The 55,563-nt window shown below is 69.2% G+C and carries 51 protein-coding genes (1 of these 51 running past the window's edge); 17 read left to right on the forward strand and 34 right to left on the reverse strand.

The window, feature by feature from the left end:
• Positions 1–48: 48 nt before the first annotated feature.
• From QHF85_RS02530 to QHF85_RS02570, 9 genes are all read right to left on the reverse strand, one after another.
• The gene (locus QHF85_RS02530) at positions 49–876 is read right to left on the reverse strand and encodes a hypothetical protein (RefSeq protein WP_281325403.1); all 828 of its coding nucleotides are present in this window, start codon (positions 874–876) and stop codon (positions 49–51) included.
• Positions 873–1,325: a hypothetical protein gene (locus QHF85_RS02535; protein ID WP_281325404.1), complete on the reverse strand. Its 453-nt coding sequence runs from the start codon at positions 1,323–1,325 to the stop codon at positions 873–875. The genes QHF85_RS02530 and QHF85_RS02535 overlap by 4 nt, the downstream gene beginning before the upstream one ends.
• A 39-nt stretch (positions 1,326–1,364) precedes the next feature.
• Positions 1,365–2,048, reverse strand: a complete 684-nt coding sequence (locus QHF85_RS02540; RefSeq protein WP_281325405.1) for a TetR/AcrR family transcriptional regulator — start codon at positions 2,046–2,048, stop codon at positions 1,365–1,367.
• Positions 2,045–2,452, reverse strand: a complete 408-nt coding sequence (locus QHF85_RS02545) for a DCC1-like thiol-disulfide oxidoreductase family protein (RefSeq protein ID WP_281325406.1) — start codon at positions 2,450–2,452, stop codon at positions 2,045–2,047. Before QHF85_RS02545 ends, QHF85_RS02540 begins: the two co-directional genes overlap by 4 nt.
• A 38-nt stretch (positions 2,453–2,490) precedes the next feature.
• Positions 2,491–2,916, reverse strand: coding sequence for a hypothetical protein (locus QHF85_RS02550; protein ID WP_281325407.1), 426 nt, complete (start codon positions 2,914–2,916; stop codon positions 2,491–2,493).
• 218 nt (positions 2,917–3,134) lie between these two features.
• On the reverse strand, positions 3,135–3,638 hold the full coding sequence (locus tag QHF85_RS02555; protein WP_281325408.1) for a peptidylprolyl isomerase: 504 nt from the start codon (positions 3,636–3,638) through the stop codon (positions 3,135–3,137).
• Between the two features lie 39 nt (positions 3,639–3,677).
• Positions 3,678–4,559, reverse strand: a complete 882-nt coding sequence (locus tag QHF85_RS02560; protein ID WP_281325409.1) for a hypothetical protein — start codon at positions 4,557–4,559, stop codon at positions 3,678–3,680.
• On the reverse strand, positions 4,559–6,523 hold the full coding sequence (locus tag QHF85_RS02565) for a cytochrome C peroxidase (protein ID WP_281325410.1): 1,965 nt from the start codon (positions 6,521–6,523) through the stop codon (positions 4,559–4,561). Before QHF85_RS02565 ends, QHF85_RS02560 begins: the two co-directional genes overlap by 1 nt.
• Positions 6,524–7,069: 546 nt before the next feature.
• Positions 7,070–7,729: a hypothetical protein gene (locus tag QHF85_RS02570; RefSeq protein WP_281325411.1), complete on the reverse strand. Its 660-nt coding sequence runs from the start codon at positions 7,727–7,729 to the stop codon at positions 7,070–7,072.
• 65 nt (positions 7,730–7,794) lie between these two features.
• Here QHF85_RS02570 and QHF85_RS02575 point away from each other — a divergent pair, with 65 nt between their 5' ends.
• Positions 7,795–8,949, forward strand: a complete 1,155-nt coding sequence (locus QHF85_RS02575) for a fatty acid desaturase (RefSeq protein WP_281325412.1) — start codon at positions 7,795–7,797, stop codon at positions 8,947–8,949.
• Positions 8,950–8,987: 38 nt separating this feature from the next.
• Positions 8,988–9,365, forward strand: a complete 378-nt coding sequence (locus QHF85_RS02580) for a hypothetical protein (RefSeq protein ID WP_281325413.1) — start codon at positions 8,988–8,990, stop codon at positions 9,363–9,365.
• A 9-nt stretch (positions 9,366–9,374) separates the two neighbouring features.
• Here the strand turns inward: QHF85_RS02580 and QHF85_RS02585 are convergent, their stop codons facing one another.
• The 4 genes from QHF85_RS02585 to QHF85_RS02600 form a co-directional block, all read right to left on the reverse strand.
• A complete protein-coding gene (locus tag QHF85_RS02585; RefSeq protein WP_281325414.1) occupies positions 9,375–10,082 on the reverse strand; it encodes an enoyl-CoA hydratase/isomerase family protein in 708 nt (235 codons plus the stop codon).
• Positions 10,079–10,807 (reverse strand): hypothetical protein, encoded by a 729-nt coding sequence (locus QHF85_RS02590; protein ID WP_281325415.1) that lies wholly within the window; start codon positions 10,805–10,807, stop codon positions 10,079–10,081. The genes QHF85_RS02585 and QHF85_RS02590 overlap by 4 nt, the downstream gene beginning before the upstream one ends.
• A gap of 211 nt (positions 10,808–11,018) precedes the next feature.
• A complete protein-coding gene (locus QHF85_RS02595) occupies positions 11,019–12,275 on the reverse strand; it encodes an NAD(P)/FAD-dependent oxidoreductase (protein ID WP_281325416.1) in 1,257 nt (418 codons plus the stop codon).
• Positions 12,276–12,317: 42 nt separating this feature from the next.
• Positions 12,318–12,878 carry a 3'-5' exonuclease gene (locus QHF85_RS02600; RefSeq protein WP_281325417.1) on the reverse strand — a complete coding sequence of 187 codons (561 nt, stop codon included), beginning with the start codon at positions 12,876–12,878 and terminating at the stop codon, positions 12,318–12,320.
• 249 nt (positions 12,879–13,127) lie between these two features.
• On the opposite strand from QHF85_RS02600, the gene QHF85_RS02605 reads away from it, so the two are divergent.
• The 3 genes from QHF85_RS02605 (at position 13,128) to QHF85_RS02615 (ending at position 16,370) form a co-directional block, all read left to right on the forward strand.
• Positions 13,128–14,393 carry a hypothetical protein gene (locus QHF85_RS02605; RefSeq protein WP_281325418.1) on the forward strand — a complete coding sequence of 422 codons (1,266 nt, stop codon included), beginning with the start codon at positions 13,128–13,130 and terminating at the stop codon, positions 14,391–14,393.
• A 176-nt stretch (positions 14,394–14,569) separates the two neighbouring features.
• A complete protein-coding gene (locus QHF85_RS02610; protein ID WP_281325419.1) occupies positions 14,570–15,850 on the forward strand; it encodes a hypothetical protein in 1,281 nt (426 codons plus the stop codon).
• 28 nt (positions 15,851–15,878) lie between these two features.
• Positions 15,879–16,370: an LEA type 2 family protein gene (locus QHF85_RS02615; protein WP_281325420.1), complete on the forward strand. Its 492-nt coding sequence runs from the start codon at positions 15,879–15,881 to the stop codon at positions 16,368–16,370.
• Between the two features lie 7 nt (positions 16,371–16,377).
• On the opposite strand, the gene QHF85_RS02620 is transcribed toward QHF85_RS02615, so the two are convergent.
• The 4 genes from QHF85_RS02620 to QHF85_RS02635 form a co-directional block, all read right to left on the reverse strand.
• Positions 16,378–16,767: a type II toxin-antitoxin system VapC family toxin gene (locus QHF85_RS02620; RefSeq protein ID WP_281325421.1), complete on the reverse strand. Its 390-nt coding sequence runs from the start codon at positions 16,765–16,767 to the stop codon at positions 16,378–16,380.
• Complete coding sequence (locus QHF85_RS02625; RefSeq protein ID WP_281325422.1) at positions 16,764–17,033, reverse strand: hypothetical protein; 270 nt, start codon at positions 17,031–17,033, stop codon at positions 16,764–16,766. The genes QHF85_RS02620 and QHF85_RS02625 overlap by 4 nt, the downstream gene beginning before the upstream one ends.
• 102 nt (positions 17,034–17,135) lie before the next feature.
• Entirely contained in the window at positions 17,136–19,067 is a 1,932-nt protein-coding gene (locus QHF85_RS02630; protein WP_281325423.1) for a hypothetical protein, read from the reverse strand.
• A gap of 102 nt (positions 19,068–19,169) precedes the next feature.
• Positions 19,170–20,372, reverse strand: a complete 1,203-nt coding sequence (locus tag QHF85_RS02635; RefSeq protein ID WP_281325424.1) for a hypothetical protein — start codon at positions 20,370–20,372, stop codon at positions 19,170–19,172.
• A gap of 272 nt (positions 20,373–20,644) precedes the next feature.
• Here QHF85_RS02635 and QHF85_RS02640 point away from each other — a divergent pair, with 272 nt between their 5' ends.
• Together QHF85_RS02640 and QHF85_RS02645 are read left to right on the forward strand one after the other, a co-directional pair.
• Positions 20,645–21,145 carry a hypothetical protein gene (locus tag QHF85_RS02640; RefSeq protein WP_281325425.1) on the forward strand — a complete coding sequence of 167 codons (501 nt, stop codon included), beginning with the start codon at positions 20,645–20,647 and terminating at the stop codon, positions 21,143–21,145.
• 23 nt (positions 21,146–21,168) lie between these two features.
• A complete protein-coding gene (locus QHF85_RS02645; protein WP_281325426.1) occupies positions 21,169–21,894 on the forward strand; it encodes a hypothetical protein in 726 nt (241 codons plus the stop codon).
• 189 nt (positions 21,895–22,083) lie between these two features.
• Here the strand turns inward: QHF85_RS02645 and QHF85_RS02650 are convergent, their stop codons facing one another.
• Positions 22,084–23,103 (reverse strand): hypothetical protein, encoded by a 1,020-nt coding sequence (locus QHF85_RS02650; protein ID WP_281325427.1) that lies wholly within the window; start codon positions 23,101–23,103, stop codon positions 22,084–22,086.
• A 699-nt stretch (positions 23,104–23,802) separates the two neighbouring features.
• Here QHF85_RS02650 and QHF85_RS02655 point away from each other — a divergent pair.
• Positions 23,803–24,300, forward strand: coding sequence for a hypothetical protein (locus QHF85_RS02655; RefSeq protein WP_281325428.1), 498 nt, complete (start codon positions 23,803–23,805; stop codon positions 24,298–24,300).
• A 122-nt stretch (positions 24,301–24,422) separates the two neighbouring features.
• Here QHF85_RS02655 and hrpA read toward each other — a convergent pair whose 3' ends face one another.
• Complete coding sequence (gene hrpA, locus QHF85_RS02660; protein ID WP_281325429.1) at positions 24,423–28,124, reverse strand: ATP-dependent RNA helicase HrpA; 3,702 nt, start codon at positions 28,122–28,124, stop codon at positions 24,423–24,425.
• Between the two features lie 54 nt (positions 28,125–28,178).
• Entirely contained in the window at positions 28,179–28,715 is a 537-nt protein-coding gene (locus QHF85_RS02665) for a hypothetical protein (RefSeq protein ID WP_281325430.1), read from the reverse strand.
• 125 nt (positions 28,716–28,840) lie between these two features.
• Between QHF85_RS02665 and QHF85_RS02670 the strand changes: the two genes are divergently transcribed.
• From QHF85_RS02670 to QHF85_RS02685, 4 genes are all read left to right on the forward strand, one after another.
• Positions 28,841–29,593 (forward strand): M15 family metallopeptidase, encoded by a 753-nt coding sequence (locus tag QHF85_RS02670; RefSeq protein WP_281325431.1) that lies wholly within the window; start codon positions 28,841–28,843, stop codon positions 29,591–29,593.
• Between the two features lie 80 nt (positions 29,594–29,673).
• On the forward strand, positions 29,674–30,606 hold the full coding sequence (gene rnz, locus QHF85_RS02675; protein WP_281325432.1) for a ribonuclease Z: 933 nt from the start codon (positions 29,674–29,676) through the stop codon (positions 30,604–30,606).
• A 92-nt stretch (positions 30,607–30,698) separates the two neighbouring features.
• Positions 30,699–31,796 carry a DUF4215 domain-containing protein gene (locus QHF85_RS02680; protein WP_281325433.1) on the forward strand — a complete coding sequence of 366 codons (1,098 nt, stop codon included), beginning with the start codon at positions 30,699–30,701 and terminating at the stop codon, positions 31,794–31,796.
• Positions 31,797–31,884: 88 nt separating this feature from the next.
• Complete coding sequence (locus tag QHF85_RS02685; protein WP_281325434.1) at positions 31,885–32,973, forward strand: DUF4215 domain-containing protein; 1,089 nt, start codon at positions 31,885–31,887, stop codon at positions 32,971–32,973.
• Positions 32,974–33,048: 75 nt separating this feature from the next.
• Here the strand turns inward: QHF85_RS02685 and QHF85_RS02690 are convergent, their stop codons facing one another.
• From QHF85_RS02690 to QHF85_RS02730, 9 genes are all read right to left on the reverse strand, one after another.
• On the reverse strand, positions 33,049–33,288 hold the full coding sequence (locus QHF85_RS02690) for a hypothetical protein (protein WP_281325435.1): 240 nt from the start codon (positions 33,286–33,288) through the stop codon (positions 33,049–33,051).
• Positions 33,285–33,929 (reverse strand): hypothetical protein, encoded by a 645-nt coding sequence (locus QHF85_RS02695; RefSeq protein ID WP_281325436.1) that lies wholly within the window; start codon positions 33,927–33,929, stop codon positions 33,285–33,287. The genes QHF85_RS02690 and QHF85_RS02695 overlap by 4 nt, the downstream gene beginning before the upstream one ends.
• Positions 33,930–34,040: 111 nt before the next feature.
• Entirely contained in the window at positions 34,041–35,375 is a 1,335-nt protein-coding gene (locus QHF85_RS02700) for a protein kinase (RefSeq protein WP_281325533.1), read from the reverse strand.
• A gap of 42 nt (positions 35,376–35,417) precedes the next feature.
• Complete coding sequence (locus QHF85_RS02705) at positions 35,418–35,693, reverse strand: hypothetical protein (RefSeq protein ID WP_281325437.1); 276 nt, start codon at positions 35,691–35,693, stop codon at positions 35,418–35,420.
• Between the two features lie 101 nt (positions 35,694–35,794).
• On the reverse strand, positions 35,795–36,658 hold the full coding sequence (locus QHF85_RS02710) for a hypothetical protein (protein ID WP_281325438.1): 864 nt from the start codon (positions 36,656–36,658) through the stop codon (positions 35,795–35,797).
• A 141-nt stretch (positions 36,659–36,799) separates the two neighbouring features.
• The gene (gene dps, locus QHF85_RS02715) at positions 36,800–37,276 is read right to left on the reverse strand and encodes a DNA starvation/stationary phase protection protein Dps (protein WP_281325439.1); all 477 of its coding nucleotides are present in this window, start codon (positions 37,274–37,276) and stop codon (positions 36,800–36,802) included.
• Between the two features lie 104 nt (positions 37,277–37,380).
• Entirely contained in the window at positions 37,381–37,923 is a 543-nt protein-coding gene (locus tag QHF85_RS02720; RefSeq protein WP_281325440.1) for a carboxymuconolactone decarboxylase family protein, read from the reverse strand.
• Positions 37,924–37,927: 4 nt separating this feature from the next.
• A complete protein-coding gene (locus QHF85_RS02725; RefSeq protein ID WP_281325441.1) occupies positions 37,928–38,467 on the reverse strand; it encodes a peroxiredoxin in 540 nt (179 codons plus the stop codon).
• 132 nt (positions 38,468–38,599) lie between these two features.
• Positions 38,600–39,007: a transcriptional repressor gene (locus QHF85_RS02730; RefSeq protein WP_281325442.1), complete on the reverse strand. Its 408-nt coding sequence runs from the start codon at positions 39,005–39,007 to the stop codon at positions 38,600–38,602.
• A gap of 276 nt (positions 39,008–39,283) precedes the next feature.
• On the opposite strand from QHF85_RS02730, the gene QHF85_RS02735 reads away from it, so the two are divergent.
• Positions 39,284–39,982, forward strand: coding sequence for a hypothetical protein (locus QHF85_RS02735; RefSeq protein WP_281325443.1), 699 nt, complete (start codon positions 39,284–39,286; stop codon positions 39,980–39,982).
• 46 nt (positions 39,983–40,028) lie between these two features.
• Here the strand turns inward: QHF85_RS02735 and QHF85_RS02740 are convergent, their stop codons facing one another.
• Positions 40,029–44,996, reverse strand: coding sequence for an AAA family ATPase (locus tag QHF85_RS02740; protein WP_281325444.1), 4,968 nt, complete (start codon positions 44,994–44,996; stop codon positions 40,029–40,031).
• Positions 44,997–45,118: 122 nt separating this feature from the next.
• Between QHF85_RS02740 and QHF85_RS02745 the strand changes: the two genes are divergently transcribed.
• Positions 45,119–45,544, forward strand: a complete 426-nt coding sequence (locus QHF85_RS02745; RefSeq protein WP_281325445.1) for a hypothetical protein — start codon at positions 45,119–45,121, stop codon at positions 45,542–45,544.
• A gap of 180 nt (positions 45,545–45,724) precedes the next feature.
• Positions 45,725–46,156, forward strand: a complete 432-nt coding sequence (locus QHF85_RS02750) for a thioesterase family protein (RefSeq protein WP_281325446.1) — start codon at positions 45,725–45,727, stop codon at positions 46,154–46,156.
• Here QHF85_RS02750 and QHF85_RS02755 read toward each other — a convergent pair.
• The gene (locus QHF85_RS02755) at positions 46,146–47,417 is read right to left on the reverse strand and encodes a PAS domain S-box protein (protein ID WP_281325447.1); all 1,272 of its coding nucleotides are present in this window, start codon (positions 47,415–47,417) and stop codon (positions 46,146–46,148) included. The two genes, QHF85_RS02750 and QHF85_RS02755, sit on opposite strands and share 11 nt — an antisense overlap.
• A complete protein-coding gene (locus tag QHF85_RS02760; RefSeq protein WP_281325448.1) occupies positions 47,414–48,940 on the reverse strand; it encodes a hypothetical protein in 1,527 nt (508 codons plus the stop codon). The genes QHF85_RS02755 and QHF85_RS02760 overlap by 4 nt, the downstream gene beginning before the upstream one ends.
• An 86-nt stretch (positions 48,941–49,026) precedes the next feature.
• Between QHF85_RS02760 and QHF85_RS02765 the strand changes: the two genes are divergently transcribed.
• Both QHF85_RS02765 and QHF85_RS02770 read left to right on the forward strand, forming a co-directional pair.
• Complete coding sequence (locus QHF85_RS02765; protein WP_281325449.1) at positions 49,027–51,870, forward strand: VIT domain-containing protein; 2,844 nt, start codon at positions 49,027–49,029, stop codon at positions 51,868–51,870.
• A 71-nt stretch (positions 51,871–51,941) separates the two neighbouring features.
• Positions 51,942–53,462, forward strand: a complete 1,521-nt coding sequence (locus QHF85_RS02770) for a GMC family oxidoreductase N-terminal domain-containing protein (protein WP_281325450.1) — start codon at positions 51,942–51,944, stop codon at positions 53,460–53,462.
• 125 nt (positions 53,463–53,587) lie between these two features.
• On the opposite strand, the gene QHF85_RS02775 is transcribed toward QHF85_RS02770, so the two are convergent.
• The gene (locus QHF85_RS02775; RefSeq protein ID WP_281325451.1) at positions 53,588–54,625 is read right to left on the reverse strand and encodes a hypothetical protein; all 1,038 of its coding nucleotides are present in this window, start codon (positions 54,623–54,625) and stop codon (positions 53,588–53,590) included.
• 17 nt (positions 54,626–54,642) lie between these two features.
• A protein-coding gene (locus tag QHF85_RS02780) for a hypothetical protein (RefSeq protein WP_281325452.1) crosses the window boundary here: on the reverse strand, positions 54,643–55,563 show its 3' portion. The gene runs 408 nt beyond the window's last position; 921 of the gene's 1,329 nt are visible here — the last part of the coding sequence; its start codon lies off the right edge, out of view; it ends in the stop codon at positions 54,643–54,645.

The following is a 55,563-nucleotide window of genomic DNA, read 5'->3' on the forward strand; positions in this document are numbered from 1 at the left end:
CGACGCGCGCGGCGCTGGCTATCGGGTGTTTCCCTGATTTGCGTGTCGTCACTCCTTCTCGCACTGAAGGAGCACGAGCATCGGCATGTCCACGTCGGACGGCTCCGTCGCCGACGCGAGCTCGTACGTGCCTTTCTTGGCATATCCGTCCCCGCAGCACCCGCCCGCGAGCCCGATGCCGTGCGAGGGGGTATCGACCGTCGACGAAAACGCATGACCATGGGAGCGGGGCTCGGGGCTCGTGAACGGGTCGCCGCCGAAGGGGCTGTCCGCGGCGGCGTCCTGCGGCAATCCCACGAGGATCCTGCCCGCCGTACCTTCGGCGGGTTTCCAGCCCGATGGGCATTTCTCTCGATCGAAGAACATGAGCATACGCGGCGGCAGGGGCGTCGGGCGCGGGACGGGCTCCGCGTCTTTTTTGCAAGCGAGGAGCTGGACGTAGGGGATCTCGTCGGGCGCCGGCTCCGACGTCGTGGCGAACGAGACGACCCCGGCCTGCCCCACGCCGGAATTGCCGCCGCCGGGCGCGCCCACGTACGAGACCGCGGGGATCTCGACGCTCGCCGCGAGCGCATGCGAATGCTTGCGTTCTTCCTGGCTCGCAAGTGGCGAGCCGACGGTCTCTCCGCTCGGCAAGGTTTCACTCGCGGCGACGATCGTGCGCCCCGCGGCGAGATCGTAGGGCTTCCACCCCTCGGGGCAGGCGAGCTTCTTGAAAAAGGAGACCGCGCCGGTGGGAAGCGCGTCGCCGCGGAGCGATTGCGGATCCGGGCCCGGGTCCGTGGCGATGGGAACGCCGGAGCCGCTGCCCGACGTATCGAGGCAACCCGCGAGAGAAACGACGAGCAGACTGGCAAGCATAACGCGTGTTTTCATGGCTTCACGCACCCCGCGATCTGCAGGAAGGGCAGCCCCGAGGAGACCTTCGTGGTGGTGCCCGCGAGGGGATACGTCCCGGCCGCGGCGCCGTTCTGGTTATTGCCGTTCGCCCCGGCGATGTTTTTCGCGACGAGCGTGACCTCGCCGGCATAGGCGTGCTCGTGCATTCGCTCTTCGCGATCGGTGAACGGCGTGCCGACCTCGAGGCCCACGTACTCCGGTTGAATCGCGCCGACGACGACGCGCCCTGCGACGTCGTACACGGTCACCCACCCTGGCGGACACGCGCCCCCGCCGACGAACGCGACCATGCCCGAGGGCGCGCCGTCGTCGGGCGGCGTCTCGCCGGACGCCCGCCGCGCCTTCACGAAACCAAACCCCAGCACGACCGCTGCGATCACCGTCGCCGCGGCCCATCTCCGTCGAAACGACCTTCGTTGCATCATGCGCCGACCGTGGCAAGGCGCCCGGCGCGCGTCAATCCGTCACTTCTTTGCCGCGAACAGCCCCGCATTCTCGAAGAGCGCCGTGATCTCGGCGCGCATCGGACCGAGCATCGGAGACGCGAGCAGCGGCGCGAGCTTGCAGATGAGGTCGAGCGAGCCGTCCACGAGCACGCGGGTCTTCACCTGATCCTCGGAGGCATCGTTCACGAAGTAAAGGAGCAAGCCGAGGTGCAGCGCCCAGAGCGCCTGCCCGAGGAGCGGCCGCGCGTCCTCGGGGATCGCGTCGTCCTTCCCGATCGCGTCGACGAAAATGCCGATGGCCTTTCGCCGCACGTCCGACGTCTCCGCGCTGAAGACCGAGGTCGGCTCGTCGGCGCCGAGCGTGCTCCGCAGAATGGCCCGGAGCAGCTTGCGATCGTCCTTCAGCATGTCGATCTTCGCGTGCATCACGGCGCCGAGCCTCGATCGCAGATCGGGCAGGGTTTCGAGGGCGCCGCGCGACGCCTCCGCGTGCGCATCCTGCTGCCGCGCGTAATACGCGAGCACGATGGCTTCCTTCGAGGGAAACCAGTAATACGCCGCGCCGAGCGAGAGGCCGGCGGCGGCGGCGATGTCGCGCATCGTCGTCCCGTCGAACCCTTTCTCACGGAAGAGCTGGAGCGCGATCGAGAGGATGTGCTCGCGGCTCGCCTCGCCGCTCGGGCGACGCTTTCGGGTGGTCATCGGTAATGGCCTCCGGCGTACCGTACCCGGCAGCTCCCGCCGGGGCAATCGTCCGGCGCGACCCACGCGGCGATTGTGCGGCGCTTGCTGGAGAGCGCGTGAAAGAACCGCTCCGCGAGCGGAGCGAACGTCGGGCCGGAGAAGCGGTACGACCAGGGCCGCCATTCCACGAGCGCCCACAGGCAGAGCAGAAATGCGGCCGCGCCCGCCCAGACATCGCCCTCGTCGCTCACCACGACGAGCTCCTCGCCGAGCCACGGCACCCCGGCATAACGACGTTTTGCCTCGTCGCTGCCGCAGGCGAGGAGCTCGAGCTCGACGTACGCCTCCTGCGTGAGGAGCCAGTCGCGGCAGCGCACGCAGAGCACGCAAGTTTCGTCGAAAAGGACCGTGAGCCGCTTCATGGGACAAACCTCCTCCTCGCCTTTCATGGGCGGTGAATTCACTCGGCGCCCGCGCGCACCATCTTGAGCTGGGGGACGACCGGCGGCGGCAGCACGGCCATCTGGGCGCGGCGGCGCATGCGGTGGAAGAGGTAGACGTTGAAGAAATGGATCACGCCGAGCGACAGGAGCAAGAGCCCGAGCTTGGCGGCGAGGATCTCGATGGCCTCGATCATGTCCGTCGCGCGGTCCGCCTTCATGATGAGGCACGCATAGCCGAAATTGAGCAGGTAGAAGCCGACGACGAGCAGCCGATTCACCGCCTCGGCCATTCCGGCGTTGTCCTTGAAGACGTCCGCGAGGAACACCGCCCCGCTGCGGAACAAGGTCCGCGCGAGCCCCACCGTGAGCCCCACGCTGGTCAGCGCATACGCCGCATACACGGGAACCAGATACGAAGTCGCATTCATCATCGCGTCCTGCATGGCGATCCTCCCTACGTATCGGCCCGCCAGAGCCCTCCAGCGCGACCGAACTTGAACATGTTCAGATGATGGATGCAGACACATCGTCGGTCAAGATCAAATCTGAACATGTTCAAACAACATCGTAACACATCGAAACCATGAGGTTTCGCGTGGAGACCCCGATGGACGATGTGGGGAGTTGTGCGAGAGAAGCGCCGAACGGGAGGGGCGGTGGCTCAACGGGCGCGGGCGGACTGGATGACGACGGGGGCGAGCGGCGCGTCTTTCGAGAACGGGCCTTGCGCGCCCGTCTTTTGCGCGACGATGCGGTCGATGACGTCCATGCCGGAGGTCACCTCGCCAAACACGGTATACCCCCAGCCAGCGCTGGTCTTTGCCGTATGGTCGAGGAACGCGTTGTCCGCGACGTTCACGAAGAACTGCGCCGTCGCCGAGTGCGGCTCGCTCGTGCGCGCCATGGCGACGGTGCCGCGTGTGTTCTTCCGGCCGTTGTCGGCCTCGTTCGTGACGGGCGCGAGCGTGGGCTTCTTCTCGTACGTCGCGTCGTATCCCCCGCCCTGCGCCATGAAGCCCGGAATGACGCGGTGGAAGATGGTCCCGTCGTAGTGGCCTCCTTCGACATAACGAAGGAAATTGGCGACGGTCTGCGGCGCGGCCTGGGCGTCGAGGGTGATCTCGAAGGAGCCGTGGTTCGTCTCGAAGTGGATGACGTTGGACATGACGCGGACCCTATCACGGCCCGCGCAGCGGCCGAAAGCCTACAAAGGCAAGATGTTCACGGCGCGTGTGGCCAGGACGATCGTGGGCTCGTCCTCGCCCGCGGCGAAGCTCGTCTCGATGCGCAGCTCGACGTCGGCGACCGGCAGCGGCCGCGGGACGACGCGGTTCCACGAGCGGATGCTCCCCTCCTCGATACGCGCGCGCAAGCTGCCAGAGGTGCCGGGGCCGAGCGGGAGCTCGAGGTGCTCCATCAAATACGTCCAGTATCGAAATCCGCCGGTGGCGCTGGAGCTCATGGCCGTGGGGATGACGACGTGGAGGGTTTCGCTCTGCGCAGGCGAGCAGCTCGCGCAATGGGTGCGATAGGCATACGCGAGGCCCCCCGCGAGCGGTTGGACGGCGGTCTGATATCGCCGGAGCGCGAGGCCTTTGCAGGTTTTTCCGTCGAGCCACACCTCCACGACCGTGTATCGCGGGCCCTCCGGGCGCGACACTTCGAGCAAATATGTATCGACGCCCCGCGGCTCGCCCGTGTCGGGCCCGCACGCCATGGCGATCGGGGACGCGTCGTCGGACTGGAGATAGCGGAGCCACTGGTTCGCTTGGTGGTTGTCCGGGTGATAGAGGTTCCGGATCCGCACGACCGCGGCATTGCCTTTCTCGTTGGTCAAGTGCGGCCGGGGCAAACCACTCCAGTCGACCGCGGGACGCGAGCGCTCGACGTCGGGCAACGGGCTCGGTTCGCCGCTCGTGTCGTAATGTTCGTCCGCCCAGGCGACGTCAGGCTCGGCTTCGATACGCGGGATGTCGGCGAGGCGGATGTCGTGGAATCGAGGAGGTTCCTCGGCCTGCGCCGGGGTCGCAGCCATGCCGAGCGAAAACGCGAGGGCGAGCGCCGAAAAAACGGGAATGCGTTTCATCACAGTTCCTCCAGGTAGGCCTCGAGCGCGGAAAGCTCCTCGTTCGAGAGGGAGCCGGTGTGGCCCATGGTGCCGTCCACGCCGCGCAGGAGGTCGCCGAGCGTGGCATAACGACCGTCGTGAAAATAGGGCGCCGTTCCGCCGACGAACTGGAGAGAGGGCGTATCGAACGGAATGCGGAACGGCGAGCGCGCGACGTCGTACGCCGATCGGTCGGTGCCGCCCCCCGGATGGCACGCCGCGCAGCCCTGCTGCGGATCGTCGAAGAGCTCGCGCCCGCGTGCGACGAGCGCGCGCCGGGCCTCGTCGGGCTCGGCGCGCACGGGCGCGGGCATGACCTTCAAATAAGCAAGGAGCGCGTCGAGATCCGCGGAGTCGGCGCCGCTGAAGACACCGCGCCCCGCGAGGCGCTTCATCGTACGGCCGACGTGGTGCCGGAGCGTGGTCGTCTCGCCCCGCCAGCCGAACGGCGCGCCTTCGTTCATGCGGCCCGCGAGCATGATCGTCTGGTGCCGCCCCTCGGGGGTCTGCCAGGTGATGCCGTCCTCGCGCCCGTCGATATGGCAACTCGCGCAGGCACGGCCGTCGCCCGAGATGCGCGGATCGTTTGTCGCGTGAAACAGGAGCCGTCCGCGCGCTTCGAATGCGCTGAGGTTTGGAGGAAGCTCTTTCGAGACGACGATTTCCGCGGCGGGCGTCGTCGAGGCGCCCTCGCGCAGGTCGAGCACGCTCACGGCGGCGGCGAACTGGGACCAGACGACGGCGCGCTCGCGCCCCGGCTCGGCCGCGACGCCCATGGGTCCGGCCGGGACACGGAATCGGCGACGCTCGAACCGCATGGGGTCGCGCGCGCGTGCATCGAGCTCGAGGACGGCGTCGACGCCGAGGCAACCGAGGAGGAGGCGATCGCCGGCGAGCGCCGCCGCGCGCGGCAGGGTGCAGGCTTTTTCAGGGCCGCCGACGTCGTCGAGGCCACCGACGACCGAGAGGTGACGACCGAGCAGGGATTCGGTCGTGGTATCGACGACGGCGACGAGCGGCGCGGCGGCGAGGAAACGAGAGCCATAGGTCTCGGTGGAGATGCTGCCCGCGTCCTGGTCGACGCTCACCAGCGGAGCGAGCAATCGCGTCACGCGCTCGGGGTTCGTCCCGACGAGCGCGGCCAGGACGAACCCCTGGCCGGTGCGGCGGGAAGAAGAGATCTCCCCGTTGTGGCGACGGAGATCGACGGACCTCCGGGTGTGGAGCGGATCTTCGAGGTCGACGACCGAAATCTCATCGCCGACGGCGTGGGAGACGAAGGCGCGGCGGCCCGAGGGCTCGACGAGGACGGCGCGGGGCTCGCGCGGCAGGGGCACGGCGTAGCGGGGTTCGAGCGTGTCACCGGCGAATGCGGTGAGCGCGTGGCCCCAGCCGCTCGTCACGAAGAGGGTGGATTCGTTTGGCGAGACGAACAAGCCTACGGGCTCGCTCGGCGTCCGGGCTTCGCAGAGGGGCGCGAGCTTCCGTTCGGGCGCGGAGGCGGGCTCGAGGACGGCGACACGATTGGAATCGCGGAGCGCGACGACGACCCTGCCATCCACGAGGACGACGAGCTGCGAAGGCGCGCCGGCGAGGGGCGTCGTCGCGAGGAGGGCCCGGCCGTCGATGTCGATCGTGTGAATGGCGTGGCGATCGGCGTCGGCGACGTAGGCGATCGTTCGATCGGCGTGCCGGGCCAGGGCAAGGGTGCTGCTTTGACGAACGATCGATTCGGGCCGAGCGGTGGCCTCGGAATGGCGCCGCGCGCAGGCGTTCGACGTCACCCGCGGTGCGTCGTTCCGCGCGGGAGACGCGAGCGAAGCCCCGGGGGCTTGCACGTCTCGTGGAGGCCTCGGCGCCGCGGCGCGCGGTGCGCTCGTGCAAGCGCCGGCGAGCGCAACCACGAGGGGGGCGGACCATGCGAGGCGGGAGCGGAGCGACATGGCGGAGGCCCTGTACGCCCGCTCCCGCCCCCCATATTCCTGACCTACCTGCAGAAGCGAGCACGACAGTCACGGTCACACCGCGTGGCACACGCGCCATAGCCATGTCCCCGCGTGCAACGACGGGTACAATTGGTGTTGCAGGACGCGAATCCTCCGCGGCAGCGGGCAGCGGCCACCACCGTGGCGCTCTCCTCCAGCGGCTGGCTCGCCGTCGATTCGCTCGGTGCGCTCACCGGCGCGGGCGCGGCCTGGGCGGAGACGGCGCTCCCCAGAAGAAGCCCGAGTCCCACGATTGCCTGAACGATCAGATTCTTCTTCATATCCCCCTCCAAACGCGACCCTCGGGGCCCCCGGATCTCAGGAAACCCATCCATTCACCCGGACGCCCCTTGGTCGCTTCCAACGAAGACATGGAGGCATCTTCCCCCGAATGCCAGATGGCGCGATGAATCGAACGAAAATGCGCGGGCCCACGAAGGAAATCCTGTAGGTCCCCCCCGACGCCCGCATTCCGGCCGCGGGCGCGCCGTTCGTCCCGTGATCTCAGGCCTTCCGTGGGTACCGGATGAACACGAGGTGGTTATGCCCGTCGGTGCCGCGTGAGCTCGGGATCTTCACCTGTTTGCCGCCGAGCAGGTCCTCGAAATCGGCGGCGGTGACCGTCACCGAATGCTCGTGCCCCGCGAGGCCCTGGATGTCGTAGGTCCGCGGCGCCTTTGCCTTGACGTCGGCGTCCGGGATGACGAGCTCGTGCTCGTCCTTGCCGGCGACCTCGATCTCGCAAGCATTCACGCGCTCGGGCGGGTCCACGGCCGGCGCGCATTCGAGGAACAACCGATGAATGTGCCCGCCCTCGCGGCTCGACGCGAGGCGCACGATTTGCCCCGCGCCGAGCTTCTTGAAATCGGCGGCGGTGATCGTGATCGTGTGCCGGTGGCCGGACGTCCCCGTGAGGTCGTACGTCTTGTCCACGGCCGCGAGCACGTCGGCGGCGACGATCGTGAAGACGTGCCCGTGATTTCGCCCGATCCTCGCGACGAGCCGCTCGCAAACGGGCGCTTTCTCGGCTGCTTTGTCGGGCGCCTTCCCGGACGGCGGGGTCTCCCAGTTGCCGTGCCCGTCACAAGCGGACGACGCGCGCGAAAAAGAAAGTGGGGCCACCGCGAACGCCATGCCGGCCTTCAGCAAGCCTCTTCGCTTCATCGCCGCGCGAGCTTACGGTGCTTTCCGTCCGAGGGGAAGGGTGCTAGAGCGAGCCGCCCGACCCCATGGAAAAGCCTCTTCCTTTCGACCTCTCCAAGATCGACCTCGAAGCATTCCACGCGGACATCAAGGCCCTACGACGCGAGATCGACGACGCGCTCGGAGAGGACGATCTCAAGCACCTCTACAAGCTCGAACGCTGGGGGCGCGCTTGCACCGCGCTCGGCTTGCTCGGCGCGGGACTCGCGCCGAACCCCGCGAGCGCATTGCTGCTCGGCATCGGTCGATCGACGCGGTGGATCCTCATGCATCACATTGGTCATCGCGGTTACGACAAGGTGCCGGGCGTGCCCGCTCGGTACACGAGCAAGGTCTTCGCGCGCGGAAAGCGACGATTCCTTGACTGGTGCGATTGGATTCTGCCGGAAGCGTGGATTTACGAGCACAACGTCCTGCACCACTCCTACACGGGTGAGCTCGACGATCGGGACCTCATCGAGCGCAACACCGAGGAGCTGCGCGAACACCCCATGCCGGTTCGTTACGCGCTCATGGGCATCCTCGCGCTCACGTGGCGGGCTTCGTATTATGCGCCGAGCACGCTGGAGGTCTATCGCGCGCGCCACGCCGAGCGGGACGGCGTGCCTCCTTCGAAGGAAGGCGAGACGCGCGAGCTTTGGCTCAAGTGTTACCTGCCCTATGCGGCGATCCATTTCGGGCTCCTGCCGCTCTGTTATCTCCCGCTCGGCCCTTGGGGCGTCTTCAGCGCGTTCTGCAACTCGCTGATGGCCGACGCGGTCTCGAACCTGCACACGTTCTGCGTCGTCGGTCCGAACCACACGGGCGATGACCTCTATCGCTTCGACGACCGCCCGGCCTCGCGCGCGGAGTTTTTCGTGCGGCAGGTGATTGGCTCGACGAATTACAAGACGGGCGGCGACCTCGTCGATTCCGCGCACCTCTGGCTCAATTACCAGATCGAGCACCACCTCTTCCCGGACATCCCGATGCTGAAGTACCAGCAGGTGCAGCCGAAGGTGAAGGCGCTCTGCGAGAAATACGGGATCCCCTACGTGCAGGAGAGCGTCTTTTCGCGGGTGAAGAAGATGGTCGACATCGCGGTCGGAAAGACGTCGATGCGGCGCGGGGTGCAGCGCGCCGAGCCCGACAAGGCCGTCCGGCGAGCGTCCGTCCCCGCCGCGGCGATGCCCGCGATGTGATGCACCCAAAGCCGCCAGGGCTTCCGTGTCCATGCGGCATGCGACGTCCCCTGCTCCTCGCCTCGTTCTCGCTCGTCCTCGCCGTGGGTTGCGGCGCCTCCCAGCCCGCGGAGCCCGCCGCCCCGACGCAAACCGGGCAAACCTTCGCCGACGCCGTGAAGCTCATGTGCGAGGTCGATCAGCGCGCCGGGCTCAGCGCGGAGGAAGATCCCCTCGCGATCGGGCAACAGCGGACGACGTGGCTCAACGATCACATCGAGAACCCCGACGGAATCGAGTTCCGTACGCTCGTCAGCGTGAAGGGCCCGGAGGAGCAGGCGCAGATGATCCGCGCGAAAGCGAAGGAGCTCGGAATGGAGAAGTGCCCGCTCGCCGATTCGATCGAGGCGACGTCTGCCGGGGGGCTCTCGCCTTGAAATGCGCGGTCAGCGCTTGAGGACGGCCAGGATCTTCGATTGCACGACGGCGGGATCCCAGAAGGCGAGCAGCTCGTCGATCGCGCGGGCGTGTTCCGCCTCGGGATAGAGGCCATCCGGGGTGCCGCGCAGGTCCCGCTTGGTCTGCGCATAAACCGCCGCAGGAAGCTTCGCGAGCTCCGCGTGACGAGCGAGGCCGACCTCGTACGGGTCGTCGGCCACCTCGTCGACGAGGCCGAGGCGCTGGGCCTTTTCGGGATCGAAGAGGCCCGCGCCGAGGAGAACTTCGTCGATGTGCTGGGGCGGCAGGCGTCGCCGCAGGATCGAGAGGATGCGCGGCGGGAATCGGAGGCCGAGCGCGGTCTCGTTGAGGCCGATTTTCGCCGTGGGTTTGCGGATCGCAATGCGCACGTCGCAACAAGCGGCGAGCACCGAGCCGCCCGCGATCGCGTGGCCGTTCACGACGGCGATCGTCGGCCCCGGGTACAGATAGAGGGTCGTCATGCATTGCTCGAGCAGCCGCAGGAAGGCGACCATGCCGCCGGCGTCGAGCGAGAGGACCTCTTTCAAATCGAGCCCCGCGGAGAACGCGTCGCCCTCGCCCGTGACGAGGACGGGCGCGCCCGCGGCCTTGTCGAGCCCTTCGAGGACGTGGCGCATCATGGCGCTCGACAGCGCGTTTTTCCCCGGTCCTGAAAGCTTGATGATCTCGGTCATCGTGTCTTCCTTTGCGAGGGCCGCGTCGCGCTCGCCTTGACGGCCTTCGCGCGCGGCGCTTTCTTCGTACCTTCTTGTTTCTTCGCCGCGGCCGGCTTCGCGCCGCGCTCCGCGTTCTTCGGGAGCGCCGCGCGCGTGGGCTCCGCGCCGTGGTCCCGCGGCGGAGGCCGCGTGGCCTTCGGCAACGGCTTCGGCAATGGCAACGGCTTCGGCGCGAGCTTTGCGACGAGATCCTTGTAGTAATCGAGCACGATCCGCGTTTTCTCGCCCGGTTCGCAGAACCGCCCGCGCGCGGGATCGCCATAACCCTGGTAGCCCGAGAGCCAGCGTTCGGCCTTCGCGCTGCCGGTCTTCGCCTTGCAAAATTCCATGTTGGCCCCGATGATCGCGCCCATGCGCCGCAGGTTCGTCACGCCGTCGAGCAGCGAGTCCTTCGCGCGCTGGCAGGCCTCGCTCGGCGCGTTCACCGGATCGGCGTCGTCGCGACAAGCGCCCGCATACCGGGCGCGCACCTGCCCGAGGCCGTAATCCTCCCCGTCGGCCGAGACGAGCGAGGGGCGCCACTGCGTCTCGAAATGCACGATCGCCACGGCGACGAGCGGGTCGAAGCCACGCGCCGCCGCGACCTCGGCGAGGACGCGGGCATAACGATTCGCCTCGTCCTTCGGCATCCCCGGCCTCGAAAGGAGCATGCCTGCGACGAGGACGGCGATGGGTCGAATCAAGGCTCTTCCTTCCGCTGTGACAGGGTCCGAGGTGAGTGGCACGAGCGCCGCGGAAGGGCCAAGAATGTTGCGACGAGCCCCCGCCCGCCCCTCTGATCTCGTGGATCCTCGCAACATGCGACCTCGCCAACGGCACCTTTTCTTCAGCCTCACGGCGCAATACGTGAGCCCGCAGTGGACGGTGGCGGTGATCGAGCCGCCAAAGTGATCGTCAGGCCACGGGGCCGAGCCGAGGGACGGGATCGGGTGCCGGCAATGCGAGCGGCGCGTCGATCCCGATTCCATGCGCGATCCCGCACATGCTGCGCACCATCAGGCGGCGGAGGAACGGCAAGGCCGTCGCGATGGGAAAACCGAGGTCGCGCAGCCAGCCGAGCGGCGCGAGGTCGCTCTGGAAGAACGGGGTGAGCCAGCGCGTGACGAACTGGTAATAATCGAGGTGGGAGCGGCGGGCGCGCGAATACGCGTCGAGCGCGATGGGCAAGGATTCGTGCGCCGCGAGCGCCTCCGCGAGGACCATCGCGTCCCAGAGCGCGAGGTTCGCCCCCTGGCCGAGCTGCGGGCTCATCGCATGCGCCGCGTCCCCGAGATAGACGACGCGGCCGTCGTTCCACGGATACATCGAGACGTCGTGATACCGCGCGAAGAGGACCTCGTCGGCGGAGTCGATCTGATCGAGCACCGGCGCAGCCGACGGCGCGAGCGCGCGCACCTCGCTTTTCCACGCGTCGAGCCCAGCTTCGCGCCAGGCATCGAGGCTCGCGGCCGGGAGGCTATAAAAAAGGCTTATCTTGTCCGTGGCCGGCCCTTCTCCGGGCCCGAAGCCCGTCGGCAAGAGGCCCACCATGCGCTCGGTCCCGCGCACGACCTGCGCGAGCTCGCCCCGGAACGCGCCGCCCGGGTCCTCCCCGACAAACCACAACGCGCCCCACGGATAGGGGCGAATGTGCTTGCGGATCGAGGTGTCGTCGCGGAGCTGCGAGCGCGCGCCGTCGGCGACGATGCACGCTGCGTGCGGCCCGAGGCGCTCGCCCTCGGGCGTGAGGAAATACAACCCGCGCCCCATGCCGGCATTCTCCAGGTTCTCGACGGTCACGCCGAGGCGCAGGTCGACGTTCGCCGCGCGAACGGCGCGAACGAGGTGCTCGAAGAGCACGCCGCGGTGGAGGCCATACCCGACGTGATCGCCGGGGATGTCGCCATAATGGAGGTCGAAGAGCTGTTTTCCGCCCGCCGTGCGGCAGATCATGCGGGTGATGGGCGTGCAGCGGGCGAGCACGGCTTCACGCAGGCCGAGCGCGCCGAGGACGGCTTGCCCCGTGGGCTGGAGCATGACGCCCGCGCCGACGGGGCCCGGATTCGCCACGCGCTCGTAGACCGTGACCCGGTGCCCCGCCCGCGAGAGAAAAAGGGCTGCGGCGCTCCCCGCGGTGCCGCAGCCGATGATGCCGACGTCGATGGGTTTCATGCCGCGCGCAGCGCCAAAGAGGACGCCATGCCGCGGCGCGCGTCAAGCGCCTTCTCTCGCGCGGTCGAGCACGTGCGGCAGGATCCGCGCGATGTTTCGCGCGTCGTCGATGCCGCGGTGGTGCGTGCCCTGAAACGAGAGGCCGAGCCTGCGGAGCGCCTGTCCGACGCCGATCTCGCGGCCTTCGTTGTGCCTCCGCGCGAAGGCGGCCTTGAGGTTCCAGTGGTCCTTGCCGAGCGGGAGGCGAATGCCGTGGCGACGCGCGTCGCGCTCGAGCTGATTGCGATCGTAGTTGCCCCACGAGCAGAAGAGCGCGGCGTCGCGACCGAGAAAATCGCGAAGTTTTCCCATGGCCGCGGGGAACCGTGGCGCGGCGTCGACGTCGGCCTGCGTGATGGTCGTGAGCTTGGTGCAGAATGGCGTGAGGCGCGGATGACGAATCGGGCGCACGAACGTTTGCATCTCGCGCACGGTCTTCAGCGTCGCTGCCTCGACGAGCACGGCGCCGATCTCGATGATCTCGGTCTCCTCGCGCGGGATCGATCCGTCCTCGGAGCACGTCGCTTCGAGGTCGACGACGAGGTAATGGCTGGGGGAAGTCATGGCTGTCTCCTGTTCTCTTTTTTGCGCAGTTTGACGGAGACCCCTGCCGAAGCGCCCGGACACGATCCCGGACATCGGCTACCCTGACCGCGAGGGGCCGGCCCAATCCACCCCGGCGCCCCGGGTCCCAGGCATGATGAAACGCGACCTCGCTGCCGCTCTCCTCGCCCTCTGGGGCGTGACCCTTGCGTGCCTCGCGGCGCTCGACGCCGCGGATTACGAGGCTTTCTGGGTCAGCATTCAGTGGCGATGATCGATTCCTTGATCTACAACCTGCTCGAATGCAGGCCCTTCGGGCCGGTTGCGCTCGTCGCCTTCTCCGTCTCGACGGCCGCCGCGCTCGCGCTCGTCGTCGCTGCGCTGTTCACGCCGCGGAGCGGAGCCACGAAGGCCACGCGCGCGATCGGGGCCCTCGTCGCCGTGACGTTCGCGCTGGGCGTGTTCGCCGCTTCGCGTGTCATCGCGAATGCACGCGTCGAGATGCTCCAGCCCATGCCCGTCGACGCGTTTTACAAGGTGACCTGGGCGTGGGGACGGGTCATCATGGAGTCGCGCCGGACGTGGCAAAGCCTCGCCCTCGCAGTCGTGCTCGTCGCCACGCTCTCGGGTACCGCCCTGGCCCTCCTCGCGCGACGCGCGGGCGCGCGGCGGCCTCTCGTGATCACCGCGGCCCTCGCCTGCCTGCTCGGCGCGCTGACGGGCGCAGGCATTCTCTACCGCTTCGAGACGGACGCTATCTGGGTGGGTGACTGCGGCCACCACGCGTATTCGGTCGAGGAGAAGTCCCAGTGCGTCCAAACCATGCTGCAGTACGGAGTGCACGCGTCATCGCGCGTCCGCGTGGGAATCGTCGCTCTCTCCGTGCTGGCCAGCGGTCTGGTGTTCGTGCTTTCGAGACGACGTGCGGAGGAGCCTGCTCAGGATCGGGAAGCTCCGGCCGCGCTCGGCGCCGCGGTCTTCGCGTTCGGGCTCGCGGCGTGGTTCGGAGCGCGCGGCATGGCGTACGACGCGCGCCATACGCTGCCGCTGCCGGAGGCCCCTGAGAGCCATTGTGGTCTGAGCATCTACCCTCCGGCCTCCTCGCGTCCCCCCGCAGGCCCCTGTGAACCCGGCCCCGACGCGCTGGAGGTGATCCTCAATGAAGAGGGGCTCCACCTCGGCTGGGAGCGCCTCGACGTCCGGCAGCTCGGGACGCGCCTGCAAGTGAAGCTCGAGAACCAGAACCTCAAGGATCCGGTCGTCGTGGTCGTGGCTCCTGCGGCCACGCCCATGGCGACGATGTTGCCGATCCTCTCGGCCGTGAAAAACGACTCCCGGAGGAGCATCGCGATTCTCCGCGGAAAACCCGAGCGAAGCGTCTCCACCGCGACGCTCGGCGAGCTCCGCCTGCACCAGCGCTGCTGCATGAACCGGCTCCGCATCGCCCCGGACGGCGCGCCTCTTTCGAACCACGCGACCTGGGGCGACGTGGCGCGCGCGTCGAGCGAGGGTGTTTCTTTCCGCCTGGATCCGTGATTTTGAAATGAGGACGAGCGCCGGCCCAATCCACCCCGGCGCCCCGGGTCCATCCTGCCCATGAAACGCGACCTCGCTCCCGCTCTCCTCGCCCTCTGGGGCGTGGCCCTCGCGTGCCTCGCCGTGCTCGACGCCGCCGATTACGAGGCGCTCTGGGCCTCCTTCGGGTGGCGTTGATGCACCTCTCGCCCTGGGATCTGGAGTTCCTCTTCGAGGCAGGGCCCTTCGGCCCGGTCGCGCTCGTGGCGCTGTGTGCCTCGGTGCTCGCCTCGCTCGCGCTCGCCGTCGCGGCGCTCTTCGCGCGGCGGAGCGGCGCCACGAAAACCACGAGGGTGCTCATGGCCCTCACCTTCGGGACGTTCGCGCTCGGCGCCATTGCTGTGGCGTGCGTCCTCGCGCATGCGCACGCCGCGATCCTCGATCCCACGCGGTCGCACGAAAAGGTGGGATTGGCCTGGGGACGCGCTTTCGGGGAGATCCACGCGGCGTGGCTCGTCCTCGGCCTCGCGCTCGTCCCTATGGCCGGGTTCTCGGGCGGGGCGTTCGCCCTGCTCGCGCGGCGCGCCGGCACGCGGCGGCCCTTCGTGGTCGCGGCGGCCCTCGTCTGCGCGCTCGGCGTCGCGACGGGCGCGGGCATCTATTCCCATTTCCACACGACGAACGTGCCCCTCGGGCTCTTCTGCGGCGCGATCGAGGATCGCAACCAATGCATCCTCGATTTGCAGCAGGAGGGACGAGGCGTGTCGTCGATCGCCCGCGTGGTGATCCTGGTGCTGGCGACGCTGGGCAGCGGGCTCCTCGTTGCCGTCTCGAAGCGCAACGCAAAGGAGCCGGCCGCGCGGGACCCGGAAGGGACGCTGTGGCTCGGCGCCGCGCTCTTCGCATTCGGGCTCGCTGGATGGATCGGCGCGCGCGGAATGGCCCACGACGCGCGCCATCCGCTGCCGCTTCCCTCGGGTCACGAGGGATATTGCTTCCAATGGTCCGGCCCTCCGGCCACGTCGCTTCCCCTCGCCGGCGCGTGTGACGGGAGCGATGGAGCCCCCGAGGTGGCGATCGATGCAGGGGGAATCCGGATCGACGGCGTGCACGTGGCGGATATCGCGGAGCTCCTTCGGCTCCTGGAGAACAAGCGCGAGCTGTACCGGATCGTTCAGCAAAAGGAGCTCGTGGATCCGCTCGTCGTGATCGCAGCCCCCGCGGATTTGCCGATGTCGTCCGTCTTGCCCATCCTCGCGGCAGTGCAAAACAAGTACCGCGGGACCGTGGCGATCCTCGGTGCGCACCCCGAGCGAAGCGTCTCCACGGCGACAATCGGCGAGGTGACGCTCGAGCGTCGCTGCTGCTGGAGCAAGCTGCGGATGGCCCCGAACGGCGCGCCTCTCTCGAACCACGCGACCTGGGGCGACGTGGCGCGAGCGGCGAGCGAGGGTGCTTTTTTCCGCCTGGATCCGTGAACCTGATCTATCCTCGTCCCGGCCAGCGATGACGAAGCTCCTCCCTCCCCTGCTCCTCGTCACGGCCCTCGCCCTCGGCGCCGCGGGTTGCGCCGCGGAGAAACCCACGTTGCGGCTGCATCACGCCGAGCTGCGCTCCGCGTCGCTGCGGGGAGTCGGGCTCGACGTGTACCTGACCGTCGACAACCCGAACTCGTTCGACATCGAGATCCGCAATGTGCGGGTGACGGTGACGTTCGCGGAAAAGTACGCGCTTCCGACGATCGATTACAGCCCGAACCAGTGGCTCGCCGCGGGCCAATCGACGGTCGTGCGCGTGCCGGTGGCGATCCCGTTCACGCTGGTGCCCGGCGTGATCGACGAGGCGCGGAGGACGCCGACGTTGCGGTACACGGTGAAAGGGAGCGCGGACGTGACGGCCGTGCGAGCGCTCGGGGTGGAGAAGGACAATTATCCGATCGACGAGGCGGGGGCGCTCGGGCGGGAGGATTTGCTGGCGGCGGCGGGGATTTCGCTTTGATGCGGTGTCACCAGAGCGAGCGTACAGCTTGGAATGAACGGATCCGCTGATCCGACGTCAAGACCGTCATATCCAGCAGAATCGCTGTCGTGACCACGATCCGGTCCGCAGGGTCGGCATGATCGAGCCCGACCCTAGCCGAACGCGCAGCGATAGCGGAGTCCACAGGAACCTCACGCAGCCGATATCGATCGACAACCCGCGGAAACCATGCCTCCGGCGGCAGCGGCAGCTCGAGGCGCCGCTTCGCCACTTTGATGGCGATCTCCAGCGCCGATATCGCGGAGACATGCAGTTCGCCCCGGCATGCCACGAGGGCGTCGCGCACGTCGCGCGAGAATCGCTCCGGCTCGACGGCCAGCCAGAGCAGCGCGCACGTGTCGAGCAGCAGCTTCACGCGCTCTCCTCGGGCCAGTCCTCTGGAGAAAGCGGCGCCGCAGCGTCCTCGTGGAACACGACGCGGCTAAGCAGAGGGTCCGGAGCGAAGAGGCGAGCAAACTCGTCGTGGACGGACGTCTCCTTTGCAGAGGTGGTGGTCTCGAGCGCGTAGACGTGGATGACGACCTCGGCCGGCCCCTCCGGGAAGTCCTCCGGCAAATCTACCGTGACGCGATGATCTCCAGACACCTGGACGCGTTGTCGATGGGCTCGCATGGGGACCATGGGGTGGATCGTACCACCTTTGTTCCCCGTGGCGAGATGGAACGAGCGAGCGGCTCGCGGAAAGGTTCGTCGCGGGCGCGACCTATCTCGTGTGCCGCGTGGTCACCGCATCCGAAACGCATCCGCCAGCGTGCGCGCGTCGAGCCGCCCCTCGGCCTCGATGTACGCGAGCTGCTTGCGGAGCGGATCCAGCGACGGATCCGGGTTCCCACGCGTCGCCTCGACGAGCGCCGCCACGACCTCGAAGCCCGCGGGCCGCTGCGCGTAGAGGCCGAGCACGTTGCGCGCGTGGTAATCGATCATCGCCGCCTCCCACGTCGCATCGAGCCCCGCCGCGCGCGCCTCCTTGCGTAATGCGGCGAGCGTCTCGCCGGCCTCGCGTTGCCCTTCCCATAAGCGAAAGGCAACACCGCGAAACACGCGATAAGCCCGGACGAACCGCAGCACGGAAGGAGACGCGTTCGGCGGGGGTTCGAGGTCGAAATTCGTGGCCCAGGGCCGGAGGTGGTCGTGCGCGTGGAAGACCTCGTGCATCACGTCGACCTGGTCGCGTGGCGAGAGCGTCGCCGTCGCCTCGATGGCGCGAGCGCGTGTGTCGGGAAAAAGCACGAGCGCTCCGAGCGCATTCACCCGCCCCCAGCTCTCCCGCGGCGCGCGCAGCGTGAGGTCGAGGACCACGTCGCCCCCGCCCTTCAAAAAAAGGAGCACCCAGCTCCGCCCCGCATACTCGACCTCGATGCGCTTGGCGATCCGCGCGCCGTCCTCGCTCGACCACCGTATCGCGGCGAGCGCTTTTTCGCCCGCCTCCCGGGCCTGTTTGCTCGTGGCCACGGCGGAGTGCGCGAGGCGCCGCTCGCCCGCGAGCGTGAAATCGGTGCCCGCGACCTCGCCGAGCGCGGTGAGGCAAGCCAGGCTCATGAGTCGATCCGCCTCGTCGGCCTGGCGGCTGTTCGCGAGGTCCTGCGCCACGCGGAGCAGCAATGCCTCGCGTTCGAGGCGCTGCGGTCGGGGCGTGGGAAACGGTTCGAGCGCGACGCCCTGCTCGACGTCGATCGTCGGCGGGCTGAGCGATGCCATGCGGAGGAAATAGGCGCAATTGCGCGCGCCCTCGGCGGCGAAGCTCGGATCTTCGAGGACGTCGCCCACCTCGCCCGGTTGTTTCACGGCGCGCACGGCATACAGCGGGAGGCTGCCCGGGTAGACGTCCGCATTCGGCGGAAACCCAGCGGCGAGCGAGGAGCGCGAGGGTGCGGCATTCGAGGGCTCGGCGGAATCAGCGGGCGCCGCCTCTTTGCCTGCGTCCCCGCCCCCGCCGGAAGCGGCGGCGGCGATCGGCGGGGCGAGGCCGTGCACGCGGGCATAAACCTCGACGAGCTCGTCGGGCGCGAGGCGGCTGCCGCCCTTGGCCGCGGGCGTACCGGCCATGAGGTCGTGCTCCTCTTTGCCACGAATCGCAATGGGCGCGAGGTGCGTGACGCCGTCGGCCATGGGCTTTCCATAAAAACGCAAGGCGACCTCGGCGGGTCTGCCCGCGTCGAACACGGACGCGACGACGAGCTGCGCGACCTGCTCGCAAGACCCACCGCCGTCGAGGAGCGCATCGGCCATGCGGCCGCCGGGTTGCCCGTAGTACTTGATGTCCTCGAAGACCCAGGGCACGGCGAGCGAAACAGGTTCGCCCTCGCGGAGAGCCTCGCGCAGCCGGGCGAGGCGATCTTCGTACCGGGTGAGGGCCTCGGCCACGTCGAGCTCCTCGCCGGCCTCCTCGGCGTCGATGCGATTCGCTTCGAGGAGGAACCGGCCGAGCGCGAGGCGGCCGTTTCTGCGGTCGATCCGCGCGGCCTCGACGAGCTTCCGGCGGGCCTCGCGGGTGCGCTCGCTGCGCGCGAGGGCCTCGGCGGCGGAGGCGAGGGGCGAGGTCGCAGGCGATGCGATCGTCCGAGGCACCTCCCGCGCGCGCGGCGCGCCGAAATGGAGGAAAAGGCCGTGCCCGAGGACCGAGAGGATCACGGTGCAAAGGGCGCGGCGGGACATCCGACGGAGAGAGTAGCCGGACAGGGGCGGGAAGTTCCCGGGGATCTCGCGATCCCCTGCCCCGCGAGCGTCGCTCCTCCCCCCGTCGCTCGCGTGAGCCGCTCACTTCGCGGGAGCAGACGTCGATGGCGCGGGGGCGGCCGCGTGGGGGTCGCAAATGCCGCGAATCGGGGGCCCCGCCACGGAGGGGCGGGTTCCAAAGGCCACCCATCCGGACCTCTTGTCGGCTGGGGGGAAGCGGGTGTGCCGTACGGCGTCGACGAGACACGATCGAAGCGTGCCATCGAGAGCGTCGTCGCTGTCGATGCATGCGTCCTCCACGTTCCCGTCGGGGCGAATCAGAGCAATGACGTCGAGCGTCCCGCCGGTCCCTACGGAAAGCTTCGCCCCGCACGAGGCCGCTGCGCGCTCGAACGCCTTCATGACACCTGCCTGCTTCTCGTCGCTGTAGGCCCCTCGGGGCTGGATCGCCGTGCTCTCGTACACACCCCGTCGGCAGCGCTCGGGCGCTTCGGTCGGCACGGGCCAGTGAGGCCTCGTCAACGCGGTCGGGCCCGCCGCTGCCACCGGAAGCGGCGTCGCGAGGACGACGCTGCCTTTTGCCTCGCGGAGCGTGTCGAGCGTCTCCAGAACGCGCGCGAGCGGCGCCGCGCCTTCGGCCGCGACGATCCACACGGCCACCTGCTCGAGAGCGGCGGTCATGAGCCGGGGCGGGAACTTCTCGAGATGCTGAAACCCCACGGTACCGTTCGCGCCGAGGTAGACCCTACGGTCCGTGACGACCAGGACCATCGTACTCGCGCGGAAGACGAGACGTGGGACGGGCGTGAGCGCAACGAGATCGAGGTAGTTCCCGCCGTCCGTGACGAGAGGACGCACGAGTCGGGTGCCCCATGCGATGTCGCCAGCGACGTAGACGTTGCGGTCGACCCATGCATCGAGATCGTCGGGAGGGTCGGGGAGGTCGCCCTCCTCGAGGTTGAGCGTCTCGAGCACGAGCGCGCGGGTCTCGTCCTCTCCTACGAGGCAGGCGCCGGCCCGCTTGGCCGGCGCAACGTCGCGGACTCGCGCGACGAGATCGCGAAAGGTGGCTTCTCGTGGGACGGTGATCGGATCGGTCCAGGTTGGAATGGTCACCGTCGGCGCAGGTGGCGGAGGGGCGGCGACGTCGAGCGTGCGCGGCGGGGCGGGCGCCGGCGCGCCTCGACTGCATGCGAGCGAGCTGCAGGCGAGGAGCAGCCATGCGCAAGGCGCGAGGACCGACCTGCGCGCGGAGGCTCTGGATGGGCGGAGCGACACCTGCATCGGCGGCTCGCTTAGCCCCTCGGTTCCTTCGCTGCAAGCTTGTCGGCCCTCGTGTCTTTACCTTCCAGCTCTGCATAGACAGAAGCTCGGATGGGAGACTCCGCGCACCACGTGAACGGCGAGATGCATTCGATGCTCGATTCTGCGCCGCCCATATCGGCGGACGCACCACGAGACAGGTCTGGCGGCCCCTCTCCCCCAGTTCGAGCAGAGCGCACGGGTTGCCGCGCTCGCGGCATCGTCCGACTTGTCCACCGAAACGGGGGAGGATCATGTTCGACGTCGACGTAAAGGCGGACGGTCAGGTCGACAAGGCCAAGGTCCGGGAGTCGATGATCGGCGATCGGGAGATCGTGTCGTGCATGGAGGATGCGCTCCGCGGCATGTCGTTGCCTGGGGTCGTCACGCCGCTGCGGTCCTCGGAGCCGGTCTCCGAGGGGATGGTGTCACCACGCGCCCGCGCCCCGATGGGCAACATCCTCGTCCTCGGCGGCGCCGTGAGCCTGGTCCCGATCGTGCTCATCGCCGCCGGGGTGACGATCGTCGTGGCCGTCACGGCGCATGTCGCGGAGGAGGCGGTCGAGGCAGCCGGTCGACGGCGTGCGGTGCAGAGGCGGTGCCAGGCGCTGTTGGACGAGTGTCTCGACAATGTGTGGCAACCGGAGGAGACCAGGAAGATCTACGGAAACAAGAAAGATTGTCGGGGATGTTTCATGGAGTGCAAAAATCATAACGGCGTTTGGCCCGACGAGAGGTGTCCCCGCCCGAACTGAGTCTGATGCAGGAGTGAAGCGACATGCAGTCCCCCGACGAAAAACATCCCGTCTGTTGGTCCTGCGAGAAGCAGCCGGCGACGGAGAGGTATGTACATCCGAAATTGGGCGAATGGGTATGTGCAACCTGCCTCGACCGACTGGAAGTGCACGATGCATATCAACACCAATTTCTTGACATGCTGGAGCTGGAACGACAGGAGCGATACGATGAAGTGCTCGCTTGTATAGATGAATTCCTGGCGGCGAACCGGCATCGCGACCACGATCAATGGCTGGCTCGAAGCGTCGCCAGAGATCGAACCATGGTGCTGTTCGAGGCGGAACGATATGCGGAGGCCGAAAAGGCGTGGGAAGCGTGGGCGCAGCTCGGCTTTCCGAACGTCACGGATCGATGGTTCAACGCGAGCGTCAAAGCGAGCATCTTGCAAGCGCTCGGGAGGCATCAGGAAGCCCTGGCGGCTTACGAGGAGGCGTTCAGCCATCAGGATCCGAGATACGCATCCGCCATTCCCTATTACTTGCCCCGGCTCGTCGAGCTTTCGGAGAACCTGGGCCAGCCGGTCGACGAGAAGTGGCGGAGCGTCGCGGAGGCGGGGGCGGAGGACTTCGCCGTCGAGATGCCCGCACGGGAAACGCTTGGCGAAAGCATGCGCGCGCTCGCGGAGATGACCCAAGGGATGCCGTCGAAGAGGGAGAGGGAGTGGAAAGCAAGACAGGGCGGCGGAGCCGGCGGCGACGCACCGTGAATCGACCGCGCGGAGGCTCCCGTGAGCCCGCGGCGGTCGTCCTGCGACCACCGGACGGCTCGGCCGAGCCGGGGGACGGTCGGTAGGCGACCTTATTTGAGATGAAACCAACCTCCGGAGGCCGGAAGGTGACCGCCGGGAGGCTCGCGCGAGCCGTGGGGAGGGCTTGCTCGGCTTCGCCCGCAGCATTCACGGCATCGCGCCCGTGAACTGCACGCCGCCCCCATCCTTTGCGAACTGGGGCGTGATGATGACGTTCGGAGGAGGCGGCTCTGGACGGTTCGCGAGCCCGATAACGAGCCCACTCACGGACAGCGCGCTGAGAATCCCGCCGCCCACCGCCACGCCGTACCAAGTCCCTGCCTGTTCTGGACTCTTCTGGGCCATCAAGACTCCGGTCGCAAGACCGCCGAGCCCCAAGCCAAGACCCACCCCGCTGCCGATCATGAGGTTCCTGGGCCACGTGGGCGGATCGTCCTGCGACACTCTCGATATATTCGCGTTGATCGAAACGTTCATGGGGGTTACCGGAAACGCGACGTAATGCGAATGGACCCGCTCCTGCATCGCGATCGAAAGGTCCTTTTTCTCTCCCCGGCCTACCTCCACGTCCGTCTGATTGAGCCAATAACCGCTCCTCATCGCTTTGATGTGGTGCATTCCCGGTTCGACATAAAATTCGGAAAAGTAGGGCCAATCCTTGACATCCTCCCCGTCGATGGTGATGCGCACGCCGGGCACGTTCACCCGGATCTCGATCGTTCCGATGTACTGCTTGATGGCCTTGAGGTACTTCGTCAGATCCTCGCGCGAGTGGACCGTGAGACCCGACGCGTATTGACTGGAGAGCACCTCTTGGAGCTGGCGAGCCGCTGGCAGGTAATTGCCAGCGCGCGCCTGTGCAAGTGTCCGCTCGATCTCCACATCGGTCAGCCCTTGCAGGTTGACAGCGCGATCATACTCATCGAGTGCCTCCTGCGTCTTGCCGGCCTTTTCGAGCGCCTGCGCCTTCATGAGGCTCTCCCGGCATCGTGACCAGAACATCTCCACGGATCGAGGTGACGTATACGAGGTGTAAGGGATGATGACCTTGGGCGCATCGGGCGCCTTCGGGCTGGAAGCCGGGGCGCTGAGCTCATCGGCCCGAGCTGCCGACGACGAGACGGAAACCACGAGAAGAACCGTGCTTGCGAGGTGTAGGAACTTCATGAGAGCGAGCCTACCCTCAAAATCGTCGGTCGGTCAAGACGAACCCTCTCCGCGGACGAACCCTTTGTGTTCGCGGGCAAACCTGCGGTTCGTCCTGGACCAACGGTGGTTGTCGGAGGAGAGTCCAATCCTCCGGGCGCAACAACCGGACGCTCTCCTGGACCCGAGCAGTGCGTCGACGGCCACCGCTTGAACCCTCCCCCACCCCCGTCGCGACCCTCCTCCAAGAGGGTCGCTTCCCTCCCGGGGAGGGTCGCGACCGTCAGCCCAAGATGTCCGGACAATTCTGGACAAGTTCGGACAATTGTCTGGACATGTCCGGTCCCTGGTCGCGCCCTGCCGCAACCCTCCTCCCGAGGGTACCGACCCTCCCGCAGGTGGGTACGACGTCCCTCGGAGACACGTGGACCCCTCCTCGGCCCCACGTCGACCTCACCCGATAGACGCTCGAAATCATTCGCGAAGATGGCCTCGTCCCGCGCCCGCCCAGAGCCTACCGGAGCCCGTCCGGGTCCTCACCCTCGACATCGAAGACGCACCCGTCTGCGAGATGGAAACGCCCCTCGCCCCGACGGCTCTCACCCTCCCCGAGCGCTGGCATTCATCTTGCTGATCAGGGTCGCGACCCCGACGCAATCCACGTCGAGGGCTCATTCGAGCAACCATCACCCTTCCCGCAAGGAAGAGGAGACCCTCATCATGAACGACCCCAAGCATCCCAAGGCCGGCGACCGCACCCTCGACCTCGGCGATATCGAGCTCGTGGACATCACGCCCGACCACGTGGCCAGGTTGAGCAAGCTCCGCGACGGGCACGCGGAGGCCATCGAGGCCCTGGTCCTGGCGACCCCAGCGGCACGGCAACGCGCTGGCCTGAGCGAGGCGGAGGTCAACGACCTCGAAGCGCTCTGGGCTGCATACCAGCGGATCGACGAGGTGCGGCCCGCGGTCGAGAAGCTCCTGGAGCTGCTCCACGAGACACGCCTCGTGCGCGGGCACGAGATTGCGTATCGCCTCGGCGAAATGGCCCATCAGGTGCGGCGTCGGGCCGACAGGACCGACCATGGCGCGGAGGTGGCCGCGCCGTTCGAGGCGCTCCTCGATTACCACTTCGCGACAGGGCAGATGGCCGCAGCCGCGCGGGAGAAGAATAAGAAGGAGGCCGAGGCGCCGGCAGACGCGAGCTCGCCGTCCTGACCTCACCCACCCCAACCCTCCCTCTCCACGCGCTGGAGAGGGAGGGAGTTTCCGGCTCGGTTCCGCGCCTTTCGCCCCCTCTCCGCCGCGCAGCCACGCGGAGAGGGGGTTGGGGGTGAGGCTCAGCCCGACAGCACCCGCCAGAACTCCGTGAGCCGCTGTGGCGACACCGTCACCGCCGTCTTCAGCTCCGGCGCGAAGAGCGACACGCGCAGCTCCTCGACGAGCCAGCGGAACGTGTCGAGGTCCTCCCCCGGGACACCCCGCCCGCGCAGGCCTTCGTGGTGATCGAGGTAGTTTTTCCAGAACGGTAAGACCTGCTCCGCCTTCGATTGGTCCTTCTGCGGGCCATTCGGCATTCGTTCGAGCCGGATCTGTACGGCCCGGAGATACCTCGGCAAATGCGAGAGGCGCTCCACCCGCTCGCGCAGGAACATGCCCGGTGGGATCAAATGGTCGAGCTGTGATCGAATCTCCCCGAGCGAAACGCGGGGCGCTCCAGGTTTGCCCGAGAGCGCGCGGAGCGCTTGTTCCGCGCGGGAGAGCTCGGCCGCGATCTCCTGCGCGAGCTTGCCGAGGCGAGAGATGCTCGCCGCCAGCTCGACCTTGCCAGCGTCGAGGCGCGCGAGGAAGTCCTTGCGCGCGCGCGGGAAGCGGCCGGGATCGTTCAGGCCGAAGGCGTCGTCGAGCGCCCGCAGCACGATTTGCCGGCGGAGCGGGACGCCGCCCGCGCCCGCGCGCTCGGCCAGCGCGCCCGTGGCCACGGCCGCCGAGACCTGATGCTCGAGCTTGTTCATCGGCATGCTCATTTGAAGCATGAAGAGCCGCCGCAATCCGCCGCGCGTCGCCTCGTCGGCCGCCTCGCGTGAGGCGAGCACGCGCAGCGCGACAGACATCTCGGTATCGACGAGCGCCGGATACCCCGCGAGCTTGCGCCCCGCGACCTCGATGCGCACCTCCTCGGGCAATCCCTCGAAGCTCCACGAGGTGAGGCCCTCGCGTTCGAGCGTCGCCTTCGACGCGCCCGCCCACGCGTCCCGCGCGCGTTTCGCGAATCGCTCCTTGAGCGCCGCGAGGTCACGCCCCTCGCCCACGACGCGGCCTTCCTCGTCGAGGACGCGGAAATAGAATCGCAAGAAGGGCGGGAGCTCGTCCGGGCGGAGCGAGTCCATCGGGACGCGGACGCCCGTGCGCTCCTGGATCGATCGGGCGAGGGCTTCGAGCATCGGGCCCTCGAAGGGACGGTGGCGCCGCGCGAGCTCGGCCACGAGCTCCTTCACGCCGCCGACCGATTTGCGGACGGCCTTCGGCATCGCGTCGAGCAGCCATTCGATTTTCTCGGCGTGCCAGCCGGGAATGGTCCATTCGAGCACGGCCGGATCCGCCTGCGGGAGCAGCGCGAGGGGCAAGGTGATCGTGACGCCGTCGTCGTCCTCGCCCGGATCGAAGCGGTACGTGAGCGGCAATTTGGTGCCGTAGAGCGAGAGCGTGTCGGGGAATCGCTCGGGCGTGAGCTCGTCGGCCTCGCCCTGGAGGACGTCCGCGAGCGAGAGCTCGAGCAGGTGCGGATTCTTCGCCTCGGCCTCCTTGCGCCAGGCCTCGAATGTCTTGCCGCTGTAAATGCCATCGGGGACGCGCTCCTCGAAGAAGAGGGAGAGGGCGTGGTCGTCGGCGAGCATGTCGCTCTTGCGCGCCTTGTCCCGCAGGCGCTTCACTTCCTCGAAGAGCTTTCGGTTGTGCTCCATGAAGCGCGCCTTCGTCGCGTATTCCTGCCGGACGAGGGCGTGCGTGAGGAAGATCTTGCGCGAGGCCGCAGGGTCGAGCGGGCCGAAATGGACCTTTCGGTCTCGTACGATCGGCAAGCCGTAGAGCGAGACCTGCTCGCGGGCCATGACCTGCGCGGGTTTCTCCTCCCAGTGCGGGTCGCTGTGGTGCTTGCGGCAAAGCGATCCGCCGGCCTCTTCGAGCCAGCCAGGATCGACGCGCGCCGCGGTGCGGGCGAAGAGCTGCGAGGTCTCGACGAGCTCGGCCGCCATGATCCATGCCGGCGGCTTTTTCGAAAGGCCGCTCGACGGGTGGAGCTGGAATCGGGTTTGTCGGGCTCCGACAAACGCTTTCGCCTCCTGGCTCCACATGCCGATCTTGCTGAGCAGCGCCGGGACGATCGCGCGGTGCACGCCGTCGCCGCCGTCGCCTTGCGTGCCTTCGACGCGGAAGCCCATTTCCCGCACGATCTGCGAGATCTGCTGGTGGATGTCGCTCCACTCGCGCATGCGGAGGTGGGAGAGGAAGTTGTCTCGGCACCACTTGCGGAGCTGGTTTTTCGAGAGGCGCGCCTCGGACTGCTTGTAGGCGTGCCAGAGCTTGAGGAGGCCCGCGAAATCGCTCTGTTCGTCGCGGAACTTGCGGTGCGCGTCGTCCGCTTGCTTTTGCGCGGAGAGCGGGCGCTCGCGCGGGTCCTGGATGCCGAGCGCCGCGGCCACGACGAGGACCTCGCGGAGCGCGCCCTCCGCCTCACCGCCGAGGACCATGCGGCCGAGGCGCGGATCGAGGGGCAGGCGCGCGAGCTTCTTGCCGATGTCCGTGAGCTCGCCCGATTCGTCGATCGCGCCGAGCTCTTCGAGGACACGATACCCCTCGTCCACGGCGCGGCGCGGCGGCGGGTCGAGGAAGGAAAACTCCCGGATGTCGCCGATCCCCAGCGATTTCATCTGGAGAATGGCGCCCGCGAGGCCGACACGTAACACCTCGGGATCGGTGTAGGCCGGGCGGGTCTCGAAGTCGCGCTCTTCGTAGAGGCGGAAGCAGACGCCGCTGCGGATGCGGCCCGCGCGGCCCTTGCGCTGCTCGGCGCTGGCGCGGGAGATGGGCTCGATCTGGAGCGTCGTGACGCCCGAGCGCGCGTGGTATCGATTGACGCGGGCGAGGCCGGCGTCGATGACGTAGACGATGCCGGGGATCGTGAGCGACGTCTCGGCCACGTTCGTCGCGAGCACGATGCGGCGCTGCGGCAAAGGGGTGAAGACGCGCTGCTGCTCGGATTGCGGGAGGCGGCCGTAGAGCGGCAAGACCACGGTGTGCGGCAAGCCGTGCGAATGCAGCTCGTCCATGGTCTCGTGAATTTCGCGCTCGCCGGGCAAGAAGACGAGGATGTCCTCGCGAGGGTCGAGCTCGGTGATCTCCTCGATGGTATTGCCGATCGTCTCGGCGAGCTCCGTCTCTTCCTTGCGCGGCGGGCGGTGGATGACCTCGACCGGGTGCGTGCGGCCCGAGACCTGAATGACGGGCGCGCCGTCGAAGAAGGCCGAGAATCGCTCGGTTTCGAGGGTCGCGGAGCTGACGACGACGCGCAGGTCCTTGCGGCGAGGCAGGATTCGCTTGAGGTAGCCGAGGAGGAAATCGATGTTGAGCGTGCGCTCGTGGGCCTCGTCGATGATGAGCGTGTCGTAGGCGCGGAGGAGCGGGTCGCCCTGGATTTCGGCGAGCAAGATGCCGTCCGTCATGAATCGGACGTACGTCGACGGGCTGGTTTTGTCGGCGAAACGAATCTTGTAGCCGACCTCCTTGCCGAGGTCGACGCCGAGCTCCTTGGCCACGCGGGCCGCGACGCTCGTCGCAGCGATGCGGCGGGGCTGCGTGACGCCGATCCGCGCGTGGAGGCCGCGGCCCATCGCGAGCGCGACCTTCGGGAGCTGCGTGGTCTTGCCCGAGCCAGTTTCGCCCGCGATGATCACGACGGCGTGGTCGTTCATCGCCTGCGCGATGTCGCGCACGCGCGCAGAGATGGGCAGCTCTTCGGGGAACTCGACGGGGGATCGGCTCACGGCGGCCGAGGGATAGCATCCCCAGGCGAGGTGCGCCCGCGCCTCGTCCGTCCCCTACACCCGCGCTTTGCGCGCGCGCGCCTGAAGCTCCGCGCCGAGCCAATCGAGGAATTCGGCGTCAAAGGGCGCGCCGCCCGGATATCGCGCGCCGATCGCCTCGGCGAGCTCGAGGTCCCAGCGGCCGAAGAGCGCGGTGAGGCGATCGTGCGCCTTGCGGCCACGCGGCGCACGCGGATCGCCCTCGTGTTCCGCTTCGGAGAAGGCTTCTTCGCAAAGGTAATAGTTGCAGGTGGCGCTGCGGCGATCGGGCGGGAGGACGCAGCCGGACGGGCCGAGGTAGCCGCATCGCTCGGGGAAGGGCTCGCTCGGCGGGGCGCGTCGAATGGAGAGGCCGCGCGTCTGCGGGACGAGGCGGCCTTCGCGGATCTCGGCGAGCAAGAAATCACGGCCGCCGAGCGATACGATGCGGCCGATGTCGGCCCACGCGACGGCCGGCGGGGCCTCGCAGCAGCCCGCGCGCCCGTGCGGGCAGCGCGCGCAGAGCGGCGACAGAAGGAGCGTGTGAACGCCGGCGAGCTCGAGCCGAATCATGCGCCACGACTGGATACCAGGGCGCGCCCGCCCCGTCCACGCGAGGGCAAATCGGTCAGGATATGTCCGAAGTCGGGGATCCGTGGAGCTCGCTCGTTTTTTCTTTCTGGTATTCTCGGCTCGCCGTGATCGAAACCCGCGACGACCGCCGCGCCCTGCGTCGTGCCCTTCCCGGGCACGTGGGGCTCGGGCTCGTGTTCGCGCTCGGGGTCGCGGCGGCGGCGCACGCGTCGAGCGCGCCCGAGGCGCCGCTCGAAGGGATCACTTGCAACGAGCAAAAGCCGCTGCCGTTCCTGGTGCGCGGCAACTACGCGATCCAGGACGGTCTGCCGGCCGAGGAGCGCAAGGCGCGCGCCGAGATGCAAAACCGAGCGCTCCGGTTCCGGACCGAGCGTTATGGGAGGTCCTGGGGCACGGCGCCGCTCGAATGGAACGGACGCGCGGTCGCCGACTACATCGACCCGGTGCGCTTCCTCGGCCTGCCCGTGCAGGTGAACCGCAAGATCGTGCCCGCGCTGCGCTGCGTGGAGCAGGCGATCGCGGCGCGCTGCGGCGATACGCCCTACGAGCCGCAGCGCCTGCTCGGCGTGCGCGGGAAGAACACGTTCCACAACGGCGAGGTCTCGAACCACCTCTATGGGATCGCGATCGACATCGATCCCGAGCGCAACCCCTGCTGCCGCTGCGTGGAGCCGTTCCCCGACCACCCGGCGTGCCGAAAGCCGGGCGCGACCGCTTACGAGCGCGCGGAGCTGCCGCGGTGCTGGATCGAGACGTTCGAGCGATACGGATTTTACTGGCTCGGGCACGACAAGCTGGAGGACACGATGCACTTCGAGTTCCTCGGCGACCCGGATCGGATCACGTCCACACCGTGAGCGCAGGCGCGGGATGGCAGGAGGCCGCGGCCGTGGTACGTTCGTCCGGCCGGTCCGAAGACAAACCTGCACCCTCCCCCATGTCGAGCCTACGCCTCACCTTCCTCGGCACCTCCGCCGCGGCCCCCACCGCGCACCGGAACCTGTCCGGCCTCTTCGTCAAGCGCGAAGGCCAGAGCTTCCTCTTCGACTGCGGCGAGGGCACCCAGCGGCAGATGATCCGCTACGGCACGGGCTTCGCGCTCGACGCCGTGTTCTTCACCCATTTCCACGCCGACCATTACCTCGGCATCATCGGCTTCCTGCGAACGCTCGGCATGCTCGGCCGCACCGAGCCGCTCGCGCTCATCGGTCCGCGCACGGCCGCGACGTTCCTGCCGAAGGTGATCCGCCTCGGCGCCGACGACGCGCCCCTGCCCGTGACGATCGCCGAGGCCGAGCCGGGCGACGTGGTCTTCCGCGGGGACGGATATCGCATCGAGGCGTTCGCGACGGACCACCGCATTGCGTCGGTGGGGTACGCGCTCATCGAGGATCCGCGGCCGGGCCGGTTCGATCCCGCGGCGGCGCGCGCGGCCGGCGTGCCCGAGGGTCCGCTCTTCGGCAAGCTCCAGCGCGGCGAGGTGGTGCGGCTGCCAGACGGGCGCAAGATCGATCCGCGCGAGGTGATGGGGCCGCCGCGGCCCGGTCGGCGAATCGTGATCTCGGGGGATACGCGGCCCTGCGAGGGCACGACGCGGGCGGCGGAAGGGGCGGACGTGCTGGTGCACGAAGCGACGTTCGGCGATCAGGAGCAGGCGCGCGCGCGGGAGACGCGGCACGCGACCGCGCGGGAGGCGGCGATCGTGGCGCGCGACGCGGGCGCGCGGCGGCTCGTGCTCACGCACCTGTCGACGCGATACGATCGAGATCCGGACATTCTGCTCGGACAGGCGCGCGAGGAGCTCGGGGAGAAGGCGTCCCTGATGGTGGCCGAGGACGGCGACGGGATCGACCTGCCCCTGCACGATTGACGCGGTGTCAAATGGGGCCGGCCACGCTTGACGTTGCCGGAGATCCGGCCGAACATGGCGTCCACTTGGATCCGTTTGTCCGGGGAGTCGTCATGAAAAACAAGAGCTACGCGGGAATGTGCCTGGCCCTCACGTTCTTCGCCGCCTGCTCCCTCGTCAACGCGCCCGCTTCCGTGAAGGGAGGCGGCGAGGGCGGCGAGGGCGGCACGGGCGCCGCGGGTGGCGGGCCCCCCTCGCCCTGTGGAAACGGCGTCTACCAGACCGGCGAGGAATGCGACGACGGCAACGACGTCGAGACCGACGGCTGTCTCTCGACCTGCAAGAAGCCGAAATGCGGCGACGGGTTCGTCTGGGAGGGCGTCGAGGGCTGCGACGACGGCAACATGGCGAACGACGACGGCTGCACGAATGACTGCAAGCTGTCGACCTGCGGCGACGGGACGATCCAGGACGGCGAGGATTGCGACGACGGCAACGCGGACGACACCGACAACTGCACGTCGTCGTGCAAGGTCGCGAGCTGCGGAGACGGCGTCGTGCACGCGGGGATCGAGGCTTGCGACGACGGAAACGCGGACGACACGGACGCGTGCCTGCAAGGCTGCGTCGCCGCGGCGTGCGGCGACGGGTTCGTCCAGGTGAACGTCGAGGAATGCGACGACCAGAACATGTCGGACACCGACGGGTGCGTCGCCGGCTGCAAGAACGCGATCTGCGGCGACGGCTACGTGCGGGCCGGCGTGGAGGAGTGCGACGACGGCAACCTCGTCGGCGGCGACGGCTGCGGGCCCGGCTGCACGAAGGACAACCTCCTGCCGCAATGCATGAACTATGCGGTGCTGAGCGAGGCGGATCGAAACGTCAATTTCAATGATGGCGACGGCGGGGTCGAGATCTGCGACAGCCAGGTGATCGGCGAGGGCTGGTACCGATTCATGGGCGCCGCCGGCACGCAGATGCCCACCTTCCCGCCGCCCGACTATGCCTGCGGGACCGACGCGCCCGGCTGGGTGCAGGGAGCATACCCGCAGGCCCAGGGCGAGGTGGTGAACGCGACGGTATGCTTCAACTGGTCGGGCAACTCGTGCGAGTGGTCCTCCGCGATCCAGATCGCGCATTGCGGAGGTCATTACGTCTTCTACCTGCCGCTGACGCCGGTCTGCCACCTGCGGTACTGCGGCACGAACTGACCTCGCCCGATCCCGCGTCCGCTTGACGTTGCCGGAGTTCCGGCCGAACATGGATGGCATCTTTGCTGGATCTTGCCCGGGAGATGCCATGACCGCCTTTCGCCACGCTGGGATTTTCCTCGCTGTCACGCTGTTCGCCGCCTGTTCCCTCGTCAACGCGCCCGATCCCGTGAAGGGAGGCGGCGAGGGCGGCGAGGACGGCGAGGGAGGCTCGGGCAGCGGGCCGCCGTCGCCCTGCGGGAACGGCCTGTATCAGACCGGCGAGGAATGCGACGACGGCAACGACGTCGAGACCGACAACTGCCTCTCGACCTGCAAGAAGGCGAAATGCGGCGACGGGTTCGTCTGGGCGGGCGTCGAGGGCTGCGACGACGGCAACATGGTGAACGACGACGGCTGCACGATTGACTGCAAGCTGTCGACCTGCGGCGACGGGACGATCCAGGACGGCGAGGATTGCGACGACGGCAACGCGGACGACACCGACAACTGCACGTCGGCGTGCAAGGTCGCGAGCTGCGGAGACGGCTTCGTGCACGCGGGGATCGAGGCCTGCGACGACGGAAACGCGGACGACACGGACGCGTGCCGGCAAGGCTGCATCGCCGCGACGTGCGGCGACGGGTTCGTCCAGGTGGGCGTCGAGGAATGCGACGACCAGAACATGTCGGACACCGACGCGTGCGCCGGAGCCTGCAAGAACGCGATCTGCGGCGACGGCTACGTGCGGGCCGGCGTGGAGGAGTGCGACGACGGCAACCTCGTCGGCGGCGACGGCTGCGGGGCTGGCTGCACGCTCGACAACCTGCTGCCGCAGTGCATGAGCTACATCACGCTCAACACGCCCGACCGGAACATCGGGTACGTCGACCCGGCGACGCGCGACTGCGACGACGGCATGAACGGGAGCTGGTATCGCTTCATGGGCGCCGCCGGCACGCAGATGGCCACCTCGCCGCCCCCCGAGAACGTCTGCGCGACGCACGCGCCGGGCTGGGTCCAGGGCGCCTATCCGGCGGCCCAGGGCCAGGTGGTGAACGCGACGGTGTGCTTCAACTGGTCCGGCAACCCCTGCGAGTGGTCGGCGGCGACCCAGATCGCCCATTGCGGGAGCTATTACGTATTCCAGCTCCCGCCGGCGCCGGCCTGCTCGCTTCGTTATTGCGGGACGAACTGACATGAAAAAGGGGCCGGTCGCCCGGCCCCTCGCGCACGCGGCCCTCCCCCTCGCCGCGCGCTTCCCGCTCCTGCCCTAATCCTGGGACGAGATTTCCTTGTCGAGCGTGTCGAGCTCCGACTTGTAGTTCGTCTCCGTGATGTCCTTCTCCGCCTGGTCGTCGTAATCGGCCGCGGTCGGGATGTCCTTGTCGTCGAGGACGACCGGAGCCGTGGCGGCGCCGCCCGTCGTCGAGGCGCCCTGGGGCTTCGGCTCCTCACAAGCGACGACGAGCGCCGCGAGCGCGAAAAGAGCGAGCACGATGGAGCGGTTCATTTCTCACCAGCCTTGTCCGCGGGCTTTTCGCCGGCGCCCTTCGGGCCCGTCACCTTCGCGTCGTAGTTCGACATCCACTTGTCGTGGCGCGCATTCTCCTTGTCGAGGAGCTTCTGCACGCGCTCGGTCGCCTCGGTGTCCTTCGCCTCCTCGGCGAGGTCCTTCACGCGCTCGAGGCGCGCGAGGCGGCGCGCGTGCCGCTCGAGCTCCTGCTTCATGGCCACGGCCATCGGCTGGCCCTTCAGCGCGGCCGAGACCTTCTTCTTGAGCGCGTCGCGATCCTCCTTGGACTTCGCCTTGCGCGCTTCCTTCTTGGCCTTGTGCTTCTCTTCGCGGGCCTTCTTGTCCGCCTCGGACTCGGCCGGGGCAGCGGCCGCGTCGGCGCCGGCGTCCTTGTCGTCCGGCTTGCCCTTGTCGTCCGGCTTGCCCTTGTCCTCGGGTTTGCCCTTGTCCTCGGGTTTGCCCTTGTCGTCGTGCCCCTTGCCGGCCTGTTCGGCGGCCTTCGAAGGGCCCTTGCCCTTGTCCGCGACCGGGGTCGGCGGCGGCGGGGTGCGGGGCAGATCCGCGGACGCCACGCCCGTCACGCCGAGCAACGCGCCCAGCACGAGCGCCACGGCGCCCTTCTTCCACAATCCGTTCATCGTAGATCTCCCTTCGCGCGCCGCCCCCCCACCAGGGGAAACCGCGGCGCTCGTCGATCTGTGTGAAGCGGGGAGGACTTTATCCCGGACGCGTCAGCGAGGGCAATCCAATTACGGATTTGGGGAGGAGCGGCCACGCGTGCCGCGCATCGACAAGGATCCAGGCGGCCCCTCGACGGCGTATTGCTCTTCGAGGAGGTGCGCCGTGGCGTCGTCGATTCGCACCGGCGGTTCGTTGACGTCGGCGCGCGGGCGCTCGAGCGCGCGCGTTCCACGCTCGATCACGGAGGCCGATAACCCCACCCCGGGCGGCAAAGCACCGCCGGTCACGAGCGACAATCGAATACCGGTCACTTGTTTTACCAGGTCGAGCGCTGCGTCCGCCGCGCGCAGGAGGCCGTCGGCGCATTCCCCCTCGAACACGGCGGCCACGCCACGACCGAGCAATGGAATGACCACCCCCCCGTGCTGTTCGGCGATGCGCTGGAAGAGGGCGCGCGTGCGGCCCACGTTGCTCGACAGGGGCAATCGGCCGAAGATCACGCCGACGAGGTGATCGTCGCTCGGGACGAGGACCGGCGGGCGCGCGATCTCCTCGGGCTGCGCCGCGCCTTCGAGGACGAGGCGCTCGATCGACGCGATCGCGTCGACCATCTCGCGGGCGGAGGAGAACCGCGCCTCGGGGTCGCGCGCGAGCGCCCGCGCGAGGAGGGCGTCGAGCGAAGGCGGCGCCTCCGGCCAGACGTCCGAGAGGCGCGGCGGCGCCTGCAAGACGATCTTCGCGAGAACGGAAAAAGCGTCGTCGCCCGTGAAAGGCTTCTTTCCGGAGAGGAGCTCGTGCAGGAGCACGCCCAGGGAAAAGAGGTCCGAGCGGGGGCCAATCTCACTGTCACCCCGGGCCTGCTCGGGCGACATGTAAAAAGGCGTGCCGAGCGCGACCCCCTCGACATTCTCGGAGGCGCTGTCGTGCGCGACGCCGAGGTCGAGGAGTTTCACGATGAAAGGGGCGCCTTCGCCCTGCTCGGCGAGGAAGAGGTTGCCGGGCTTGACGTCGCGGTGGACGATGCCCGCCTCGTGCAAAGCGAAGAGGCCGAGCGCCGCCTGGCGCGCGATCGAGAGGGCCTCGGCCGTGTCGAGGCGCGCGCCCGAGGTGCGCATGCGATGCGCGAGATCCTGGCCTTCGAGCCATTCGAGCGCGAGGTAGGGGCGATCCTCGGCGTCGATGCCGGCGTCGACATAACCGACGACGTGCTCGCTCGTGATGCGCGCCGAGAGCCGCGCCTCGCGCTCGAATCGATCGCGGCTGATCGGATCGACCGCGAGGTGCTCGTGCAGGCGCTTGATCGCCACGGGGACGCGGCGCTCCTGGTCGAAGCCCCGAATGACCTCCGCCGTCGCGCCAATCCCGACGCGCTCGGCGAGCGTGAATCGATCCGCGCTCCCCATCACCCGCGCCCTCGAACCACCGAACCCCCCCCGTTCATGCCCTCAGTGCCAGGCCGACGCGGTCCGGACCGACTGGCCCGTCCGGTCGTGCTCGGCCAAGAGCTCCACCGAACGCGCGCGGCAACCGCTGCACGAGGGGAACGTCGAGCCGTGCAGGCAACGCAGCATCACCGCCTCGCCCGTCTGCATCTCCTCGGGCTCGAGGTGACGGCCACACGCAATGCAATGGATGTGGTGCGTGTGCGCCGGTGCCGCCGCGGGCCGCGGCGGTGCGAGGGCCTTGCGCTCACGCTTCGTCAATCGCTTTTCTCGCTTCATCGCTCGTGTTCCCTGGCCGGGCCGTCCGAGGGCCCTCGCCGGGTCATACGAGGTTCGGCGCACGCGGGCAAGGGCTTGTTTCGTGCGCTGCGTCGCGGTCGCTACGGCGCGCCGGTCGGCCCATGGCTGCCCCACGTTTCGTGGAGCGACCCGAACGTCCGCTGCACACCACTCGCGGGGCCGCGCTCGTCCTCGTCTTCGCGCGCCTCCTTGCCCCCGCGCGCGCCCTTGCTGCGAAGCGCCTTCGGTCCACCTCGGTCGAGCGGCACGACGACGGCGCTGCGCCGCGCCCGCACCTTTCGCCCCGCGCGACGCGCCCCGCGGAGGCGACGCATGCCGGCCAGAAAGCCGAGGTAGACGCCGAGGAACGTCGCGCCGGCCCACGCCGCGAGCGCGCCGAACGCGAACCCCGCGGTCTTCATGCCCGCGTCGCCGCGCCCGAGATTCGCCATGCTTTCCAGGGAGCCGCGCATTCCGGCCACGTCTTCCATCGGCCCGCGCAGCGCCGAAAGCGTGCCCATCGGCTCGTCGAGCCGCGCGACCTTGCCCATCACGCCGTCGAGCGCCGCGACCTCGCGCATGGGCTCACGCAGCAAAGCCACGTCCTCCATCGGCTTTTCGAGCCGCGCGAGGCCCTTTTCCATGTGGCCCATCTGCGCTTCGAGGCGCGACATGCCCGCGCCGAGCCGATCCATCACCGGGCCGAGCGAGGCGAGGTCTTTCATCGGCGCTTCGAGCCCCGAGAGCCGCCCCATGGACGGGGCGAGCGCGTCGAGCTGTCCAGCCATTCGCTCCATGTTCGAATTCGACCGCCCGAGGACGCCGGCGGACTCGTTCATGGTTTTCGTGGTGTCCTGGATGGCGCGCGTGTTCGTCTCGACCATGGATGCCATGCCGCAGCCCGTGATCGCGGGCGCGATCAGGGCGACAAGGACGACGAGCGTTCTCCTTCCCGACGAGCTCATGCATGGAAGCATCGATTGGGAGACGCTTCGCGTCAACGCATTCGCGCGGTGCGCAAGGACGGAATATGTCCTATGTGCAGGGCGGGGCGATCGGCGCCTGGAATCGAGGGGAAAGGAGGGAGCGGGGGTCTCCCTTTGTGCTCAACCTTCCAGGCTCGCGAGCAGGAACCAGGTGTGTTTGTCGAACGTCGTGATGATGTTCGTGAGCAGGTCGGACGTGTCGAGGTCGCGGAGCTCGTCGGCGATGGCGCGCGAGGCGTGCAGGCCCGTGATGTACACGGCGAAGCGCTCGGCGAGGTGGCGGACGTGCTCGAGGCCGCGCGTGGTGTCCTGCGGATACTCGGGGACGCGCGAGGAGGCCGCGACGTGGCGCGCCGTGCCGGCGGCGAGGCCCCCGAGCGTGACGGCGCGCTCGGCGATCTCGTCGTTGAAGGCCGAGAGCTCGGTCGCGAACGTCTCGAAGAGCGGATGCAGCGCGGCGAAATGCGGGCCCTTGACGTTCCAGTGCGCGACCTTGATCTGGCTGTGCAAATCGAGGCCGTCGGCGAGGCGCTCGTTCAGCGTCTTGATGAGGGCGGCGCGGGAAGACTCGGGCAGATGGCTCGGGCTCGGGTACATGGAAAGCTCCTCTCGAAATCGCGATGGTTCGTCCTTCTGGAACACGGCGCCTCGCTGCGCCAGGGGGAAACGCGGCGAGGCGCCGTGTCCGAAGGGTTGGAAGGTCAAACCGCGCCGGCCGTGATCTCCAGCGCGACCACGGCGGCCTGGATCGTCGCGGCGATGCGCACGGCGTCGTGCACGTGGTCCTCGCCGAGGCCTCCGCCGAGGACGGCCACCTCGTGCGACTTCACGCACGCCTCGCAGCCGTTCATGGCGCTCACGGCGAGGCTCATGAGCTCGAAATCGACCTTCGAGGTCTTCGGCTGGCCGATGCGGTTCATGCGGAGCTTCGGCGAGCGCTGCGAATACGTCTCCTTTCCGATCTGGTACCGGAACCGGTAATAGACGTTGTTCATCGCCATCAAGGTCGCCGCCGCATAGGCGTCGTCGATGACGGCGTCGGCGTGCTCGAGCTCCGCGCGCGCCTGCTCGAGGAACGCGTCGCGCAGCGGCACGCTCCGCGCGTTCACCGCCGCCGCGATCGCGATCCCGAGCCGCTGTGCCCGCGTGAGCGACGAGTCACCCTCGAGCACCGATTGCAGGTTCAACTTCGTGTCCCGCGCGGCGTCGGGCAGCTTCGCGCGGATGGCCTCGAGCGCGCTCATGGCTTCAACCCGCCTCCAGCGTCGGCTGGCCCTTCACCCAGTTGCAGGGGCAAAGCTCGTCGGTCTGGAGCGCGTCGAGGACACGCAAGACCTCGTCGACGCTGCGGCCGACGGAGAGGTCGTTCACGCCGACGTGCCGGATGATGCCGTTCGGGTCGACGATGAACGTCGCGCGGAGCGCCACGCCCTCGTGCGGGTGCAGGACGCCGAGGGCCTGGGAGAGCTCGCGCTTCGTGTCGGCGACCATCGGGAACGGCAGGTCCTTCAGGTCCGGGTGCTGCTTGCGCCAGGCGAGGTGCACGTATTCCGTGTCGGTGCTGAGGCCGAGGACCTCGCAATCGCGATCCTTGAAGTCCTGATAACGCTTGCCGAAGCCGGCGATCTCGGTCGGGCAGACGAACGTGAAGTCCATCGGCCAGAAGAACAACACGAGCCACTTGCCCAGGAAGTTCTCGCTCTTGATGTCGTGGAACTCCTTGCCCTGGTCGAGGCTCACGACGCCCTTCAGGTTGAACGCAGGGATCTTCTGGGAAACCGTCAACATATCTTCCTCCTCAAGTGTCTTCTTCGAGTTCAGAATCCGCTTTGTACTGTGTCCAGCTCTGGACCTCGTCTAAACGCTCGGCGCAAAAAAGCAGCCAGCCTCGGACGCGCGGGCGCGTCAGGAGGGGCGGGCCTACTTGAGCTTGCCGCGCAGCACGACCTGGTATTCGTGCACGTCGAAGCCTTCGAGCGCGTCCACGTTCGACACGGCGAGCGCGCTCCACGGGACGTCGTGAATGGCGCCCGTCTCCTCGTCGATGAAATGATGGTGCGGCGCGAGGTTCGGATCGAACACCACCTTGCCCTCCGCGAGCACGTGGGCCCGGAGCAGGCCCTTGTCCACGAAGAGGTTCAAGGTGTTGTAGACCGTCGCCCGCGAGACCATCGGCAGCGCCCGCTTGACCTTCGCAAAGACCTGGTCGGCCGACGGGTGCTCGTCGGTCCGCAAGACGTATTGCGCAATGGCCAAACGCTGCGCCGAGGGAAGCACGCCGTGCCGTTCGAGGAGCTCGGCCTCGTCGAGCACGGTGCTCGCCGTCATCGGCTTGGTTGGCTTCGTCGGCCTCACGGACCTTAGACTGTGTCTAAAGCGAGACCCTGTCAAGAACGGCGAACGTTTTTCTCGCAGGGCCCGCGGTCCGGGGCGGGCGCCTGAGAAGGGTTCGCGCGTGCAGGCGGCCCGAGCGCGGGTGGAGGTCCGCGCGCGGAGACAAGGCGAGCCCGCCTGTCCGGACGAACCATTCCCGGCACGCCGCATGCGAACCATCGATGGGGTTTCGGGGGCCGAGCCCCCGAGCGGTGAACGGGAGGCGTACGCATGGACAACAGGGACATTGGCACTTCGACGGGCACCCGGCCGCCCGAGCTCGACCGGCAGGAGCGCGAGCGTTCGATGCAGGTCGTGACGGCCGGCTCGCTCGTGGAGGCCCTCGGCGGCATCGCCGCCGTCGTGCTCTCGGTCCTCGGTCTGGCAGGGATCGCCCGGCAGACGATGATCGCCATCGCCATCATCGCGATCGGCGCCGCGCTCCTGTTCGCAGGCGGCGCGCTGGCCTCGCGGTACAATCAATTCGCGTCGCGCGTGAGCGGGCAGCGCGTCGACGAGATGGAGTTCAGCGGAGGCGTGGGCGTGGAGTTCCTCACGGGCGCCGCAGGCGTGGTGATGGGCATCCTCGTCCTGCTCGGCATCTACCCGCTGACGCTGTCGGCCGTGTCCGTCGTGGCGTTCGGCGGCGGCCTGCTCCTGTCGACGGGCGCGACGAGCGCCGTGAACCAGCTCGGCGAGGCGTTCCCCTACGATCGACGCGTACGCATGGCGCGCGAGGCGGTGCAAGGCGCGGCAGGCGTGCAGGCGCTCGTGGGCATCGGCGCGGCGATCCTCGGCATCCTCGCGCTGCTCGGGATCCAGCCGTACACGCTGCTCTTGGTCGCGCTGCTCGGCCTCGGCGGCGGCGTGCTGATCTCGGCGACGGCCGTGAGCGGGCGGATGATGGTCGGCATGCGCGGCTTCCGCTGAGCCGGGCCGTCTGCGAAAGGACGCGCGCTCGTCTGTCGCGACAACCCTAACGCTGGGTCCGGGCGAGCGCCCAGGCAACCGCGCCCTTCAAGGTTGCCCGGGTGGCGATGCCCTGCATCGGATGGCCGAGGTCGATGAGCGTGCGCGCCACCGCGGCGCGGATGCCGGAGATGACGACCTCGGCCCCGAGCAGGCCGACGGCCGAGGCCGCGGCGACGAGCGCGGACGCGACGCTCGCCGAGGCCCCCCGCACCCCCGTGATGTCGAGGATCAAGACGCGCGCGCCGCTCGACGAGACGCCCGCGAGCGCCACCGAGAGGATCTCGCCGGCGCGGCGCTCGTCGAGCACGCCGATGAGGGGCATCACGACGATCCCGTCCGCGATGGGCAGGAGGGGCGTCGAGAGCTCGCGCAGCCGCTCCTCCTGCGCTTCGAGCATCGCGTCGTGGAGCGCCTCTTTTTCCCGCTCGGCGCGCTCGCGCTCGAGGAGCTCGCGTTCGAGATCTGCGGTGCGCGCCCGGACCTCGTGCTCGAGGCGCTCGTTCGCGAGCCGCTGCGCCTCGTGCATGCGCTGGATGCTCGCCACGAGCAGCGCGTTCTCGACGGCGATCGCGGCCTGCGAGGAAAGGAAGGAGGCGACCGCGATGCGCGCCTCGTTGAAGACGTCGGCCGCCGCGCGGTTCTCCAGGTAGAGCACGCCCGAGAGGCGGCCGCGGTGCGCCATCGCGAGGCAGAGGAGCGAGCGCGGCCGGCGCTCGACGAGGTACGGATCCTTGGAGAACCGATCGAATCCGCGCGAGCCGCCGAGCACGACGGGCGCGCGGGTCGCCGCGACCTCGTCGACGAGCGCGCGCGGTAGCTCGTCGCCCGCCATGCGGGCCGCCTCGACGCCGACGAGCACGCGGTCGGGGTCGATCGTCATGGCCGCCTCGACGAAAAGGCCCGCGCCCCGATCGAGCAGGAGCACGGCGCGCTGGGCGCCCGCGGTCTCCACGATCACCCGCATCACCCGATCGAGCAGGACGTCGAGCACGATCTCCTCGGCGATGGCCCGCGTCGCGCGCATCACGGCGCCGAGGTCGAACTCGCCCCCGAGCACGCCCGGCAAGGGCGCGGCCGACGGGCCCACGCTGCGGCGCGGCAGGAGAAAGCCGTACCGCTCGCGGAGCATGTCGACCTTGGTGATCGCGCCCCAGCGGAGGTAGGCCTGGTAGGCCTCGCCCATGTAGGCCCGCGCGACCGTGTCGCGGCGTCGTTCGAGGTGGAAACGCGCGGCGAGCTCGTTGGCGAGCGCTTCGTCCCGCGATACGCCGCTCTCGGCGGCCGCGCGGACCGCCTTTTCGTAGAGGGAGAGCGCGAGAGCCTCGTCGCCCGCGGCCCGCGCGCGCTCGGCCGAGACGAGGAGCCATTTGCGCTCATAGTTTTCGGGGCAACGCGCGGCGAGGGCCGCGAGGCCTTCGAGGATCACGTCCACCCCCGCGAGGCGGGACGCGCGCTCGGCGGAGAACGCAGCGCCGTCGAGGAGGAGCGCGAGCGCGAGCCAGACGGGCAGGTCCGTCGCGAGGAACTCGCCCTCGACGTCGGCGAGGTCGGGCATCGCCGCGAGCGCCTCGCGCGCCGCGCCCGCCGCGTCCTCGTGCAGGAGGAGGAGCTCGGCGCGGCGGGCGTGCCCATAGAAGCGCGCCCGCGCGCGGCCTCCGCCCTCGTCCGCCGCGAAGAAGGTGGCCTCGTCGAGGTCGTCGCCGTCGAGGCTGCCAGGCGCGCGGGTCCGCCCGAGCAGGCTGCGCACGGCCTGCAAGGTGACGCGCGCGGTCGGATCGGACGCAGCCTGGCCACACGGAGCGCGGTGCGCGAGGGCGAGGCTGCGCTCGGCCTCGTCGCAGGCGCGGGCGAGGTCGTCGCCGAGCTCGAAGCGCGCGGCGAGCACCTCCGCGGCCGCGCGGCACGCGGTGGGCAGGTCGCCCACGTCGACGGCCTGGTCCACGGCGCGGTGGAAATGGAAGAGCGCGAGGCGCCGGGGGCGGCGCGCGTGCAGGATGGAGCCGACGACGAGGTGCACGCGGCACGCGAGCGGCCCCTCGCCGAGGTCCTCCGCGAGCGCGAGCGCGAGGTCGCCGAACGCCTGCCCGACCTCGGAGAGCTCGGGCAGGACGAACAACGCGGCGCCGTACGCCGCATAGCCGACGGCCGACGCCTCGGTGTTGCCGTGGGCCATGGACGCGCGCACCAGCGCGGCCGCGACGATCCCCGTGGCCGAGCGGCTCACGGCGCCCGCAGGCGCGAGCCCTTCGAGGAGGAGCGCCATCGTGGCCACGGCCTCCGGGCTGCGCGCGGCAGGAAGCGACAGCAGCGAGCCCGGCGCGCGGCCTTCGAGCGCCGCCTCGATCGCGCGCGCCTCCCGGACGAGCGCGGCGCGCCGCTCGGCCTCGCTGTCCGGCACGACGAACGCGAGCGCGCCGAGGTCCCGCGCGCCCGCGCGGAGCGCCTCGATCGGGTGGCCGGCGGACGCCTGCCGGGCGACCTCGAGCCGCTGCGCCTCGATCCGCTCGAGCTTCGTCCGCGCGCCAGCGGCGAGCGCCGCGACGAGCGTTTCGGCCGCGCCGCTCGGCTCACGCGTCACGAGGCAAGCGCAGAGCTCGCGGGTCAGATCGAACCAGAGCGCGTGGGGCTCGTCCCCGGCGAGGGCGCGGTGCCCCGCCTCGAAGCAGGCGATCGCCTCGGAGAGCGCGCCGATCGCCTGGAGCCTCCGGCCGGCGAGGAGATCCCGCTCCGCGAGGGCGCGCCGCTTCCCCTCGTCGCGCATCGACGCGAGCCCTCGATTCTGCTGGCGGACGGCCGCCAGGAGGCCGCGATCGCCGTGCTCCCCGCGCGAGGCCAGGATCTCGCCGAGCCGCAGGTGCTCGTCCTGCCGCCGTGACGCGGGAATCCGCGCGTAGACGGCCTCGTGCACGCGCTCGTGGGAGAAGGCGTACGGCACGTCCCACGCCTCGCCCGGGGAAGGCGGCGCCGCGGAGGCGTGCGCGAAGCGGTAATCGGACGAGAGCGGCAGGACGAGGCCCGCTTCGAGCGCGGGCCAGAGGTCCTCGGCGACAGCGGCCGGCTCCCGCTCGGCCACGCACGCGAGCGTGCCGAGGTCGAAGCTCGGGCCGAGGCAGGCGGCGAGCTCCAGGATCCGCTGCGAGCGCGAAGGCAGCGCCGCGACCCGCTCGCCGACGAGATCCCGCGCGCCCTCGGCGCCGAGGTGATCGCGCACGAGCTCGACGTCCCAGCGGAACGCGCCCGCGGCCGCGTCGAACCGCACGAACCCCTCGGCGTGGAGCGCGCGCAGGGCCTCGCGCAGGAGGAAGGGGCTCCCGTGCGTGGCCGCCGAGAGCACGTCCGCGAGATCGGCGACGCGATCTTCAGGCGCGCCGAGCGCGTCGCCGAGCAACGCGCGCACGTCCGAGGGCGCGAGCGGGCCGAGCGCGATCTCGGTCACGGCCACGCCTGCCTGGCGCAGCTCGCGCAGATCCAGGAGCCGCGCCTCGTCCGAGGGGGCGCTCTCCCTTCGCGACAGCACCACGCAGAGCCGCTTCGCCGCCGCATCGGCGCAGACGACCCGCACCACGGCGATCGAGTCCGCGTCGGCCGCGCCGACGTCATCGAGAAACAGCACGAGCGGGCCTTGCCGGCTCGCCGCGTCGAGCAGCGCGCGCACGAGCACCGCGAGCTTCCCGCTCGACGCAGCTGCCGACAGCGGTGCTTGCGCCTCCCGCTCGCCGAGGGCCGCTTCGAGCTCCGGGACGAGCGCGAACAGCGCCGCCGCGCCCACGTCGACCGTCCGCGCGAGCTCCCGCAAGAACGCGCGCGCGTCCTCGGCCGGCCCGCCGAGGATCCGCCGCACGAGGTCCCGCAGCGCCGACGACAGCAACCCACACGGCGCCGGGCTCCCGATCGCGTCGGCCCTCCCCTCGGCGAAGACCCCTCCGCGCAGCGCCGCCGCGCTCTCCAGCTCGCGCGCGAGCGTCGACTTGCCCACCCCGGCCGGCCCCGAGAGCACGACCACCCCGAGCCGCCCGGACGCGGCGCGCTCGAAGGCCTGGGCCATCTGCTGCCGCTCCCGCTCCCGCCCGTAGAGCCTCTGCGGCAGCACGAGCTCCGCGCCGAGGTCGTGCCTGCCGAGGGGGAACGGCTCGATCTGGCCGTGCTCCTCCCACTGCGACGCGCACAGCGCGAGGTCCGCTTCGAGCCCCCGCGCGCGCTGGTAGCGATCGTCGGCCGATTTCGCGAGCAGCTTGACGATGATGTCCGACAGGACGCGCGGCAGCTCCGGCACGAGCGCGTGGGGCGGCACGGGCGCGCGCGCGATGTGGGCGTGCACGAGCTCGAGCGGCTCTTCCATCACGAAAGGCAGCGCGCCGGTCGCGAGCTCGTACAACGTCGCGCCGAGCGCATAGAGATCGGCGCGAGGATCCACGACGCGGTTCATCCGGCCCGTCTGCTCGGGCGCCATGTACGCGAGCGTCCCTTCGATCGCCGAGGCGGCCGCGATGCGCCCGTCTTCCCGGGGCAGCCGCGAGGCGTGGCCGAATCCGACGAGCTCCACCTCCAGCGTGCCGTCGTCGACCAGGAGATTCGCGGGACAGACGTCCTTGTGCACGAGCCCGACGAGGTGCACGCGGTCGAGCGCGCGCGCGATCGACACGCCGAGCCGCAGCACCACGCCCACGCTTTGCCGCCCGCCGCGCAACCGCTCGACGAGCGGCCGCTTGCCCGCGTCCGAAAGCACGAGCGCCACGCCGTTGCGACACGGCGACAGCCCGAGCGCCTCGGGCACGCTGGGGAGCGCGAGCCCTCGCATCACCAAGAATTCGTGCCGGATCCGCGCCACGTCTCGCGCGGCCGGGTAATCCTCGTTCAGCGCCTCCACGAGGACGGGCGCCCCATCGACGTCCCGGTACCCTCGATAAAGCGTCGTCACCTCCCCTTCGAGGACGACCTCGGTGAGGGTATGCCCCTCCAGCCAGAACCTCATTGGCCCAGCCATCCGTCCCCTCGCGCCTCGCGTCAACCGCGCTCGCATCGGCGTTGGTCCGGAACGACCATAATTGTGACCCACGACACAGGCATTCCGAATTGCTTTGCGGAGACAATTTCTTGGCGAACCTCTGCGAAGCGCCGGGGTATCGTATCGGGTCGAACCTCGCCGCGATCGCCGTTATGGCCAAGGCACCTCCGCGTACGCCCCCATCCGAAGCGCCGCTCCCGATCCTCGCGTCGGCGGGGCTCCTCGTGGCGCTCGTCGGCTCGGCGCTCGCGCACCGCTCGTTTTTCCTCGCTGGATACCTCGCGCTCGTCGCGCTCGTGCCCGCGGTCCCTCGCGAACGCTTGCGCGCGCTCGGCGTCGCCCTCGCGTGGATCGGCGTCGTCGTTTGTGTCGTCGCGATCGTCCTCGTCCCGCTCGGCGCGCGCGTCTCGCGCGTGTATCTCCCGGGCTGCGTCGTGCTCGTCGTCCGCGTCGCCGCCCTCCGCGCCGCCTCCACGCGCGCGTGGGCCACGGGGATGCTCGACACGTCCGGCTAGAGCGCCGAACTGTTCGGCGCTCAGCGAGATCGCGAAGCGAGCTCGCCTCGGGGGGTGAATCGTCCGGGCTTTGCCCGGACGAGAGGGGGACGCGAGGCGTCCCCCTCGGGACAAAACAAGGCTAGAACATCGAGCGGTTGTCCAAACCGCTCGATGTTCTAGCTGCTACCCTCCGCCCCCATGACGCGCTTTCACGAGACGCTCATGGGCGTCTACTTCGACGACCTCGACGCCTTCCAGATCCTGCACAACGCGCGGTATCTCCTGCTCATCGAGCGCACGATCGGCTCCTTCTGGAAGCACATCGGGTGGGGCGGCGTGCTCGACGCCCAGAAGAACCCCGACCAGTTCCACTTCGTCCGCGCGAACAACATCGAATACCTCCGGCCCGTCGTCGGCGTCCGTGACGTGCGCGTCCGCGTCTGGGTCGAGAAGCTCGGACGGTCGAGCCTCACCTTCGGCTTTCGCATCTTGCCGACCGACCAGGACGAGGACTTCGCCCGCGGCACCCGCACCGTCGTGCGCGTCGATCCCACGACGCACCGGCCCGTCCCCTGGACCGACACCTTCCGCGCGACGCTCGAACCTTACCGCGCCGACGTCAGCGCCTGAGCGCCCAGGCGATCCCTGCCCGCAGCGTCCCGCGCGTCGTGAGACCGCCGAGCCCCTCGCCGAGGTGCACGAGCGTCTGCGCCACCTCGCCGCGGATCCCCGTGATGACCACGCGCGCCCCGAGCAGCTCGGCCGCGCGCGCGGCGGCCACGAGCGCGCTCGCGACGTGGGCGTCCATGTTCCGGACCCCCGTCACGTCGAGAATCGCCGTGTGCGCGCCATACCGGCTCACGCCGTCGAGCAGCGCATGCATGATCTCGTCGGCCCGCTCCTCGTCGATCGCGCCGACGAGCGGCAGCGCCACGACCCCCTCGGCGAGCGGCATCAACGGCGTCGCGAGCTCCCGCAGCGCGGCCCGCTGCGCCTCGATCACCTGCTCGCGCAGCATCGCTTGCTCCTCCTCGGCGCGCCTGCGCTCGGTGATGTCCGTCGAGATCACCGCGATCGCCATCGGGTTCGCCTGCGCGTCGAGCACCGGGAACTTCAGCGCCAGGTACGAGAGCGGCCCGTCCGGCGAGGGCAAGGTCTGCTCGTACTGCATGGCGCGGCCCGTCCGGAGCGCCTCATCGTCCTGCCGGTGGAAAAACGCGGCGAGGTCGCGCGGAAAAATGTCGTAATCGGTCAGCCCCGCGATTTCGGCGCGCGTTTTCCCGAGGTATGTCTCCACCTGCCGATTGACGATCAAAAACCGCCCCTGCGTATCCTTGACGAACACGTAGCTCGGCGTGTTGTCGAGCACCGCGAGCAAGAGCCGCTGGCTATCGCGCAGCGCGCGCTCCGTCGCCTGCTGATCGGTCACGTCCTCGACCTCCGACAGGATCTCCGTCGGCTGCCCCTCCGCGCCGCGCAGCACCGTGTGCGACCATTGCAGCTGGATGGGCCGCCCGTCGCGCGTCGTGAAGGGGGTCCGCATCGCCGCCGCGGGCCGCGCCATCATCCGGTCGGCCCATTGCCGAAGCTCCTCCGCCGTCCGCCGATGGGTGCCCATCAGGTCCGTGATCGGCATCCCCAATGCCTCTTCGCGCGCGTATCCCAGGAGCCGCGCCGCCTCCTCGCTCCAGCGCGTCACGGCCCCTTCGAGGCTCCAGCCGATCGTCGCTCGCACGAGACCCTCGGCGTTCCAGCCGACGAACGCCTCGTCGAAGCGCTCCTCCGACGCCTCTGGTTTTCCCACGGCCGCGGCTTCGAGCTCCGCGACGCGCGCGCGCAGCGCCCGGACCTCCGCTTCGAGCTCGGCGATCCGCGCTGCCTCCTCCTTCATCGCCCCATGTCTCCGGTGCGACGGCTCTTCGTCCCGCCGCTCGCCTGCGCGCCCTCGAGCATCTGCTCCAGCACCTCGTGCCAGCCGAGCTGATCCTTGGCGACGAGATCGACCAGCACCCCCACCGCGGCCCGCGTCGTCGCGCGCCGCCGCGGCGCCTGCACGAAGACCAGCGTGTGCAGCCGCGCGAGCACCTCCTCGTCCACCGGCCGCAGCCGCCCCGCCGCCGGCAAACGCCCCCCGCGTTCGCGTGCGATCACCCACTTCGCGATCTCGACATCATCGAGCCCCGTATCATCCCGCAGGATGTACACGTCCTCCAGCATCGAGCGGTACGTCGCCGCCCAATCGACGCACACCACGCGGGCCGTCGGCAGCGCGACCGTGAGCGCCTCGACCTCCTCGGTGCGACCGAACGGCGTGTCCGTCAGGTCGAGCTCTTCGAGGTGCTTCATCGACCGCAGCACGTCCGGCACGCTCGCGAGCGGATTTCCTTGGAGCCACAAGAACTTGAGGCGCGTGAGCCTGCCGATCGACTCGGGCAGCGCCGTGATCCCCGTGAGCGACAGATCGAGCTCTTCGAGCCCTTCCAGCGCGAAGATCACGTCCGGCGGCTTGCCATCGCGCAGTCCCACGGGCGACCCGGCGACGAGCAACGTCTGAAGCCCCGTGAGCCGCGCGAGCACGTCGGGCAGGCTCTCGAGCCACGTGCTCCGCAGATCGAGCCGCCGCAGCGCCGTGAACGCGGAGACCTCCTCGGGCAGCGTGACGAGCGGGTTGTCGCCGAGCTCCAGCGCCTCCATCGCCTCCCATGCGTGCCCTGCGAGCGGCAGCGCGCCGATGCGGTTGCCCGACACGTCGAGCGCGCGCAGCCCGAGCCCCGGGAGCATGGGCGGCAGCGCCGTGAGCCTGTTTCCGCGCAGCACGACGGCCGCGAGCGCACCGAGCGTCCCGATCGACGCGGGCAGCCCCGAGAGGCGGTTGTCCCCGAGGTCGAGCTTCTCGAGCGCCGCGAGCGCGCCGAGATCGCCTGGCAGCGCCTCGAACCCGAGCCCCGCGAGCCCGAGCTCCGTGAGGCCCGAGAGCGCGAGCACTGGCTCCGGGAACGCGTCGAGCGGGTTCTTTCCGAGCACGAGCGCGCGGAGCGCCTTCCGGTCGGCGAGCCACCGCGGCACGGACTCGACGCGGTTCTGGCCGAGGTCGAGCGACGCGAGCGCCGGCAGATCCGCGACGAACGACGGCACCGACGGGAGTTTGTTGTGGCTGAGATCGAGGACGCGCAGCTTGTCGAGCCGCCCGAGCTTGCGGGGCAGATCTTCGAGGGCGTTGCGTTCGAGCCGGAGGACCTCCAGCGACGAAAGCTCGCCGAGCCACGCGGGCACCTCGGCGAGGGCATTGCTCCCGAGATCGAGCTCGACGAGGTTCCGAAGGGAGCGGATCGCGGGCGGGACCTGGCCGAGCACGAGGCCGCGCAGATCGAGCTTGCCCGTTTTTTCGGCGGTCCCGAGGCGTTCGGCCAGCATTGCGAGCATGCTAGGAAGCTGAAGCTCAGCGCGTCAACCCTTGACGCCAGGGAACGATCCTGAAATGCGTGTGTGAGGAGGCGGGCATGTTCACGGTCGTCATCGAGGGGGCGAGGGGGAAAGAGACGCGCGAGACGTTCGACAAGCCGACCGTCCTGCTCGGCCGCGGAAACGGCTGCGACGTCCTCCTCGGATCGATCGGCACCTCCCGGCGCCATGCCCGGATCGAATGCCAGGACGGCAGGATCCGCGTCGAGGATCTCGGTTCGTCCAATGGCACGTTCGTCAATGCCGAACCGATCCAGCGCCCGCTCGATCTTGCGCCCGGCGACGTGATCGAGATCTGCGACACGTGCCTGCGCATCGAGGCCCCGCCCGAGGTCTGGACCCAGCCGCGCAGCGCGCCGTGGGGCAAGCCGCAAAAACGACGAAAGGAGCCGAGAAAACCCGCCCCGAACGACAACGGCGTGCTCCTCTGCGACGCGAAGGAGGGCGATTTCCTCTCCGTGCGAGGCGTCCGCGCCGACATCCACGTCGACGGCCTCCTCTCGCGCGCTCGGATCGTCGTCACGTTCCACAACGACCTCGGCCGCACGCTGGAGGGGGACCTCGTCTTTCCGCTGCCGCCCATGGCCGCCCTTCGCGAGCTCGTCGTCAAGCTCGGCGGCCGCACGATCGAAGGAAAAATCCGCGCGCGCGGACGGGCCCGCGCCGAGTACACGCGCGCCGTGGAGGCCGGACAATCGGCTGCGCTCGGCGAATCCGAGGGCGAGGACCTCGCGCGATTGCGCATCGCGCCCATCGAGCCCGGCGAGGACGTCGAGGTCGCGCTCACGGTCGATCAAAGGCTCCTTCCGATCGCCCACGGCCACCGGCTCATCGTCCCGCTCACGTACATGCCGCGTTACGTCGAGACCGGGGCGGACGTCACGCTGACCGAGGCCGCGGCGCTCGATCGTCCCCGCCCGACGACGCTCGCCGCGCGGGCCAGCGTCGACATCACGATCGAGCATGGCCCGGACGAACCCCCGGACCTCCGGTGCACCTCGCATTCCACCACGATTTCGCAGGCCGGCGCGCGCGCGCGGCTGATCGAGGTGCGCGACGCCCCGCTCGACCGCGACGTGCAGATCGAGCTCTCCAATCGTCCCCGCGGCGACGCACCTGCGTTCTGGATTCGCCACGACGCGACCGAAGGCCCCGATCAGAATGGCCCGTCCACGGCGGTCGGCATCATCCCGCCGGCGTTCGCGGACGAGGGCCTCGTCGTCCCGCGCGCGGTCACGTTCCTCGTCGATCGCTCCGGCTCGATGGGCGGCGCGCCCATGCAATCGGCCATTCGCGCCGTGCGCGGGGCCCTGCGCTCGCTCGGCCCCGAGGACCGCTTCAACGTGATTGCGTTCGACGACAAACTCGAAGCGCTCGCGGTCGCGCCCGTCCCCTTCGACGACGAGCACCTCGCGGCCGCGGACGATTTCATCGCGCGCATCACGGCGCGCGGCGGCACCGAGGCGTCCAGGGCCCTCCGCGCGGCGCTCTCGGCGCGGCTCGGCACGGACGTCGCGGTTGCCTGGACAAACCCTACGCCGCGCGACCAGATCTCCCGGCTCCAGATCGTCGTCTTCATGACCGACGGCGACGTCGCGAACGCGGCGAACGTGCTCAAAACCGCCAAAGACCAGCTCATCGACACGCGGCTGCACGTGCTCGGCATCGGCGACGCCGTCCAGCATTCGATGCTCGCCGAGCTCGCGCAGCTCGGCGGCGGCACGTACATGCCCGTCGCGACGAACGAGGACCTCGAGCGCGCGCTCGTGCGGCTCAAGAATGCGATCACCGCGCCGCTCTGGACGGGCATTCGGGTGCTCGTCGAGCGCGACGGCGAGCGCAAGGGCCCGAAGATGCTCGAACCCCCCGGCCCGATCGACCTCTTCGCCGCCGAGCCTGTCCTTTTCGCGTTCCGCGGCAAGATCGAGCCGGGCGATCGCCTCGTGCTCCTCGGGCAACGCGCGGACGGCGAGGAGCATCGCGTCGCCCTCTCGCTCGCCGTGCCCGCGGACGCGCGCGCCGAGGGCGCGGCCACGTTATGGGCGCTGCTCCGCAACAAGCGGCTCACGTATCGATTCGATCCGGACGACGACGACACGCTCGAAGGCCTCGGGACGACGTTTGGCCTGGTGAACCGCAAGGTCGCGCTCGTTGGCGTGGATCCCGAGAATCGCAACGTGACGATCGAAGGCAAGGTCCCGATGGCCCTGCCCATGCCGCGCAACGTCGCGCTAGGTCTTCCTCCCATCCACAACGGTCCGGCGCCGATGGGCGGTTATGGGCCGCCTCCTGCGCGTAGCGCCCCGGCGTCGGCCGCCCCTTCCTTCCGTTCGGCGTTGCCGGTCCCGGGAGCCCCGCCCCCGCCTCCCGGCATGGGCGCGCCTCCCCCCGCATTCGCGGCCCCGCCGCCTCCTCCCGGATCCGCGCCGCCCGGCGGCCCGCCGCCCGCGGCCCCGCGCCTCTCGGCCGACGACGGCGGCCTCCGCGCGCTCCTCCTCCATCAAAAGGCCGACGGCCTCTTCGACGGCGACCTCGGCGCCACGCTCGCGGCCGTCGCCGCCCTCGTCGGCCGTGGCCACACCGCCCGCGAGGGCCTCTTCCGCGCCGAGCTCCGCCGCACCACCGTCACCCTGCGCGCCAAGCTCGGCGCAATGTCCGCCGACGACAAACGTCTCGCCCTCCTCGTGCTCGCGCTCCTCACGATGCCCCACGGCGACTCTGCGCCCGACGGCCTCCCGGCCCCGATCGCCGCGGCCCTCGCGGGCCTCTCTCTCGCCGATCGCCCCGGCGCCGCCGGCAAGATCGCCCTCGCCCTCGGGCACTTGCCTTCGGACTGGGCGCAGAAGCCCCTCGCCGCCGAGGTGAAGCGGGTCTTCCTGTAAAACCGTTTGCCATGGAACCACGAGCGTCCGGGCAGCGTGAACCGCCGCGGAAAAATGGTAGGCTCGGGCGCATGCATGCGGAGACCATCGTGGTGGGCGCCGGCTCGTCCGGCGCTGTGATCGCGGCCCGCGCGACGGAACGCGCGGATCGCGAGGTGCTACTCGTCGAGGCCGGGCCCGACTATCCGCCGAGCGGGGCCCTGCCCGGAGACCTCGTGGACGGCACCCGCAACTCGATGACCGCCCACGACTGGGGTTTTACCTATCTGCCGATGCCGGGGCACAAGCCCTTCATGTATCCGCGCGGCAAGGTCGTCGGCGGCTCCTCCGCGGTGAACACCTGCATCGCGCTCCGCGGCCAGCCCTACGATTACGACGAATGGGCGGCGCTCGGCTTGCCCGAGTGGAGCTTCGACGCGTGCTTGCCCGCCTTGAAGCGCCTCGAAGACGATCACGACGTCCAGAATCGCTGGCACGGCCGCGGCGGCCCCATTCCGATCCGGCGCCACCCGCCGGCGGAGCTCACGCCCTTCCAGGTCGCTTTCATGGAGGCCTGCCGCGCCCTCGGCTTCCCGGCCTGCCCCGATCAAAATGACCCCGAGCCGTTCGGCGTCGGCCCGCAGCCGATGAACAAGATCGGCGGCGTCCGCATGAGCGCCGCGCGCGGGTACCTCGGCGAGGACGTCCGCCGCCGGGAAAACCTCACGATCCGGCCGCAGACGACCGTGCGCCGCGTCCTCTTCCACAATGGCAAGGTCACGGGCCTCGAGGTCGAGACCTCCGGCGAGATCGAGGTTGTCTCGACGAACCGCGTCGTCCTCGCGGCCGGGGCGATCGCCACGCCGGGGATCCTCCTTCGATCCGGCATCGGTCCGCGCGCCTTGCTCGAACGGCTCGGCGTGGAGGTCGTCTCCGACGTCCCGGCCGTGGGCGCGCGCCTGCTCGATCACCCGGGCTCCCTCGCCCTCTTCGTCCCGAAAAACTATGGCTTCTCCAGCATCCAGCATCCCCTCATTCAAACGGTGCTGCGATACACCTCCGAGGGCAGCCCTTTTCCGAGCGACATGCAGCTCCAGCCGTTCTCGTTCTTCGCCTGGCCCGGCAATTACATGCCGCTCGTCGGCATCTCCTGCTGCGTGGGCAAACCCCGCGGCCACGGCCGCATCACCTGGACGAGCGCCGATCCTTCGGCGAAGCCGCTCATCGAGCTCGACACCATCCTGCACCCCGACGATCGCGCCTGCGCCGTCGAGGCCATGGAGCTCGCCGGCCACGTCGCGCGCACGAAGCCGATGCGGGACCTCGTCGTCCCTTTCTGGCCGAGCGACCGCGTCCTCCGGAGCCGGCCCGAGCTCTCGCGCTGGATTGAATGGAGCTCGGGCTCGGGGTATCACCCCGCCGGCACGGTCCCGATGGGGCCGGAGGGGGATCCCGAGGCGGCCGCCGACGGCCGCGGCCGCGTGCGTGGCGTCTCGGGCCTCGTCGTGGCGGACGCGAGCCTCATGCCGACGATCGTCAGTACGAACACGAACGTCACGGCATTGATGATGGGCGAGCGATTTGGAGAGTGGCTACGAGACGGGGGACTTTAGCAGGCTGTCGAGAAACGCCGCGAGCGCCCTGGAGCTAGGGAGGAGGACGCAGGAATACAGGCGTATTCCGAGGACGACGACCGACGATCCAGGGCGCACAGCAAGTTTATCGACAGCCTGCGGAATCACGGCCCGGGCTCGGGCTGGGGCGCGGGGAATTGGTCGTAGATCGTCGGGCTGCACCGACCCCAGTCCGCGTTGCACCCCGTGAAGCCGAGCGACTTGCAGTCGACCTTGTCGACCCGACCTGCATTGCAGACGACGATCGAGTCGCCATCACAAGTCGGATGGGTCCCCTCGTAGGGATCGCATTCGCCCTCGAGCCCGCAGAAGCTCGTCCCGCCCGGGCCCGTGTTGCAGGCAAACCCCTTCACGAGCGTGCTGCAATCGACCGCTTGCTCGCCTCCGTTGATGCAGGCGCGCAGCTCCGCCCCGTCGCACCCGAGGCCCGACCAGTAGTCGATGCCGAGCGCGCTTTCCGTGTTCGACTGGCACGTCGCGCCCGTCCCGGCGCACCCGAAGCCGCCGAAGGGCCGCGCCTTGCACGCGAGCCCGTAATCGGCGCAGACGGGGCCGCTCGTCTCCGCCTCGTTGTCGCACGTCAGGGGAGCGCCATCCTTGCAGGACTCCACGTACGTGTCGTAGCTGCAGGCCGGCCCGACCGGGACGCTCTTGTCGACGCAATTCCTCTGCTCCGCGGAGCACTCGCGTCCGAGCACGCTGCAATCGACGTGGAATGCGAGCTGGTCGTCGCAGGTCTCGAGCACGCTCCCCGTGCAGGAGGTCTGGCAGGGGCCGCTGAGATCGGCCGTGATCCCGAGGCACTCCTCGACGGCCTTGCAGCCGTTGCTCTTGCTCGCGAGGCATTGCGTGTAGTCGCGGACGTTGAGCTCCTCGCCGCCCGCGCGCTCCGCGTAGAAATCACGGAGCCAGCTGTCCACGTGGCCATCCGGGATGCAGCTCCCGAAGATGATCGCTGCTTTCAGCGCGGCGTCCGGATCCTTCGGTCCCGCCGGATCCTTCGCGGTCCCGCCGCCGCCCGCGCCGCCGCCGCCCGCGCCGCCGGAGCCGCCGCCGCCCGTCGTATTGTTTGCCTCGGGCCCGCACGCCAGGACCAACCCGGCGAGGACCGAGGCCGTCACGATCGTTTTACGAATGAGCATAAATCCTTTTCAACCGATCAGTTGGCGCCGCCCGGGTCGCAGGCGAAGAGCACGGCGATCTTGGCCGCCGCGTCGTTCTTGACCACACCGCAGGTGTCCGGGCAGAGGATGATCTGCTTCGTGTCCTTGTCGATGTAGAACGCGTCCAGCGCGCACGCCGCCGCGTCCGCGACCTGCTTGAATTGCTTGTTCGGCGACATGTCGCCGGGCGTGTAATCGACGACGACGCTGTTCAGATCGACCGTCGTGCCCATGGGCGGATCGGGAATCCCGAATTCGCAAGCGACCTGCGCACCCGCGACGACGCCGTCCGCGATCGCCTTGAACACGGCGTCATACGAGGTCGTGTCGCAGAGCGGGAACTTGAGCCCGCCCGTGATGTTGCTCAGGCCCTGGTATCCCGTGCCCGGATCGGCGGCCGTCGGGCACTCGCCCGTGATGATCGGATCGCTCGGCTCCCACGGCTTGGTCGCCGGGTCGTTGTAGGCCATCGCGATGATGCTGTAGAACCGATAATTGCGATTCTCGATCGTGCCGAAGTTCTCCGGCGACAGCGCGAGCAGCGCCGCGTCCCATTTGTCTGCGGCCGTCCCGCCACCGGCCACGCTGTTGCTGTCGTTGTAGGTCGTGCCGCCGTAGCTGCAGGAGACGCCGTCGTCCGTGAGCTCGATGAACGTCTTGAACGAGTCGGGCCGCAGCCACTCCTTCCAGCCCGTCGGCGCGAAGCCGAACTCATCCTGCACGCCGAACGTCGAGAGGACCTTGCAGAGCGAGTCGTGGCTCGCGACCTCGACGCTGTAGTGATAGAACTTGCCCGGGTTGTTCACGGGCTGCGCCGGAGGCGTCGCGCAGCCGCCCGCGGGAATGCCGGAGAGCGGCGCCTCGATGCACACCGACTGCGAGCCGTTCGCGCTGCCGTGCTTGCCGATCAGAATGAC

Origin of the sequence: Polyangium sp. 6x1, assembly GCF_029946515.1 — a bacterium.
GTDB lineage: Bacteria > Myxococcota_A > Polyangia > Polyangiales > Polyangiaceae > Polyangium.

Excerpts from the sequence above, each read along its gene's own strand:
- QHF85_RS02570 (WP_281325411.1), bottom strand. The coding sequence starts at position 7,729 with ATGAAGCGAAGAGGCTTGCTGAAGGCCGGCATGGCGTTCGCGGTGGCC.
- QHF85_RS02550 (WP_281325407.1), bottom strand. The coding sequence starts at position 2,916 with ATGCAGGACGCGATGATGAATGCGACTTCGTATCTGGTTCCCGTGTAT.
- QHF85_RS02545 (WP_281325406.1), bottom strand. The coding sequence starts at position 2,452 with ATGAAGCGGCTCACGGTCCTTTTCGACGAAACTTGCGTGCTCTGCGTG.
- QHF85_RS02630 (WP_281325423.1), bottom strand. The coding sequence starts at position 19,067 with ATGTCCCGCCGCGCCCTTTGCACCGTGATCCTCTCGGTCCTCGGGCAC.
- QHF85_RS02615 (WP_281325420.1), top strand. The coding sequence starts at position 15,879 with ATGACGAAGCTCCTCCCTCCCCTGCTCCTCGTCACGGCCCTCGCCCTC.
- QHF85_RS02725 (WP_281325441.1), bottom strand. The coding sequence starts at position 38,467 with ATGTTGACGGTTTCCCAGAAGATCCCTGCGTTCAACCTGAAGGGCGTC.
- QHF85_RS02645 (WP_281325426.1), top strand. The coding sequence starts at position 21,169 with ATGCAGTCCCCCGACGAAAAACATCCCGTCTGTTGGTCCTGCGAGAAG.
- QHF85_RS02600 (WP_281325417.1), bottom strand. The coding sequence starts at position 12,878 with ATGACTTCCCCCAGCCATTACCTCGTCGTCGACCTCGAAGCGACGTGC.
- QHF85_RS02635 (WP_281325424.1), bottom strand. The coding sequence starts at position 20,372 with ATGCAGGTGTCGCTCCGCCCATCCAGAGCCTCCGCGCGCAGGTCGGTC.
- QHF85_RS02650 (WP_281325427.1), bottom strand. The coding sequence starts at position 23,103 with ATGAAGTTCCTACACCTCGCAAGCACGGTTCTTCTCGTGGTTTCCGTC.
- QHF85_RS02705 (WP_281325437.1), bottom strand. The coding sequence starts at position 35,693 with ATGAAGCGAGAAAAGCGATTGACGAAGCGTGAGCGCAAGGCCCTCGCA.
- QHF85_RS02575 (WP_281325412.1), top strand. The coding sequence starts at position 7,795 with ATGGAAAAGCCTCTTCCTTTCGACCTCTCCAAGATCGACCTCGAAGCA.
- QHF85_RS02740 (WP_281325444.1), bottom strand. The coding sequence starts at position 44,996 with ATGAGGTTCTGGCTGGAGGGGCATACCCTCACCGAGGTCGTCCTCGAA.
- QHF85_RS02640 (WP_281325425.1), top strand. The coding sequence starts at position 20,645 with ATGTTCGACGTCGACGTAAAGGCGGACGGTCAGGTCGACAAGGCCAAG.
- QHF85_RS02595 (WP_281325416.1), bottom strand. The coding sequence starts at position 12,275 with ATGAAACCCATCGACGTCGGCATCATCGGCTGCGGCACCGCGGGGAGC.
- QHF85_RS02760 (WP_281325448.1), bottom strand. The coding sequence starts at position 48,940 with ATGCTGGCCGAACGCCTCGGGACCGCCGAAAAAACGGGCAAGCTCGAT.
- QHF85_RS02585 (WP_281325414.1), bottom strand. The coding sequence starts at position 10,082 with ATGACCGAGATCATCAAGCTTTCAGGACCGGGGAAAAACGCGCTGTCG.
- QHF85_RS02765 (WP_281325449.1), top strand. The coding sequence starts at position 49,027 with ATGTTCACGGTCGTCATCGAGGGGGCGAGGGGGAAAGAGACGCGCGAG.
- QHF85_RS02555 (WP_281325408.1), bottom strand. The coding sequence starts at position 3,638 with ATGTCCAACGTCATCCACTTCGAGACGAACCACGGCTCCTTCGAGATC.
- QHF85_RS02695 (WP_281325436.1), bottom strand. The coding sequence starts at position 33,929 with ATGAACGGATTGTGGAAGAAGGGCGCCGTGGCGCTCGTGCTGGGCGCG.
- QHF85_RS02730 (WP_281325442.1), bottom strand. The coding sequence starts at position 39,007 with ATGACGGCGAGCACCGTGCTCGACGAGGCCGAGCTCCTCGAACGGCAC.
- QHF85_RS02565 (WP_281325410.1), bottom strand. The coding sequence starts at position 6,523 with ATGTCGCTCCGCTCCCGCCTCGCATGGTCCGCCCCCCTCGTGGTTGCG.
- QHF85_RS02720 (WP_281325440.1), bottom strand. The coding sequence starts at position 37,923 with ATGAGCGCGCTCGAGGCCATCCGCGCGAAGCTGCCCGACGCCGCGCGG.
- QHF85_RS02535 (WP_281325404.1), bottom strand. The coding sequence starts at position 1,325 with ATGATGCAACGAAGGTCGTTTCGACGGAGATGGGCCGCGGCGACGGTG.
- QHF85_RS02735 (WP_281325443.1), top strand. The coding sequence starts at position 39,284 with ATGGACAACAGGGACATTGGCACTTCGACGGGCACCCGGCCGCCCGAG.
- QHF85_RS02665 (WP_281325430.1), bottom strand. The coding sequence starts at position 28,715 with ATGATTCGGCTCGAGCTCGCCGGCGTTCACACGCTCCTTCTGTCGCCG.
- dps (WP_281325439.1), bottom strand. The coding sequence starts at position 37,276 with ATGTACCCGAGCCCGAGCCATCTGCCCGAGTCTTCCCGCGCCGCCCTC.
- QHF85_RS02750 (WP_281325446.1), top strand. The coding sequence starts at position 45,725 with ATGACGCGCTTTCACGAGACGCTCATGGGCGTCTACTTCGACGACCTC.
- QHF85_RS02610 (WP_281325419.1), top strand. The coding sequence starts at position 14,570 with ATGCACCTCTCGCCCTGGGATCTGGAGTTCCTCTTCGAGGCAGGGCCC.
- QHF85_RS02685 (WP_281325434.1), top strand. The coding sequence starts at position 31,885 with ATGACCGCCTTTCGCCACGCTGGGATTTTCCTCGCTGTCACGCTGTTC.
- QHF85_RS02680 (WP_281325433.1), top strand. The coding sequence starts at position 30,699 with ATGAAAAACAAGAGCTACGCGGGAATGTGCCTGGCCCTCACGTTCTTC.
- rnz (WP_281325432.1), top strand. The coding sequence starts at position 29,674 with ATGTCGAGCCTACGCCTCACCTTCCTCGGCACCTCCGCCGCGGCCCCC.
- QHF85_RS02530 (WP_281325403.1), bottom strand. The coding sequence starts at position 876 with ATGAAAACACGCGTTATGCTTGCCAGTCTGCTCGTCGTTTCTCTCGCG.
- QHF85_RS02775 (WP_281325451.1), bottom strand. The coding sequence starts at position 54,625 with ATGCTCATTCGTAAAACGATCGTGACGGCCTCGGTCCTCGCCGGGTTG.
- QHF85_RS02710 (WP_281325438.1), bottom strand. The coding sequence starts at position 36,658 with ATGAGCTCGTCGGGAAGGAGAACGCTCGTCGTCCTTGTCGCCCTGATC.
- QHF85_RS02700 (WP_281325533.1), bottom strand. The coding sequence starts at position 35,375 with ATGGGGAGCGCGGATCGATTCACGCTCGCCGAGCGCGTCGGGATTGGC.
- QHF85_RS02625 (WP_281325422.1), bottom strand. The coding sequence starts at position 17,033 with ATGGTCCCCATGCGAGCCCATCGACAACGCGTCCAGGTGTCTGGAGAT.
- QHF85_RS02770 (WP_281325450.1), top strand. The coding sequence starts at position 51,942 with ATGCATGCGGAGACCATCGTGGTGGGCGCCGGCTCGTCCGGCGCTGTG.
- QHF85_RS02605 (WP_281325418.1), top strand. The coding sequence starts at position 13,128 with ATGATCGATTCCTTGATCTACAACCTGCTCGAATGCAGGCCCTTCGGG.
- QHF85_RS02560 (WP_281325409.1), bottom strand. The coding sequence starts at position 4,559 with ATGAAACGCATTCCCGTTTTTTCGGCGCTCGCCCTCGCGTTTTCGCTC.
- QHF85_RS02580 (WP_281325413.1), top strand. The coding sequence starts at position 8,988 with ATGCGACGTCCCCTGCTCCTCGCCTCGTTCTCGCTCGTCCTCGCCGTG.
- QHF85_RS02655 (WP_281325428.1), top strand. The coding sequence starts at position 23,803 with ATGAACGACCCCAAGCATCCCAAGGCCGGCGACCGCACCCTCGACCTC.
- QHF85_RS02755 (WP_281325447.1), bottom strand. The coding sequence starts at position 47,417 with ATGAAGGAGGAGGCAGCGCGGATCGCCGAGCTCGAAGCGGAGGTCCGG.
- QHF85_RS02540 (WP_281325405.1), bottom strand. The coding sequence starts at position 2,048 with ATGACCACCCGAAAGCGTCGCCCGAGCGGCGAGGCGAGCCGCGAGCAC.
- QHF85_RS02690 (WP_281325435.1), bottom strand. The coding sequence starts at position 33,288 with ATGAACCGCTCCATCGTGCTCGCTCTTTTCGCGCTCGCGGCGCTCGTC.